A 57,671-nucleotide genomic window follows, 5' to 3' on the forward strand; every position below is an offset into this window, starting at 1 on the left:
TTGCACGCTAACAGAGCACCCCTTCTCCCGAAGTTACGGGGTCATTTTGCCGAGTTCCTTAACGAGAGTTCTCTCGCACACCTTAGGATTCTCTCCTCGACTACCTGTGTCGGTTTGCGGTACGGGCACCTCTCACCTCGATAGAGGCTTTTCTTGGCAGTGTGAAATCAGGAACTTCGTCCATACGGACTCGTCATCACAGCTCAATGTTAAAGTATGCGGATTTGCCTACATACACACCTTACTGCTTGAACACGCGCAACCAACGGCGTGCTTACCCTATCCTACTGCGTCCCCCCATTTCTCAAACGGTGAGGAGGTGGTACAGGAATATCAACCTGTTGTCCATCGCCTACGCCTATCGGCCTCGGCTTAGGTCCCGACTAACCCTGAGCGGACGAGCCTTCCTCAGGAAACCTTAGTCATACGGTGGACGGGATTCTCACCCGTCTTTCGCTACTCATACCGGCATTCTCACTTCTAAGCGCTCCACCAGTCCTTCCGGTCTGACTTCAACGCCCTTAGAACGCTCTCCTACCACGCATCCTATTGGATGCATCCACAGCTTCGGTGAATCGTTTAGCCCCGATACATTTTCGGCGCAGCGTCACTCGACCAGTGAGCTATTACGCACTCTTTAAATGATGGCTGCTTCTAAGCCAACATCCTGGTTGTCTAAGCAACGCCACATCCTTTTCCACTTAACGATTACTTTGGGACCTTAGCTGGTGGTCTGGGCTGTTTCCCTCTTGACTACGGATCTTATCACTCGCAGTCTGACTCCCGTGTATAAATATCTGGCATTCGGAGTTTGTCTGAATTCGGTAAAGCGAGATGCCCCCCTAGTCCAAACAGTGCTCTACCTCCAGTATTCTCAATCACGAGGCTAGCCCTAAAGCTATTTCGGAGAGAACCAGCTATCTCCAGGTTCGATTGGAATTTCTCCGCTACCCACACCTCATCCCCGCACTTTTCAACGTGCGTGGGTTCGGGCCTCCAGTAAGTGTTACCTCACCTTCACCCTGGACATGGGTAGATCACCTGGTTTCGGGTCTACGACCACGTACTAATTCGCCCTATTCAGACTCGCTTTCGCTGCGGCTCCGTCTTCTCAACTTAACCTCGCACGTAATCGTAACTCGCCGGTTCATTCTACAAAAGGCACGCTATCACCCATTAACGGGCTCTAACTACTTGTAGGCACACGGTTTCAGGATCTATTTCACTCCCCTTCCGGGGTGCTTTTCACCTTTCCCTCACGGTACTGGTTCACTATCGGTCACTAGGTAGTATTTAGCCTTGGGAGATGGTCCTCCCGGATTCCGACGGAATTTCACGTGTTCCGCCGTACTCAGGATCCACTCAGGAGGGAATAACTTTTGGGCTACAGGGCTTTTACCTTATTTTGCGGACCTTTCCAAGTCGCTTCGCCTAAATCATTCTTTTGTAACTCCGTATTGAGTGTCCTACAACCCCAAAGAGCAAGCTCTTTGGTTTGGGCTCTTCCCGTTTCGCTCGCCGCTACTCAGGGAATCGAATTTTCTTTCTGTTCCTGCAGGTACTTAGATGTTTCAGTTCCCTGCGTCTGTCTCAAACACGCTATGAATTCACGTGAGTGTACTATCCGATTAAAGATAGTGGGTTCCCCCATTCGGAAATCCCCGGATCAAAGCTTACTTACAGCTCCCCGAGGCATATCGGTGTTAGTGCCGTCCTTCATCGACTCCTAGTGCCAAGGCATCCACCGTGCGCCCTTATTAACTTAACCAAAAGTTAAACTTAAATCAGAAGATTTAAGATTTTAAGGATATTGCACGACCAATTTCTTGATCTATTGTTTGTTTATTACTTATCAATGTCGTTTTATCCAGTTTTCAAAGAACAAAGCAGCTGACTTCAATCACTTCATGACTGAACTTCGCTGAATTCGCTTCATGCAGCTTTGCGACGATAGCGCTAGCGACAGGAGCAAATATTTTTTTGAAGTATCTCATTCAATTAAGAATGAACCTTCAAAACTGAACAGCAAACGTTAATGAGTATCTTCTCCAAGAGAAGATTTCCGAAATAATCCTTAGAAAGGAGGTGATCCAGCCGCACCTTCCGATACGGCTACCTTGTTACGACTTCACCCCAATCATCTATCCCACCTTCGGCGGCTGGCTCCATAAAGGTTACCTCACCGACTTCGGGTGTTACAAACTCTCGTGGTGTGACGGGCGGTGTGTACAAGGCCCGGGAACGTATTCACCGTGGCATGCTGATCCACGATTACTAGCGATTCCGGCTTCATGTAGGCGAGTTGCAGCCTACAATCCGAACTGAGAACGATTTTATCGGATTAGCTCCCCCTCGCGGGTTGGCAACCGTTTGTATCGTCCATTGTAGCACGTGTGTAGCCCAGGTCATAAGGGGCATGATGATTTGACGTCATCCCCACCTTCCTCCGGTTTATCACCGGCAGTCTCCTTAGAGTGCCCAACTAAATGATGGCAACTAAGAACAAGGGTTGCGCTCGTTGCGGGACTTAACCCAACATCTCACGACACGAGCTGACGACAACCATGCACCACCTGTCACCGTTGTCCCCGAAGGGAAAACTGTATCTCTACAGTGGTCAATGGGATGTCAAGACCTGGTAAGGTTCTTCGCGTTGCTTCGAATTAAACCACATGCTCCACCGCTTGTGCGGGCCCCCGTCAATTCCTTTGAGTTTCAGTCTTGCGACCGTACTCCCCAGGCGGAGTGCTTAATGCGTTAGCTGCAGCACTGAGGGGCGGAAACCCCCCAACACTTAGCACTCATCGTTTACGGCGTGGACTACCAGGGTATCTAATCCTGTTTGCTCCCCACGCTTTCGCGCCTCAGTGTCAGTTACAGACCAGATAGTCGCCTTCGCCACTGGTGTTCCTCCAAATCTCTACGCATTTCACCGCTACACTTGGAATTCCACTATCCTCTTCTGCACTCAAGTTCCCCAGTTTCCAATGACCCTCCCCGGTTGAGCCGGGGGCTTTCACATCAGACTTAAGGAACCACCTGCGCGCGCTTTACGCCCAATAATTCCGGACAACGCTTGCCACCTACGTATTACCGCGGCTGCTGGCACGTAGTTAGCCGTGGCTTTCTAACAAGGTACCGTCAAGGTAGCGCCAGTTACTACGCTACTTGTTCTTCCCTTGCAACAGAGTTTTACGAACCGAAATCCTTCTTCACTCACGCGGCGTTGCTCCATCAGACTTTCGTCCATTGTGGAAGATTCCCTACTGCTGCCTCCCGTAGGAGTCTGGGCCGTGTCTCAGTCCCAGTGTGGCCGATCACCCTCTCAGGTCGGCTACGCATCGTTGCCTTGGTGAGCCGTTACCTCACCAACTAGCTAATGCGCCGCGGGTCCATCCTATAGTGATAGCAAAACCATCTTTTAACTTTCGAACATGAGTTCAAAAGTATTATCCGGTATTAGCTCCGGTTTCCCGAAGTTATCCCAGTCTATAGGGTAGGTTACCCACGTGTTACTCACCCGTCCGCCGCTAACGAAAATTCGGTGCAAGCACCAAAAATTCGTCCGCTCGACTTGCATGTATTAGGCACGCCGCCAGCGTTCGTCCTGAGCCAGGATCAAACTCTCCATAATAGTTAGTTTGAAAGCTCATTTGCTTTGCTAGCGATTCTAACAATTAAGTTAGAAATCTATTGTTTGTTTCATTTAAGAAACTTGTTTTTCATTAACGTTGCTTGTTCAGTTTTCAAGGTTCATGTTATTTCGTTTGTCGCAATCTCTCTCGGCGACTTATATAATATTACACGGCTAACGAGATTTCGTCAACCTATTTTTAAAAATAAATTTGCTTAATTATTTCTTTCCTATTAAATAACTTAAAAATAGACTACGAATGATGCCTCCATTTTAAACTATACGGCGTCCCTTTAAAGAAATAGGGTTAATATCCTAGCCGAGGAAGCATCCGAATTCGTTCGTCCGGGAGATCACCTCATTTAATGACAGAATGGTTTTCTTAAAATCAAAGAAACAGGTACCTTCCTATTACTTAATCATTCCCTGTACTCGCTGAATCTTTACCTCTTTATTTCAAGGGAATCGATGGCAAATCCATGCCTGTTAAAAATGATGTCATTCTACCTTAAACTAGAGAATAGGGGTCCAGCATTAGGGGAATAAGAAAAATCCGTAAACGCTGTTTTATCAACGTTTACGGATTTTTTGGTGGAACATTGTTTATACATAATTTTATGCATATATCTACAAATACAGTCGCAGCAGTCGTTTAAGATTATTTTTGGGATACTGAATTAATAACGATTTTGTAATGTGAATAGACGACACCGTTAAACGTTTTTTATAAGCAAAATAAATGAATACACCTAATAAAAAGGCACTTGCTAGACCTAGCAACGCATCAATTAATGAAAACATAGCTGTCTTTTCTAACAGGAACCAACTATATGTTATACGTATATTGTAAATTTAGTTTTCCTTTTGAAAAGCCGTTCAAAAGATTCACTATGGAATACGATATTTTCACGATATCCTGTAAAATCGATCATTCCATTTATATTGGTGCGCAATAAAGCTTGTGATACGAACTTTTTTGATGAACATCTTGTATAATCTATTTTTGCTTTTTAGTTTTCTTTAAAAAAATACTACCTGATATTATGAAAACTAAAATGATTACTAGCAGGATTATTAAACCTGTATGTTGCTTTTCATCTTCTAAAGACGGTTCTTTTATTTGATCCTCAATCGTTGTCAAGGTTTGTTCCATTTGATTCATTTGTGTCGTTTCTTCTTCTAAACGGTTTTGATTTGACTCTTGCCCTGCTTTTACATTTGTATAAGGTTGATCGCCTATCACAATGAGTTGAATTGCTGTCGTACCAATTGTTGTTGCCGATATAGCTTGTGCCACATCATTTTGCTCAAAATGCGCGCTATGGTCATTTTGCTTACCTACATCATCTGACGAACTATTTGTTCCTATATAAGATTCAGCAATTGTTTGACCAACCCAAACAGATGGGTCAGCGCTTTCCGAAATAGCACGTGGATGCATACCAAGTTCATATTCTTTACCATCGACGGTAATTACATAAATATAGTATTTATCCCCCGTCTCCGTCTGCTTTTTCACATGCTCAACTGCTTCTACTGTTCCAGTTGGGCCTTCTGTAAAGCCTGACATCTGTAATAATGAATGTCCACCAATGTTCGTGTGTACATTTTCCGCTACAAATGCTGCAAATTCATCACGTGTTAATATAGCAGTTGGTTGCTCTACTTGTAATTGATTATGGAAATAAACTTCATTAACAAGCGCATATGTGGCATTTCCATCAATTGTAGATATGAGATTATGCGCCAGTGCGGCTTGCGCAAGTTCCTCTACCGTTTTTCCTTCTAGACCATTGTATTTTGCAGCCCATGCAGCTAAATCTTGTGCTGTTAATGGCTCTGCTGGCTCAAAGGTCATGTCATCATTTAAATAAGAAACAATCCCTAATGACGCAAGTAACACGACATCATTAGCATGCTCAGACAATGCTAAATCAGCAAATGTATTATTTTTATTCATTACATGTGCAGAAGCGGTTGTCGATAATAATAAACAAACAAATACAATTGAAACGATTTTTTTCTTCATGTGAACCTCCTATTTTGTTGCGATTTGCAAGTTACCGTCTTGTTGAATGACGTATGGACTATCGATGCCTTCCAATGTCTGTAATGTTGCATAATCAATCGAAAAGCTCGGCAACTCTACTAGTAATTCTTCAGGTAAATAAAAGCCGTTATAAAATCCGGCTTCAACTACTAACTGCGCAGCTGTACCTTCTGCATTTTGCAGTACTTGTCCTAACACTAATACATGGGCATATTCAAGCTCGTATTCTACATATACATGATCACTTCTAAAATAATATCGCGCTTTACTATGCTCATTTAGCCATTGTTCTGATAACTGGTAAGCACCATCTACCGATTTTTCAATCCAATCACTTAACTGTATGTTTACTAATTCTGCATCTAACTGAAAGTCACGAATAATGTTCTCTTCTACCTCTGCTGTCCAGTCAATGTCTAAATAATTCGCAATATTTTCAAGTTCCATCCCTTGTGTTTCGACTAAAAAATCTTCGCGTGCTTGCAGATTTTTTTCAATAGCATAAAGCAATTGTTCATGCCCTTTTAAGCGATTTTGACTTTGAAGTAGTTTCTGATACGTTACATAAAGTATATTTAACTGCTGTAAGTAATCATTAATTTTTTCATTCAATAGCCATTGATTCCCTAAAATATCAACAACATCTGTCCCCTGTTGCATCAAGGCTAAATATGTATCTAAGCCCATTTCTGAATAAAACTGAAGTTGTTCAATTGCACCCTGCTGCTCTTCTTTAAAATCTTGCTCCGACTGCTCAACCAATGGCTGTAATTGTTCAATTTCAAGCTTTGTTTGTTCCACTTCCTCATGTAATTTAGAAATGGTGGAATCGTCATAAACAATAGCTAAAAAATTTGCAAATGCTCCTGTTAAATGCGCATAAACTGGAAGTGCAAGCACAGCTGACAACGATAAAATAAATCCGATTTTTTTAAACATATCGAATCAGCTTTCTTGTTGAGACGTAACTCGCTACCACACCTAGCAAAAGACCCATGCCTAGCTGAATAGTGCAGATGACGATGACTTGCTGCATGTTTAATTGTCCTAAATAAGGAATAGCCTCTTGAATCGACTTTATTAAAAATGTATAAAGCATAACGACTACTGCCATACCAAGTACCGCTCCAAACAGCCCTAAAACAAACCCTTCAATTAAAAACTGCAAACGCACGATTTTAGGATTCATTCCTAAAAATAATTTGATTTTCAGTTCTTTTGAGCGTTGGTACATCGCTAAATGAAATGAGCTATAAACCATTAAAAAGGCAACAGCAATAAATAAAATAATAGCAAGCACACCATAGAGTTCGATTTTATAGAGCCAATCTGTCAAAATCTTGGCCATTTGCTGTGGGTAAACAACCTTTTGAATGCCCTCTACCTGCTGGAGATTTTGCGCTAGTAATTCAAAATAACGTGTGTCACGCACTTGAAATTTTACAGCATCTGGCATGCTTCCATCTGTAAACGCCTCTAGCAAATGTTCCCGCCCTTCAAAGAAGAACGCTAAATTTTGAATAATCTGCTCACCCGACTCGATTTGCACATCTTTCGCATACGACTGTTTCGCAATGATAGCTGCAACCTCTTCTGCCATACCATCCTCCACATACACTTTCATAGCAAGCTGTGATTCAACGTAGTCAACCGCTTCTCCTATGTAGGCTCGAACAAGCAAAATACTTCCGATTAAACTAAGTGCAATAAAAAGAAGCGTGACAGAGGCAATCACACTCCCTCTATTGCGCTTGATCCCTAGTTTCGTATCTTCTAGCATATAGCTAATTTGGTGTTTGTTCATGGATGTTACCTCCCTCCATTGCCCAAATACATGCGCCTTTTTGTATCAAACGTTCGTCATGCGTTACGATAAGCATCGTGATTTGTTCTTCGTTGTGAAGTTCATATAATAAGTCCATAATTTCTTTTGTTGTTTGTTGATCTAAATTTCCAGTGGGTTCATCGGCAATAATGAGCCTAGGTTTATTCAGAAGTGCTCGAACAATCGCAACACGTTGTTGTTGACCACCTGATAGCTGAGCGGGAAAAGCATCCTTTTTGTGTTCAAGGCCGACACGTTTTAATAAACGTTCGGCCTCTTGTTGTATTTGTTTAATTGGATGACCAAGTGCTTTTCCTGCTAGCAGTACGTTCTCAAGAACTGTTTTTTGCTCGATTAACTCAAAGCTTTGAAATATAATCCCTATTTTTCGGCGTAATTCAAACTTGGGTATACTCAAAATGCTCCTACCATCTATTAAAATCTCGCCAGCATCACATTCAATCTCACGATAGAGTAATTTTAACAATGTGCTTTTTCCAGAACCCGAGCGACCTTTTAAAAAGGCAAATTGTCCTTTCTCAAGATGAAACGTCAATTTTTCTAAAACGGCAACGTCTTGATAACATTTTTTCACATTAGTCATTTGAATCATCGTTAAATCTGTCCTTCTTTCAACCAAGGTAAGAAGCCGCGTAAGAAGCGCTCTGTTGCTGGCATGAAATATGAACCAAAGTGGAAATCAGGATCTAATGTTGTATTCACCCAAATCCCGTTTGTATTAACACGGTCAATGTATAATACTGAACCCCCATCAACTGTTGAAACAAGTGTTTCACAGCCTTCTGATGGCCAATATACGCCATGCTGATGCCATGTTGCATCACCTAATGTTAAATAATTTGTAAATAAATCATGATTTTCACCTGGCAAACGTAAACCACTATCTGCTCCTGGCTCTAACCACCACCAAAAGTTTGTTGGGCGAAACTCCCATTTATGTTCAGGTAGCCACTCTTTATGCTGCGGGCCAAACGTGACAACGACTTTTCCTGTATTCGCAAATTCATAAATTTTATCTACATTTTGCTCTAATAATTCAACATGTGTTTGAGATGGAATTAATAATACGTCGAATTCATCTAATGGTGTTTCTGCAAATTCACGTACTGGAATACAGGTATGAATATGCTGACCAAATTCAGATATTTTATAAGTTCGTTGATGCTGTGAGCTCCCGCCATACATTACTGCAATTTTACGCATTTACTTTCTCACCCTTCTGTAATCGATTGTATTCTTCACGTGCCCACGCCTCAATTTGTGCTGGGATACGATCTGTTGTTTTATCTACAACTGGCTGCATACGTCCACCTGTATTAAATAAACTTCCACCTGAGTGAACAAAAATGGTACCATTCGTTGATTCACGATCGATATAGGTAATCGTTGCGCCACCTGGTAACGTTAATAATACTTCTGCATTTTCAGGTGCTGGATGATGCCCGCGTGCAAAGAAACCTTTTACACCTCGATTAATCGTCATATCCTCTTCTGTTACACCTTCAAAAATTGGGTGTGGCTTTGCAATTTGTACATCGTAATCACCATGCCATTTAATTTCTTTCGGAATAAACATTTCTTGACCTGGCAGCCAATCCGTCACTAAATCCCCAAAGAAGCTGACAATTTTTCGGTCTTGTAAAAAGTCTGCAATCACTTGCTTTTGCTCCAATAAGTAATCTTGATCAACAAAGCCTAAAATAATCATACATTTATAAGCTGATAAATCGATCGTATGTAATTGGTACATATCCACCATTTCATAGTCTGGTTGGACCGGGTTTGCAGAAAAAATATTGCGTGGATGAACTACAAGAAAATCTTTCATTTAATTTTTCGCTCCTTCTAAAATAAGTAATGCATCTATTAACGCTCTCGTAAATGGATGCGTTGGTTCATTAATCACTTGCTCTGTTGGACCTTCATCAACAATTTCACCTTCGTGTAACACAATAATACGGTCACAGAAATTTTTCGTTAAGGCGATATCATGCGTAACAAATACATACGAAATACCAAACTGTTCATTCATTGATTTTATTAATTGAATCAGCTCTAAACGAAGTGATGTATCAAGCATTGACGTGGGTTCGTCTGCTACAATAATTTTAGGCTTTGTTATAAATGCTCGCGCAACTCCAACACGTTGACGTTCCCCACCTGATAATTCGTGCGGATAACGGGTCATGTATTTATCTGGATCAAGTGATACAACCTGCAATGCCTCACGAACGAGCTGTTCACGTTGTTTTGCATCCGGCTCAATTTTTTGAATAATAAGTGGTTCTTCAATTAATTGCGAAATTTTCATACGTGATGATAATGATTCATAGGGATCTTGAAAAATCATCGCAATATTTTTCGCAAATTGTCTTCGTGCCTTTTTTGAAAGTGTATGCAAATTGATACCGTCTACCGTTATGGAACCCTTTGTTTGTTGCTCTAAGCCGACTAAAATTTTTCCAATCGTACTTTTCCCTGCACCAGAAGCGCCAATCAATCCAATGATTTCACCTTGCTCAAATGAAAAGGAAACATCTTTTAAAACGGCGACTTTGTTACTTTTTGAATGACCATACACTTTCATAATGTTTTTCAATTCAACGAACGATTTCATACTGCGCCTCCTCGCTGAAATGTTGTTTCTTTTTTGGTTTTAATAACGGAATGGCATCCATTAAGCGTCTTGTATATGGGTGATTTGATTCATTCGCAAGGAGTTTTGCTGGACCACTATCAACTACATGACCATACTTCATAATTAAAATGCGATCCGTAATCGTTAATACTGCCGGTAAATCATGTGAAATGAAAATCATTGATAAATTCATTTCTTTTTGAAGCTTGCGAAGCACTTGTAAAATTTCTACTTGCACAAGCACATCAAGCCCTGTTGTCGGTTCATCTGCAATCACAAATTGTGGCTTGTTAATAAGTGCCATTGCGATGATGACACGCTGACGCATCCCACCGGATAATTCATGTGAATAGGCATAGCGCCATTTTGGCTCTAATCCAACCTGAATAAGTACCTCATCAATACGTTGATTAATCAGCGCTTTTGACATTTTTTGATGCGCTAAAATCGCTTCTTTTAATTGTTTTTCCACTGTATGTACTGGATTCAATGCATTCATTGCAGCCTGTGCAATATAACCAATTTGCTGTCCACGTACTTGTCGAATTTCCTCGTCACTAAATAGTTGTAAATCCTTACCTTCAAAATAAATCGCACCGTTTGGCACATGGGCAGAAGCACGTAATTGCTGAATAATCGCTGAAGCAATAGTCGTTTTACCACTACCAGATTCTCCAACTATCCCTAATACTTCACCTTGTCTTACCTCAAAGCTGACTTCATCGACAACGGTTGTAAATGTATTATTTTTCGGATATTGAACCGTTAATTTCTCTACAGCGAGTGTAATTTGACTTTCAACTAATTGTGAAACAATTTCAAACTGCTGCTTTGGTCGTTTTTTCGCGACTGTATACATCCCCAATCGAGGATTCACTTTTTCTTCTAGGAAGTAGCCAATAAATGAAAAAGCCAATACAACAAACACAATACAAATACCAGGAGGGATAATCCACCACATCCAAGCATCTGTTAAGAAGCCACTTCGATTGTTGGCATAATATAAAATACTGCCCCAACTCTTCATTGTTGGATCTCCAAGACCTAAAAAGCTTAAAGAAGATTCCATTAATATGGCTCCATTGACCGCACCCACAAACTGTGGAATGAAAATCGGAAATACACCAGGTGTAATATGTTTATAAAAAATATAAAAATCGCTAGCTCCCATCGTCTTGGCTGCCAGGACTGGACCCGCTGATTTAATCGATAAAGTTTGTGCACGAATTTGACGTGCTTTACCCGCCCACATTACAAGTGTAATGACAAAAATTTGTGTCATAACCCCTGGACCAATATAAACGGCAACCACAATCATTAATGGTAAAAATGGCAAGGTCATGACAACATCGATGACACGCATGACAATCATTTCAAAACGTCCACCAATATAACCTGCAAGTACTCCCATAATTCCACCAATTGTTGTAGCTAAGATTGCTGCTACAACCCCAATAAATAGAGAGGTACGTGCACCTACTGCAAGCTCTGATAAGATGTCTTGCCCCATATCATTTGTTCCAAGCCAATGTGATTTATTCGGGGCTAGGAATGAAGCACCTACTTGTTTATACGCATCATAAGGACTAATCATTGGACCAAATATTGCAAATAAGACAACGAGGATAAGCATCGAAACCCCAATGATTCCAATTATTTTTGTTGAATTACGCATTAACGTCCCACCTTTTCTACGACCGTACTTTTAGCGCGTGGATCAATTAGCGGGTACGTAACATCTGCTAAAATATTCGCTATGATAACCCCTAATGTAATGATTAAAAAAACACCTTGCATCATTGGGAAGTCCCGTGCAATAACACTTTCATAAAGTAAACGCCCAATACCTGGATATGAAAATACGGTTTCTACAACAACCGAGCCACCAATTAATGTTCCTAATGAAATCGTAAATTGTGTATAAACAGGTAACAACGCATTTCGAAGTGCATGATTAAAGATTAAATTCTTCTTTTTTACGCCTTTCGCTTCCGCCATTAACATATAATCTTGTCCGAGTGACTCAAGCATTGAGGACCTCGTTAGCAAGTAATTGGATCCAACTGTTGCGATACTTAACGTCGCAATTGGTAATGTTAAATGCCATAACACGTCCTTGATGAAGCCCCATGTTGTCCCATCTTGCACGATAGATACCGCACCATATGTTGGGAACCAGCCAAGTTGGACTGCGAAGATTGCAATAAATAACATCCCTATCCAAAATCCTGGTAATGCTTGCAAAGTCAGCATCAATGTTAAAAAGGAAACATCCCGTTTCTTTCCTCGATTCCAAGCTGAATATGCGCCAATCATGACACCGACAATGGCACTAATTAAAAGGGCAGGTAAAATGAGTGTAATCGTCCACCCTAATTTATCTGCCATAATTTCAGTAACAGGTTTTGCATATTTAATGGAAGTCCCAAAATCCCATGTTAGGATTCCTTTTAAATAATCCATATATTGTCCCCAAAGCGTTCCACCCAAGCCTACTGATTCTAAAGCTGCTTGTCTTTGCTGTTCTGTAAGTTCCTTTAGTGTGGACTCATCAAAAAAGTAAAGTAATGGATCGCCAGGTGCTAAACGTGGCAATCCAAAATTAATCGTGATTGCCACAAATAACACAACAAGATATTGGACTAGTTTGTTCATTAACTTAGAAAAACGATTGTCCATTTGATTTCCACCTTACTCTATGATTACAGGTGCTGTTGTTGACGCTGCTTTTTGTGTTGCTTCTGGTAAAAATGAGAATTTGTTAATAATACCGTAACCTAATGACTCTACGTAGCCATCATATTTTACTGCATTATATGCGTATACCTCATCTGGGTAATAAAGGGCGATTGCAGTTGGTTGATTGTTATAAAGTGTTTGCATATCAAATGCAATCAGTTTGCGGTCTTCAATTGTTGAAGCTGCTTTCCAATCCGCGATTATTGCATCCATTTCAGGATATGGTAAGCCTGCTGTCCATAAATAGCTCGCACTGTGAGACTGAACAAATTGGTCTGGATCCGCTACACCATGTGGACCAATTAAGCTTACATATGTTTCAAAGTTATCTTCAGAAATATCTGCTGAATACGTTGTTGGATCTAACGTTGCAACATTAAGTGATAAACCAACCGCTTTGTATTGTTCTACCATTAATTCTGCTACGCGGACATAAATTGGCTCACCTGCAGAAACTTTAATTGACATCGATAATGCTTTACCATCTGGTGTTTCACGGAAGCCGTCACCATTTGTATCTTTATATCCAAGCTCATCTAATAAAGAATTCGCTTTTATTACATCATATGGTGTTGAAAGCTCTGGGTTTGTCCATGGCGAATCTGGGTGTGGGTACCCTTTTTCCCCTGCACGACTCTGACCAAGTAATACAGTATCAACGATAGCTTGACGATCGATTGATAAAGACATTGCTTGGCGGAACACCTCATTACTAAATGGTGCAATTTCATAGTTTAAGCCAAATTGTACGATTGAAAGATTTGTTGCAGATGCTAATTTGAAGTTATCATCACTGCTAAATGTTGAGATTAACTCAGCAGGTACTGTACGTGATGATACATCGATTTGACCAGATTTTAACGCGTTAAACATGGCTGTGGCATCAGGAATAATTGGTAATGTTAATTTTTTTACTGTTGGTTCGCCCATGAAATAATCTACATTAGCCTCTAACACATAATGTCGATCGGCTACATATTCTGTTAACTTATAAGGACCTGTACCGATTGCAAGGTCAGCATATTTGCGTGGATTTTCAACATTTCCCCAAATGTGTTTTGGTAAAATTGGTAAATCCGCAAATGTAATTATTTTTAATGATGGGCATGCATACCCACATTCGAATGTTAGTGTTTTACCATCTTCTTGGATATTAATTTCATCAATTTTCGGTACGTCACTTACGTGGTGCGTGTGGCGATTTGCTGGGCCATCGCGATAATATTCGTATGTAAATTTAACGTCTTCTGCTGTGAAATCTTCACCATCGTGCCATTTAATACCGTCACGAACAACTACTTCCCATGTATCTTCATCAATTTGAGTTGCAGATTCTGCTAACCAAGGTGTTGGCTCATCTACATAAGGTGATGGTGAAAATAATTTGTCATACACCATATCTGTTAACCAATCTAAGTTCCCTGTGTAGATATTTAATGGACCTACATCACTCTTTAAACCGATTGTTAAATTCTCAATTGTTGAATCTGAACCTTTTGATTCAGTACTACTTTCTTTTACATCTTTATCACTTGAGCCACAAGCGGCAAGTGCAAAAGATAATGCCATTGTCAGTAAGACGAACAGCCAATTCTTATTGAATTTCATTTTCTTTCCTCCTACATAGTTTGTTCGTTCCATTCATCAGCCATCAAACGCCTTATTTAAACTAACAAAATGTAATATACAACTATTGATAATGATTATCAATATCGTTTCGATTCGAGCAAAACGGTTTAACGTGTCACAGATACCCTTTTCATCATTTTTATAAAAAATTCAAATAGAACTATTTAATTTACTAATAACATAGCAGGTTCCATAAAAAAACGCCTATATCGTTAAGATACAGGCGTTCCAATACACTCTTTTATATGTTCACAAATCGCTTGCTCACTCGTTGAAAGTACCACATTTTTTTGCTTAACAATCGTCATCATCCGTCTAATAGACAGACCTTTAACAGGTTTAAAAAGTAACCCCTCTTGTTCAATTACCTTTGGAGGTAAAAAAGCCATCCCACTTTGAAGGTGTAATGCTTTAGCAATTACAGTGAAATTCGACATTTTCGAATAATTAGGGATTATATTTTTTTGCTGTAATGACATTTTAATCGCTTGTGTATAAAACTCTCCTTGGGGAACATAGATTTCATAATCCTCTAAATCACGACCGTATAAAATTTGACGCTCTGCTAAAGGATGCATCGGAGATACCGCTAAATGTAACTCTTCTCTGAATAGCATCTCAACATCAAATTGTTGCAATAAAATGGGATCTAATTCATAAATCGGCATGATAGCAAATTTAATTTTCTTTTCGAATAATAAATTTTTCAATTCATTATAACAATAGCAATTAATTTCATAGCTTAATTTTTCGTCATTAAAATGTGACCCAAAAATTTCTTCAAAATAATGATTAGCAATATACGTGCTTAAATATAAGCTTACCTTTTCCTCGCTTTCGGATTGACGTATTGCATCCATCATTTTTTCTTCATAATGACATATCATTTGGGCATGTTTTAAAACAATTTCCCCTTTATTAGTCAATTCAATTTTTCGTTTATTTCGTTGAATGAGTGTGCACTCTAAACTTCTTTCTAATTGCTTAATGTGTTGAGTAACAGTAGGTTGTGAACAATATAACCTTTTCGCCGTTTCTGTATAGGAACGGCACTCAGAAAGTACAATAAACGTTTTATACCAGTTATTCATACAACCAACCCTTTAAATGAGAATGAATATCATTATTATAACGGTTTAATCGTTAACTGTAAATTTTTTATGAATTTATTATTTTTTAATAGGGCTCCCGCGAGATTTAAATGCGGATTTACAATGTTAAACAAAAAATGTGACCAAACGTCGGATTGAACTGCACTCCTTGTTAAAGTGTGTCTAACTTTTAGAGATCACTTCAACGCACCAAAAACTTTTCGGTTCAGTGCAACGATATCATCATGTGTGAACTCAAGCGAAAACTGCGCCATAATTTCATCTCGTAACCCGGCAGCGTTCCCTTTTTCTGCTTTTTGTAAGGCTGCTGTTAGCTCTTCTTTCGTTAGCTCTGTGCAATACGCCGGTGTACCCGGTTGCATATTCCAAGATGCAGCAATCGAACCTGCATCGACCGTATCAAAACCGCATTCGTTTACAAGATTCATGATGATTTGTTTATGCCCCTCATCATCACCTGCAACCGCCATCGCAATACGCCCTGTTGTTCCCGCCGGTGTCCCTTTATTCTCTAATGTAAAGGCTAGTAGATTGCTGAACGCTTTAATAACTGGACGCCCAAGCTGCTCTGTCGCCCATGCACTTTCCACCATACCTTGATCAATTGCTTCGATTTGTTGATCTCTAAATGGATAATAATTTGATGTATCCACAACAATCACGTTATCGCCAACAGTTTTTAAAATCGGCTGGATTGTTGGAATCGCATATAGTGGAATCGAAATGATTAACACATCAATATGTTGACCAATCTCTTCCGTACTTACGGCAGTGCCAACAATTGTTTTCCCTGCTAAACGTTCCATTCCTCGTGCATCTGCTACTTTAACCTCGTGTCCGTTATTCATTAATTTTTTGGCAATGCTTTGACCGATTGGCCCTGCTCCAATAATTCCAAATTTCATATTTATTTCTCCCTTTAAATGATTTATTTTTTAATTCTCTCTGCGAAAGCATCTATTTAGTAACCTCATAATACTTGCATGATTTGTGCGAATAATGTATGGCCTTTTAAACGTGTCTGTTGATCGGCATAAAAATCAGCGACCATGATTTCATCGAGTTCTGCTGTATGTTTTAGCGCTTCCATCTGTGCTTTCACTTGCGCTGGATTCCCAATAATGAAGCGATTTCTGTTTTGTTCACGGATCGCGAGTTCGTGCAGCGTAAATTCATAATTCGCTGCTTCCTCTAGTGAAAATAATTGCAGTTCATCAGGTTTAGCCCCCATAAACATCTTCATCCAGCTGATTTCAGCAGGTAACGCCGCAAGCTGTGCTTCTTCTTCCGTATCCGCTACAAAAATAAACTTCGATAACATGCTATATGGTTTCTCTTCATGGCCCTGTAAAGCAAACTGCTGCTTGTAGAGATTTAGAAATTCTAGATCCTGACGTGGATTCAATTGACCTGCAAAGGCGAATTTCAAGCCAAATTTCACCGCTAAGCTTAGTCCACCAGCTGACGAGCCCAACATAAATAAATTTGGCTTTAACGGTGTGCCCGGGATTTTCAATGTTTGCAAAGGATGCCCTTCTGGAAACGTGCCTGTTAAATGGTAAATGATTTCTTGAATTTGATCCGCTGTATTGAGCTCATACATTTTTTCACGTGTCATTTGAAGTGCCATTTTCGCTAAAAAGTCCGTGCCCGATGCACGCCCCATGCCTAAATCGACGCGCCCTGGGAATGCAGCTTCTAACGTTGCAAAATTTTCTGCTACCTTATACGGGCTATAATTTGGAAGCATGATGCCACCAGCACCAATATTCATCCGTTTCGTAAGTGTACCGGCCAGCATCATCATTAGATCCGGTGCCATACTAAAAATTGTCGTTGAATTATGATGCTCAGTAAACCAGTAACGCGCATAGCCCAGCGAATCTGCTAATTGCAGCGTTTCCTTTGTATTTGATAGCGCTTGTTGAGGCGTTTGCCCTTTAAAAATGTGTACATAATCTAAGATTGAATAGTTCATGCAATCCTCCATATCGTTTGTGTTGTTCACAGCTTTTCACTACTGCTTCGTTGTTAAACGTGCTCCTCTTGACGACCATATTCATAAGGAACACCCATGTTTTCGCGTAGTGTTTTCCCTTCATATTCCGTGTGAAATAGACCTCTTTGTTGTAAAATCGGCACCACTTGCTCCACAAAATCTTGCACCCCGTCATGCGCGCTATCTGGCACAACCGAGAACCCATCACACGCACCCGCTAAAAACCACTCTTCTAAAAAGTCCGCCACCTGCTCTGCCGTTCCTGCCACAACCGGATGATAATTAATGACTCCATGTGCCAACACATCACGAACAGATAAACCGCTTTGTAATAAGTCATAAGCACGCTTCGAACGGGGATCCATTCGGTTAGGGTACATACGCGCGCGCATTTCTTCTGGCAGCGGTTGATCAATATCCATTGTGTGAACCGATAATGGTAAGCCCACCATCGCACCTAAGTACTGCACGCGTCCCGTGATTTCACCAGGATCAAAGCTCATCAGTTTACGACGGCGTTCTAGCCCTTCTTCTTCGGTTTTCCCAATCGAGAACATAAAGCCCGCGTACATTTTAATATCGTCTGGATTACGTCCAAACGCCTCTGCACTTTCACGTAACGCTGCACGATGCGCTCTTGCTGACTCGATATCATACGGATTTGCGTACACACCTGAAGCAAAGCGTCCCGCAAGTCGTAACCCTTCCTCGCCACCACCTGCTTGGAATAAAACCGGTTGTCCTTGTTTAGAAGGTGGAATCGGTAATGGTCCGCGCGATGCATAGTAGTCGCCACTTAAATTAATTGGCTGCACTTTCGACATGTCGGCAAATTGCCCCTTTTCGACATCGAGTTTTAGCGCATCCTCTTCCCAGCTTCCCCAAAGTGCTTGGACGATTTCAATAAATTCATGTGCCTTGTCATACCGTACGCTTCGGCTATCAATTTGCGCCCCAAAGTTTGCAGCGGCTCTCGGCTCAGATGTTGTCACCGCATTCCAACCTACACGCCCACCACTGATTACATCTAACGCCTTCATTTGACGCGCTAAATTATACGGGTAATTAAATGTTGTGGAAGCGGTTGCCACCAGTCCAATCTGTTTCGTTTCACGCGCAACTGCCATAAGTGCAAGCATCGGGTCCATTGGAAACATCGGTGTATGAATGTTCAAGTCGACCGTTAACGCTGCTGTATCTGCGATAAAAATCATGTGGAATTTCCCTTTTTCCGCAAGTTTGGCACGTGCCACATAACTATCCATATTTGTATAGGCTGCTGGGTCCGCCCCAGGCATGCGCCATGCGGAAAATTCAGCTCCGTATCCTGAATTCATTTGCAGAGCCAGTTGCATTTGTCTTTTGTTCTCCATTTCTTCTCTCCCTTTCGCCAAATAATTAGCTTGCTAACTATTTATTTTTATAAACACCAACTACGCATGAAATTATTTAGTATGCTAACTATTTTTCCCTACTTACTTCCACTAACTCACTTGGTGAAGAAGTATGCAGGTAGCTCATTGCTTATTTACGATAACCCATGTTCCATTCGTTTTAGTAAGTCCAGTAAGACTATACGTTCATCCGGCGAAATTGCATGCAGTAATTTTTCTTGTTGATACTGCCACTTTTTCGCAACAGGCGCTTGCAGATTTTTGCCCGCGTCCGTCAAATAGATGCGCATCACACGTCCATCTACTGCATCTTTTTTACGATAAATAAAGCCGTTTTGTTCTAGCGATTTGACCATATTGGTTACAGTAGGTGGCTCACATTTTAAATGCTCGGCTAGTTGCATCTGCGTCAGGCCATCCCCTGTCCACAAGCGGGCTAGTAAATTATCTTGCCCCACATATAGGTTTAATTCTCTTAATTCTTCCGAGTATGCGCGACGCATTTGAAATGACACTTTATCTAGCGCTTGGCGAATGTCACAATCCACTTTATTTGTCATAACTAGTCCCTCACATTCCGTCCATTTATTTAGCCTACTAACTATATCAACGGACTTTTGTAATTGTCAACGTAACAAGATCATGCGTCACAGCCTACGTTAAATACTTAGCTTGCTAACTAAATATGTGATAAGATGAGCCTGCTAAAACGATTCGTTCTCATGAGACATTGTCTATTTAGTACGTTACTAAGCATACAATGCATATTTCGAATTTAAAAGTAGGCAATAAAAATGCACATAGTACATTTTTTTGTACCATGGCGTAGAAAGCAGGTTACAACATGGCAAGAGTATGTAATGAAGGTTTTGACAAAGAGGCGATCAAGCATCAACGCGACTTTTACAGTATCGCGTATACGCAAAATATCGTTTCAGGTCGTTGGAAATTTTTAATCCTTTGGTATTTGAAAGAAAACACACGCCGCTTTCACGAAATTAAACTTTTTTTAAATAATATTTCGCAAGGTTCTTTAACGAAACAATTACGTGAATTAGAGCAAGATGGCGTCATTGAACGTGTGGTGTATCCAGAAGTGCCACCCCGTGTAGAATATTCGTTATCCCCTAAAGGAAAAGCCCTGCTACCGATGCTCGAATTGATGCGCGCGTTTGGGGATCAGTTTGGCGAACAGGTCGAATAAATGGATTTCCTATTGCAAACAAATCAATGAAAACAGATGGGCTCCTATTTGTGAACCCATCTGTTTTTAATAATTCACTTTATTTAATTACTGAATCCACTGCCCACCGTCAATGATATGTTCAGCACCTGTAATATAAGTTGATTCATCACTTGCTAAAAAGACAACTAAATGAGCGACTTCATCCGCTGTACCTAAACGGCGTAACGGAAGAGCTGCTTCGATTTGACGAACTGCTTCTTGTGTAATATCTTTATTTTCCGTTACCATACGTGTTGCAATGCCACCTGGGTGCACAGAGTTAACACGTATACCTACTGGGCCTAATTCTGCTGCAGCTGAGCGCGTCATCGCTTCAACAGCACCTTTACTCATTGTATAAGCCGAGAATCCGCCCGCATTAATCTTACTTGCAAGTGAGCCAATGTTAATAATAGAGCCAGCACCAGCTTGTTTCATGTATGGCACAACTGTACGGATCCCTACAAGTTGGCTCCATGCATTAATGCTCATCGTACGTTGGAACGCATCAAACGTTAACTCTGTGTATGGTGTTGTCGTGGCAATACCGGCATTATTGACTAAAACATTAATATTACCAAACGTTTTAACACCTGCTTCTACAACCTGAATCCATGCTTCTTCTGAAGATACATCATGTTTTAAAGCAATTGTACTGTTTGGGTATTCTGCATTAATTTCATTGACTACTTCTGTTAAACGATCAAATTCGATATCTGTCGCAATGACTTTTGCGCCTTCTCTTGCGAAAAAGTACGCTTCACTTGCGCCTTGACCATTCCCTGCACCTGTAATTAAAGCGACTTTACCTGTTAATCTACCCATTAGATACACTCCTTTGAAATGAATAATTTTAAATGCACTTTGCCTCTTCATTGTAGAGAACCTATATTTCTGAAACAATCACTAATGAAATGAGCAATGTCGAGTATTCAACACTTCTATCGTTCGTGTCGAGTATTTTTGTGAAATGGTGTTAACATTGTAAACTTAGTATTTTCAATCAATTCGAGGAATAGCGAATACTCTCTTGTTCCCTTATAATTTTAACTAACAGAAAAGCATTCATTCTATTCTCTTAAAATGGCTGCCGTCTACAAAAGGAGGAGTCTCTATGAATCGACAAGAAAAAAAGCGACTAAAAACCATTGCTACAATAAAAATAGTTTTTATGGAATTACTGTTAGAAGATGTAGTTTTTGAAGACATAACAGTAAAAGAAATTACAGAACGTGCTGATTTTAATCGAAGTACTTTCTATTTATATTTCCAAGATAAGCATGAATTGGCCGAATCACTTTTTAATGAAGCCCTTCAAGCCTATACACATGCCGTGATGTCGCCTTATGAAGAAGGCCAAATTGTTGGATTAGACGGTGACGTACCATCAGATCGTTTAATTTTTGATTGCATAGCGGAAAACAAACAATTATTTAGCGCTTTAGATCGTCTACAAATCCCTCCAACTATTTATGAACGGATGGAACAAACTTGCTTAGCTCTCTTTTCAACCAACATTCAACTTGTGCAGGAAAAAACAGACCCTTCCATCGATTACAATCTGTTTTTACACTATCAAGTAGCTGCAATGATTGGGCTCATTAAATATTGGATTCGCAATAACTTCGAAGAAACTGCCCCTTATATGACGGAACAATTTAGGAGTTTCTATACTTCTAGAGTTAAGACTATGAATATTACTCAGAAATAAAGTAAATCAAAATAAAAAGCCCGTTTCCATCAAGAGGAAACGGGCTTTGACATTTAACAGCTAGCATCCACATTCAGCAGCTATTTCTTAAGATTTACGTATTAATGCGCCATCATTTCATGGGCAATTGTATGACCATCCATAGAAGATGGATAGTAGGTTGGCCAGTGTGTAACTTCTTCTAATAACGTTGCACGATCATCGCCTAAATAAATATGATAATGGCCTGCTACCGTTGGGAAGATACTGTGGTCACTGAATTGAATATACGCTGGCAGCCCTTCTGTCGGCTCTGCTAATTTAAAACTATAGCGTACGCCTCGATTGCCCTTTTCATACGTTAAAATTTCATGGCCATCATTAATGTAAGTACCTGTACGTTCTTGACCTTGGTCCGTAAACGTTACTTGATCGCCTGCAATGACAATACGCTCAATTGTTGTTTTATAGCCTACATCATAATAGTCTCTGTATTCATCGACAGTCATCGTGCCACCGTTTTTCACTTTATATTCAAACACTTCATCTAACGTACCATCCAGTAAATACGGGTAAACCGATTGCCAATCGCCTGCCCAATCCGTTAACTCACGCGCTTGCACTTGCTCTTCTTCAAAATAACCGGCATAAATTTTTTTCGCTGCCTCGTCGTCTGCGTGAGTATGGTCGTGGTCATGATCGTCTTGTTTAACCGCTGCACTTACCTCTTCTACGTTATTCTTTGCTGTATCCTCTTCTGCGTTACAGCCTACTAGTAATGCGCTCATTGCGAAAGCACCAATCCATTTGCTTGCCTTTGTCTTCATAATAAATTCTCCTTAAATAGTAATGATTACACTTTACGATTATAGAGATACCTTTTCTAGATGTCAATACAAATCGTAATTATTACTGTTAAAGAAAAAACTTCGTCTCAATAAAGAGACGAAGTTAAATTTGCGGCACCATTTATTCAACATCACAATGCATCGCTGCTTTTGCCTCTTGCCAAGGCACACTATACCCTTTGCCCTTCGCTAAGAAAACACTCGACGAACTATACAGCGGATCGGCGTCTTTGTTATAGCCGATTTGTTCGATGATTTGTTCTTTATTATGGCACGCATCATAGCCATCAAACATAAGTGTGAGCGCACCCTTGCCATTTGTAAACGCCGCAAACTGCGTGCTGTAATCCATAAAGGTCGCGACCGGTGCGCGGCCATGAATCGTGACACTGTCTTCCGTTAAGATAGGCGCTTCAAATGTGCCACTCGCTTGTTGAATATCACTCATCATACGCCCAATATACTCATTACTCGCCTTCATTTTAAAGCGGTAATACGGCTCAAGTAGGACATTTTCAACCTGTTCAAGCCCTTGTCTTAATGCACGGATGGTCGCCTCGCGGAAATCACCACCAGCTGTATACTGATTATGTGCGCGCCCTGTCAGTAACGTCACATGGATGTCTGTTACCGGAAAGCCGATTAATAAGCCGTGGTGCGCGCGCTCAAATAGGTGCTGTTCGATTAAACGCTGGTGCCCAACGGTTAAATGATCGGCATGGCACTGATTTGAAAACGTGATCCCCTGCCCGCGCGCATTTGGTTCAAGCTTGATATGTACTTCCGCATAATGCTTGAGCGGCTCAAAATGACCATAGCCGACTGCCGAAGCGTTAATCGTTTCTTTATACAAAATTTGCGGTTTGCCAAATGTCACCTCTACGAAGAAACGCTCCTTTAGCACTTCCACGAGTACCTCAAGCTGAATAACGCCCATCACATGCACCGAGATTTCCTGAAACTGCTCATTCCAGAAAACGCGTAAGCTCGGCTCTTCCGCTTCGAGTTCACGGAAGATGCGTGTCAATTCCTTCACATGCAGTGGCCCGTCATAATTGACCTTCGCTTGCAGTGTGGGCACCATATCAAACTGCGATTTTTCCGATGAAGCGCCAATCACATCCCCAATAATTGGTGTTGATAAGCCTTTGACCGCAAACAAATCCCCCGCCCTGACCTGCTGCACGGTCGTAAAGCTCGCGCCATTATAAAGCCTGATTTCCGTAATTTTTTCTGTCTTGTCGCCAAACGTAAATTCATCGCGGACGTTCAATGTCCCTGACATGGCTTTTAGAAAGGTTAAGCGCTGCTGCTCGTTATGGCGGATTTTAAAAACCGATGCTTGAAACGCTGCCTCTTCGTTAAAATCTGTTTTCGTTAGCTGATGCACGTCTTCAAAAAAGGCCATAATGCCCTCATCCTTTAAAGCAGAGCCGCCCATACAAACGATGGCCTGTTGCTTTTGTACAAGTGTTTGCAAGGCAGCAAAACTCGTTGCATCATCTAATTGATCGTCAAAAAACAACTCCATTAACACTTCATCGCGCTCCGCTAGCCATTCTTTTAGCGTAGGATTCATGCCGCTGTAAAGAAGCGCATCCGGTGAAAGCTCCTGACGAATCGCCTGCATTACGCCTTCCACATCCGCGCCTTCTCGGTCCGTTTTATTCAAAAAAATAAACGTCGGCACCACGCGCTGTTTTAAGAGCTGCCACACCGTTTCCGTATGCCCTTGAATGCCGTCAACCGCGCTCACAATAAGGATTGCCGCATCCATCACATGGACGGCGCGCTCCATTTCCGGTGCGAAATCGACGTGGCCTGGCGTATCGATCAGGTTATAGGTAACCCCGTCATAAACGAAGCGCCCCTGCTCGGCAAATATGGTAATCCCGCGTGCGCGTTCAATGGCATGATTGTCTAAATGGGCGTCCTGATGATCGACGCGCCCTCGTGTTTTAATAGCTTGTGTATGATAAAGTAATTGCTCACTAAATGTCGTTTTCCCGGCATCGACGTGCGCTAATACCCCGATTGTTTTATACAAAAAATCCACCGCTTTCAATGCCATTTTGAAAAAGTATAACACACCCCTCAATGAAAGAAAAAAAGAGCAGACAATGCTAGAAATGCTCAAATTCACATAAAGCAATATGCATCATTTTATGCAAGATGTAGACTGCCCCCTGCAAGCATAAATACAACCACCCCAAACGTTTGTACACTCTGTATAAAATAGTGTATAAACAATACACGACTAAAAAAGCGGCAAACATTGATTTCACAACGTTTACCACTTTGTGTTACGTGTCCAAACTTTGATTTGGGAACGTTTATGGGATTTATTTTGTATATTTTATAAATCGATGTTACACAATAGTCACTCGTTCTCTTATTGATACAAAAATTTTCTTCATCCTTATAGGTTAGCTAATTTACTACTTTCCCTTTGGCATTTAATATTTTAATTTCATAAGAGTCAATTTGAGGTACTGAATCGAATTCTTTAGATTGTAAGATTTTTTTTATTGAATCTTCAATTTCCATTGCCAATTCTTTTGCATTTTTACCTGTTCCTTTTATTGATGTATATATAGTAATGGATTTTTCAGAACTTGTAGTTATATTTTTATATACGTCGTAATCTGCTTTAAGAGCTTCGTTTAAAGGCTTTGTTATGAGTGAAAGTTCGTCATTAATTTTTTGTTGTTCTTCAGTCAAATAAGAAGATAAATCCAATCTCATTACAATAACTGTATAGTCTTTTAATATGGAAGATTTAATTTCATTTTTTGCAATGGATTCAATATTTTCTTTTACTGAATTAAAATAATCCTCATTCTCCGCAATTTGTACCCTCAATTCTTTCACTGAGGTCGAACCTACGGAAAACTTTAAATCCTCGTATTTCTCATGAATTTTTTCTGTTATTGAGTCTAATATAGAATAAGTTAGCTTTTCCTCTTTAGTTAATGAAGGTCTTTGTTCCCCTTTATTTGCAACAGCAGTATTGTCCTCTGAAGGCTTATTTAACAGGCTAAATGTTGTTATTCCCACTAGAAGTATTCCAATAATAATCAATATTCTTTTTAACATATAATCCCTCCGTTAAAAAGGTACGCCTTGTATACTTAAAAAATTCCATAAATCGTTCCCAAAACGTCCTTTGGTAACATTTCATTGAGATTCTATTTATATGTTACCTCCATTCAGATTGAGTGGATTGAACAGTCCTCTTTAAAATAAATTTTCACAGCGTCTCAGAGCAATATTTCTATAAAAAACAGCGACAAACACCGATTTTACAGTGTTGTCGCTGTTTGAAATGTTACCAAGCTTTTATTTGGGAACATTATTTAAATTTATTTTGTATGTTCTATTCAACTAAGAATCATTTAGTTCACTAATATGGATTGCATTAACAGTAACTACACCATTTAATTTAAACTTTGTCATTTGACTTTTAAAAATACGATTTATTTCAACTTGTGTTTGCTCAGTTACTGCTTCATTTGGAGCAATAATTTGTAGATTTACTTCATTTGGAGCATAAACCATACCAACTATACTGTATCCCTCTGCATAAGAGTATCCAGCTTTATCTAACTCTTTTCCGACCTGTTCAAAAAATCCACCATCTTTATTAAGTTCCTTGTAAAATGTATCTAATTCTTCTTGTTCCTGTGAAGAAGGTTGTTCTGCTGTATCAATATAAGTCGTTATCTTAATGAAAAAGTTCTGTCTATCAAAGTGATGCTCGCTTATTACCTGTTCAATTCGTTGTAGTAATTCCTCTGTAACCTTTTGGGTAACATTATATCTCGGCAATTTTACGTGTAGTAAATATTGATTATTTGGCAACTCTTTATTACTTAACCAAAGACCATAATCTAGTTCCATTAAACTATTGGATATTAGAACTACTAAATCGTCGAAATTTAATACCTCTGATGCCGTAACTTCTTGCGGAGTCTCTGATTTCATTTCATTTTCTGCACCTAAAACCTGATAATAAATAAAAGGTACTGAAACTAATAGTGAGGCACCAAGTACCTCAACAATTACTTTTCCTTTATTCAATGTAACATCTCCTTATGAAAAGAATATGTCATTCTAAATGAAATTATCTCCATTCAATTGAATAAGGGGGATTGGTCCCCAAAGTTTCATTTGGGAACGTTATTTGTATCTAAATGTATACTTTATTAGCTCTTGCTGTAAACATGCGACATCAAGTGAAAACGTATTTAATTTTCCAGTGCCGGATTTTTATCCAACAAAACTAATAAAACGCTATTCCGTAAATAATTGGAATAGCGTTTTTATATTTAAAAGTCTTTTGCACAATATATTTTTGTAGAAATTGTAAATGACAAAACAAAGCCAATCGCCGCAAGAGCTGGGACACTATAGCCTACAAGCTGCCAGTTAAAATCTCTTGGAATGGTAAAGCCTAGGTTTGCGAGAATTATCACGCCAAACGTTGGCACTAGAGCAATAGTCATGAGCATTATGCGACTTTTTTCTACGCCAAATTTGTAGATAAGCGGGAGCATAATAGCTAGTAGAATTAAACCTGTTAGCGCAATCATGCCATTTCCGATAAATAACTCCATCAGATCGATTGTATCGTTCTTAAAGAATGTCGCGATGAAGGTGATTACAAATGAGAGCGCAAAGCCTAGAACGATGAATATCAACGCGACAATATATTTTCCTAGGACGATTTGCTTTCTCGTCACAGGCAAGGTTTGGCCAAAGACATCCCATTTTGCCTGCTGATCATAGGAAAAGGATGAAATCGGAATCATCGCAAATAAAATAATCAGCATCCCCGCAACAAAGCTCACATCCGCCATTGTAAAGCTTAACACCGTATAAAAGGCTACAAATACAACGATTGTTTTTAAATAGCTCTGTAAATTTAATAAATCCTTTAACACTAAACTAATCATTTTTTTCACCTCGCACATAATACAGCATAATGTCTTCAATTGTAGGCGCATCAATCGTTAACTCAGGGTAGGCAAGCTGTAGTTGCTGCTTATCGTTCACTAACGCTTGCACCGAATAAGCTCCCTTCTCAAAGCCAATGACATGTGTTTGATCGAGCTTTTCGAATTGCTGCTCACTGCATTTCACTAAGCCGTACTTGTAAATTAAATCATCCTTCGTTTCGTTTAAAATGATGCGACCGTTATGCATAAAGGCAATATAGTCTGCGATTTTTTCTAAATCTGTTGTAATGTGTGAAGAAAGTAAAACCGAGCGCTCTTCATCGACAATGAAATCTTGAAAGATGTTCAAAATTTCATTGCGCACAATTGGGTCAAGACCGCTAGTTGGTTCATCTAAAATAAGTAACTTCGCATCATAAGAAAGTGCAATTGCGATGGATAATTTCATGCGCATCCCTTTTGAAAATTCCTTAAGCTTTTTCGTAATGGGTAAGTTAAATTGCTGTAAATAACGCTCAAATGTCGCTTGGTTCCACTTTTTATAAAGCCCTTTTAATACTTTTGCCATTTGCTTTGGCGACAGCTCCTCATGGAAAAAGCTCCCTTCCATGACGATAGCGATTTGCTGCATCACGTCTTTGTTTGATGCATCAAACGGCTGCCCAAATATCGTGATTTCCCCCGCATCTCTATGAATAGCACCGATCATTGCTTTAATGGTTGTTGTCTTTCCAGCACCATTTTCGCCGATTAATCCAACAATGCTACCTTTTGGGATTGTTAAGTTCACGTTGTTTAGTGAAAAGGTATTATAATGCTTCGTTACATTTTTCAATTCTAAAATTGCGTTCATTGGTCTTCTCCTTTATAGCTTAATGACAGCATTTCCATTAATTCCTCTAAAGAAATATCACTCATCTTGGCCATGTCGACGGATTTTTGTAGTAGCGCTTCGATGTTTTTAAGCTGCTCTTCTCTAATAAAATCCATATTGCGAGACGCCACAAAGCTACCCTTTCCTTGCACGACTTCAATAAAGCCATCGCGTTCTAGGTCTGCATAAGCACGCTTTGTAGTAATGACACTAACCTTTAATTCCTTTGCGATCACACGAATGGATGGCAATAATTCACCTTCTTGTAGCTGGCCATTCATAATTTGTGCTTTAATTTGCGACGAGATTTGCTCATAAATGGGCTTATCACTCGCATTACTAATAATGATGTTCATAACACACCTCGTGTTCTTAGTGTATATACCGTATATACACACTATAATTTTTATGTACAGTTTTGTCAATAAAAAAAACGCTTCGAACAAAATTGTTCGAAGCATTTCTGTGACATCCGCCAGAGGCTTAACTTAATTCATTGGGGTTTTACCCCAATGAATTAAGTTAAAATGGTAATTATGACAGGTTAAATTGTCAAATCCCTTTATTGTTCTTCTCTGAATATAATTTTAATACAAAAGTGTCAAATTTGGATTGTACTGTCCCGAATGTAGCTTTTTAGTAAAGTTCGATTAAAAGTAAGTTGCAAACGTTTGTATCTTTATTTATCTATATAACGACCGACTTGTATAAAGGGGAAGGTTCTTATTCAAGTATTAAGTATACGAAATCTGTTAAACTTCCTAAAATATACTATTTTTCTACTAATAACAAATATTTTGTAAATATGTAAAAACTAAGTTTCACTTGTTTTTTAATATATATTACAATTAAGTGGTTAGTTGGAAAAAATCATTTATAAATGAAGGAAGAATATAAAAAAATTATATACTTATTTTTACTAACTATTTCAGTTTATGCATTTAGTTCATATGAATTATTTGCTGAAAATTTAGAGACACCTTTCATTACAGAAAGTAATATATCTGTTGATAAAGAACAATCTTTTGGGTTAAATGAAGCCTCAATATTATTTTCTCCTGAATCTTCAAATGATGAAATAAAAACTAAGGTTTAGATTTTGCAGGAGGAAATATTGTATGTAAAACAAGTGGTAAAGATGCTTATTGTGATTGGGTAATTAAAGTAAAGGGTGATTATATCAACGTTAGTAACGTAGAAGTTATTCTGAAAAAGGACTCCGACTTTTTAAACGGTGGATGCAAGACTTATAAAAACTACTTTTTCAATTATTGATTATATACACCTTCTCCTTTATTGAAGATCAAGCAGGTTTTTATAATTTGCCAAAAGGTCATTACAAGGCATACCTTGGAGGAACCTTCAGAACTCTTGCAACCTGAACGTATTCTGCGTTGGCAAGTAACCCTTCTATTTTCGAAATCGAAGAAAAGCGAGGAAAAGATGTATGAATTGGATCCAAGAATGTAACATAAACTTGTCTACGAATGATTTAGAAGAAAGCGAATATGTTGATTTTTCAATAGAAGATATCCCTGATATTGAAAAAATCAATAAAAAGTACAATGTTTTAACAGAATTCTATATTTCCCTTACAGCAAGATTTCCCAACTCACGTGCTTCAATTTTTTTAAATGAAACAAAAATATCTGTCGAGATATTAGAGTCTGTAGTTGCACATTTCAATAATCCAAAAGTAGTAACAAACGGTAAAAATCCAATCAAAATAATACTAAAGAACCCTAAAACAAGTTCCGTAGATCACATTCTTAAAAAAAATAGAAATCCAATTATCGAAGACCTTTTTGACTTCAATAAAAACTATAGTTTTAGAGAGTGGACACCACCTAAAACATACAAAATTGTACCAGATAAAGTGGAAAAATATGAAAATGATGATTTCGATTCTATTTTACCATATTTATATAGGTGTAATTCCCAACCATTTTTTATTTTTTCAATAGATGATTGGGTTCTAAATGATTCATTAAAAAATTCATTAGCAATTAGATATTTTACCCATAAATTTAAAGAGGTTTATTTATGGGTAGATGATGATAAAAATGTGACAAATATTCAACTTGCTTTTTAAGTTTACTGTAGTCCATTACCATTTTTATTTACTATCCACAATCGCCTTAGCAGCAAGACTTAGTAAATCAGCATCTGTAATCAAAACATTGTCGAGTTTTTCTTGCCACATTTTATTAGCCCCCTACAGCTGTGTCTACAATAACTTGATGCTACTGATTGTAGTAAAATTGCTCACAACCGAGATAACCTTAATAAAAAATGTCACAGCGAATTTAATTTTTAGTACAAAAAAAGATTAGCAGAGTGTTATGTAACCCGTTCAGTTCAGTGGTACAAACATTGAAAATAGCATTGGAAATAGCAGAATATTGACAAGGAAATTACCACTACAATCGACACGAAAATTAGCATAAACTTTGACACATAAAAGGACTTAGTTCACCTAATGAACTAAGTCCTTTTTAAATACTTTGGTATTCAATATTCAACAAAAGCTCCAGTAACACCGTAATAATTAACTAATCCAAGTCTGTTTCACTTCTTTTGCTTTCCATTTATTATCTTTATGATGAACTGTAACCTCTACTCCAACTGCTCCTAAACCCGAACGATACTTAGAACCCTCAAAAAAGATATTATCGTTTACCTTAAATTCAACTTTTTCTATTCTAAGGAGTACACCATCCAAAGACAATGTATCTTGATTGTATAATCCCTTTTCTTTAAGCTGTTCGAAAGTAGCATCCATCACATCGACTTTATATTTTTCTTTAAAATAACTTAATATTTCTTTTTTACTATCTTCATCCACATCATCAAAATTACTCATATCAATAGCTATATATTTCATTTCACTACTTAATGCTTCATCTTGTTCCATAATAGAGTCCAATGCAACAGTATATATTTCTCCTAAATGTTCCTTTGGTTCTAATCCAGTATTGCAAGCAGATAGCAAAAACAACATAATAAACAGAATACTAAAAAATCTAAATTTCAATTTTATCCCTCCTTTTCTTATTTGACGGTATAATTTTAATTTCGTTACAAAAAACCACTTATACGATACAATCGTATTGTAAATATTCCCTAAAACGTTGTTTTTTTAAAATCTCGGTGTTGCAATTTATAATTCAATTGCACCTGTTAAATTTATTCATCTTTTATAGATAATATCTTCCCAAGAATACACTTTAGTCGCTAATCCAAGTCTTTGAGCAGGTGTTTCATCCTTTCCATTAGATTTAAAAGTCAGACAGAAGTTATAGTACGTTCGAAGAATTGTAATCGCCATTTGAGAATACTTGGGATTAAAATTCGCATAAATGTAACTTTTTCCATCTCCACGAGCCGTTACGAGAGGTCTTTCTAAAATAGACAATCTTCTACGTACTGTCTGAAAAAAGGCATTAATCGCATTGTCATCAACTTGTATAAGTGCGGTTGCGAGTTGATATTCCGTTAAATGATTTAGGTCAGTCAATACATCCAGTTTTCGATTCCCTCTGTCCTTTGAGGGAATCGGATGGTCTATCCGATTTCTTAGTTGTTTATAATAAATTTCACTATTAGGTGCGACATTCCTTTCTTGGAATTGATGGTGTTTAAGTTCTTCTTCCAAATACCACACTGCAAGTTCTTCAAGATTACGATAGATATAACCATTTGCCTTCGCCCAATGTTTTAGCTCTGATATAGATTGTAAGTGTAAGTCTTTCGCTTGTTTTCTTGTCAAACTTTTATCCGTTAAACAAAGGAAGTAGTGACCATTCTTATTTTTGATTTCCTCTTTAAAAACACTAAAGATTGATTTTTTTAACGAGTCATCTTCATCGGAGATAAATCGCCATTTTTTCGCATTTATCATTTGTTTTAACAACCAAAAATGAGCAATGCTTGTATAGGTTTGTCCTACGTGAAGACCATCTACAAAGTTGCTCCTTAAATTAAACTGCTCTAATTCCTTTAAATATTCTTCTCTGGTTTGTGTGTCATTTAGTGTGGGTTCAATAGGAGCGGTTCCGTATCTTCCAAACCTTTCATATCTCCTTAAATAACCAGCCAGATGGTCTTCCTTATAAGTCAAGGTATTTGAAATAACATCCTCCAAAGAAATATCCCAATCAAAGCATAAATCTGAACGGAATACGTATCGAGAGTCTTTATCGGCAGAAGCAACAATATAGGTTGGTAATTGTTTGTCTTCGATAGCCGTTCCTTTATTCTTTCCTCTTCCTTTTTTTAAGACATTATTTAAAACATAGTGCAGTTTATCTGTTGTTATCCACATTTCGGGAAATTCGGTTTTCGCTAATTTTTTCGTTTCGTGAGTTTCCAAAAATTCAAGGCAACATCTATATAGCCATTCTAATTTCTGATAATACGTTCCTTTAGCAATTTCTAATATTTCACAAGCTCGATTGATAGGAACCTTATTAACGAGCAATTTTGCGAATGTCGGCAAAATTTCATTTCGTTTTTGATTAAACTTTAAATTCTCCTTTTTGCTTGGTAGTACACTTGTAATCTTTTTGCATGATTTACATTGATAGCGTTGAGAGTTAGCTGAATTTTTACCGCGTTTATAAAAACTTTCTGAATTCGATTTAGGTGTATGATGTTCGTTTGGACAAGCAGGTTTGTGAAAGTCGTATTCTTTTGCTACGGGTAAAAGCGAATTGATTCTAATTAATCGTTCAATTTCTTCTGCAACAGACCAATTTGAAATAGCGATAGTTGAGCAGTTATTGGTGGGGGGAGAAGTAGGGTCAACACGTTCAGGATTACAAATCATAAAATTGGCATCTCTACTACTTCCAGATATTTTATAACGATAAGGCTTTGATTTAATTTCAAACCGTTCCTGTGGCAGACCGTAATTTTTGCACAAAGGGTTTGTACAGGCGTTAAATTGAATTTCGTGTATTAATCCTTTGTATTTAAGTGTAACAGGATTAAAAGCGTTCTTGGTTCTAAGTGTATTGAATTTTTTGGGAGTTAAATTGTCGTATTCAAGATTGCGACTTTTCAATTCGTCATCCGAAATAGGTAAATCAATTTCAATAGCACGAAGATGGGATGGAAAAAGCTCCTTATAAATCATACTCGTTCAACTCCAAATCTTTGAGTATTCTTCTGTTGTTTCGTTTCTTTTTAATATGCACTTTGAAATTTTCATCGAGAAGTAAATTATCCAAGAATCGTGCTACAACTTCTTCTTCTGAATAACCTGTATATTCAGCGTAGTGTTCAACCAGTCGAATGGTCTTTTGAGGTAGTGACCAATTAACTTTAGATGTTTTTAAGTTTTTCGGTTCAATAAACTTCAATTTTAACACCTCTTTTAACATTATAATTAACAAACTAATTAGCATGATTTTATCACATTACAATAACTATTGTTATCCTGTTAATATTATTGCCAATTAACCTGTTAAAAATACTCTAAATCCACAAGAAAGCCTTATGTATCAATAAAAAATAGACTGCTAATTGTTGTGCTAATTAGCAGTCTATTTATGTGTTTAATTCTTATTTTGTACCAGACAACTGAACGGGTTAAGTGTTATGCTAATCCTTTTTTTATACTCATTTAGAGTAAATCGGTCATTTATCCCTTTTAAAAATGATAATCATCCTCGCAAATTACGACTGCTTTTGGCTCATACGGCTCAATATGCACAAGCGTTGTCGCAAAAGGATCGAGCTGCTGCACCGCTTTTTCGATTTGCTCGGTGATGGCATGTGAGTCACGGACATTTAAATGCGGATTCACACAAACCGTGACATCGATTAACGTTAAGCTCGCATGATGCCTACCTCGTACTTCAACAACTTCACGTACGCGCGGGATGTCTGCCACATGTTTTTCAATCGACGCAATTAACTCTGGGTCAAAGCCATCTGTTAATGAAAAGACGGCTTCTTTGAAAATTTCAATCGCCGTTTTAATAATAATTAAGCCAATAACAAATGCCGTAATCGTATCGACAATGACAAACCCTAAGATCGCCGCTGTAATCCCGATCGCTGTCCCAATACTGACTAACGCATCGGAACGGTTATCATACGCCGCTGCTTTGACCGCGCTACTATTAATCCTTTTGGCCAGCGCAATATTGTATTTATATACCGCAAACATGACAACCGCACTGAATAATGCCACAACAATCGTAAGTGCTCTCGGCTCCTGGTTAATTGGGTGCATGATATTTTTGACCGCTGTAATTAATACTTCAATCCCAACATAAATCATAATGAATGAGGCGATAAGTGAAGAAATCGTCTCTGCACGAAAATGACCATAGCGGTGATCATCATCAGGTGGGCGCTGTGAAATTTTCAAGCCGATTAACACCGCAATCGACGCAATAATGTCCGTTGTATTATTTAATCCGTCTGCCTTTAACGCTTCTGAATCGCCCATATAGCCGACAATTAATTTCAGTGTGCTCAAGAAAATATAGGCAATAATCGACAAATAAGCCCCTTTTTCTCCAGCACGTAAGTTTGTATACTGCTCCAAAGTGTTTCCTCCCCGAAAAACATCTGCAAACACGAAAGAGGTTACCCCTTTTCAAAAATAGAAAAGGAGTAACCTCTCGAACATGTAGTTTTCATTTATTATAGCAAAAAATCGGACAAAAAACGACTAATAGTTATTGATTTTGTTGTATTGTAGATAGTTCTTGAATTTTTTTCAAACATTCTTGAAGTGACAATTCAACATATAATGTAAAAAGGTATTACGTATAAAGTATAGAAATAAAGTGATAAGACGGACAGGAATGAAGTTAAATAGAAACATTTTTTACCATTACCCCAATTATTTTTTGGGCGACAATCTACGTGGGTATCATTTGGAGTTGCACCTTTTCTTATACGCTGGACTCTTAGCCTAATTTCTCTATAAAACACAAAAAATCGAAACTGCATGACGCAATTTCGATTTTTTGTGTGGACTACGTGCCATAATCGCAATCTACGGCCGTCTACTAATACATCCGTTCCCGTTACATAAGATGCGCATCATTTAGGCTAATTTCAACGGTGGTACAACTTTTACAGCAGCGTGCATGGTTACTCCAATTACTCGCACCGGTTGCAACTGACTTCATTTAGCGCACCTTTGAACGGTACGTTGGAGCTACCTCCGTCTCCTTTGGCGCTTCATGTTTCCAATATTCAAAGCTCTTTAAAAAATAATGAAGCTCTTGAAATGGAATCGTTAATCCACAAGAAACAGCCTCTTGCACAACCTTTGATGCAAGCTCAGCATCCTTTTTTAACATCGCTAATCGGAAGCCACGCACAAAATGTAAATCCTCAGCGCTTAGCTGAAGCAGTCGCTCAAATAACAGTAAAAACTCCTGCTCCTGCTCCGTCACCTTTTGGTCCTGAAACGCATATTCGTACAAATCAAGCATGAAAATATATTTGTATCTAGGCTCCACGATCATTGCGAGTATTTGATAAATAACATCCGGATCAGCATTAATTGCAATTTCTATCGCTGTTTTACGAAACTTTGATGGTAGACCTAGTGCTATAATTTCACGCTTCAGCTGTTTTTTCACGATTTCACTCGGATATCCATTCACACATGCTAGCATCGTATAACCAATTGCATAGGCCTCTCGCATTGCTAACGGCTCCAAGGCTAAAGGGTGATGATCATCAAACATTTCACTCTCCACCTGGCGTAAACTTTCTAAAATCGGCATCTTATTTCCCCCTTTTATCAAATACGAATAGTAGCTGAAAACCCATACTACAAATCGCCCTCTTTAGAAACATACGAAAACTGTCCCTATTCGAACTAGTCGCCCCTTAGGTTACTTTATAATATTATCTTACAGTATCCATACTATTATGTAAAGAAATGGTAATACACTATAGTTGCTACCGATTATGAATCAATCTATCGCCAAAATCTTCATCAAACAATGCATGTTGTCATTATAATGGCGTGAATTTACGAGAATTTGTGGTGAGGGGTAAGTGCGGTTTCTAAAACAAGCCGTTCAGTTTAAAAGCTGAACGGCTTGTTTAGGTTATTTAATTTACCCGAGATTATTTGAAAGAACCTTCAAATAAAATTTCTTCTAATGGGCGACGACTTGATGGTGTTTCGCGCGCTTGTAATTCGGGAGAAAGCAGTTCTTTTTCACCTTGGTAACCAATCGCGATTGCTAATTGTACATCGAAGTTTTCAGGAATATGTAATGCTTCCTTCGCCACATCTTTATAAATACCGCTCATTGGATGAGTGATTAAGCCTTCTTTAGCTGCTTGTAATGACAGGAATCCCCAAGCTGCGCCAGCATCAAATTCATTTGATCCTTTTGTATTATCAGAAACTACTATTGCTAATACGGGTGCATTTTTAGCCCATACTAAGTTTCCTTCCATTAAGATTGGATGGAATTTTTCAAGGTCCGCTTCTGTTTTAGCAACGATGAAGCGCCAAGGTTGGTTGTTACCTGAAGATGGTGCCCAACGAGCTGCTTCGAATAGTCGATTTAATACGTCGTCAGCTACTGGTTTGTTAGCATAAGAACGTGGAGACCAGCGATTTAAAAATAAGTCTGCAATTTCGTGTTCAGCTTTACGGTAATCTTTTGCTTGGAATGTCATGATAAAATCCCCCTAGTTGTATTTAACTTCCTTTTACATTTTAAATTATTTAAACAAGTTTGCAAGGAAAAAGACTTACAAAAAGTAAGCACATTATTGTAAGTAAGTTATGTTAAGAACTTTAGAAATTGATGGAGATATATTAGAGGATTGGAATTAAAAATTTTAAGGTTATCTTCGTATCGCAATCTGTTTTCCTATCTAAGTTTTTTAGCCTTTAATAACTTTCTTCTGTCATTAAATCCTTATTTTAGTAAAAAAATCACTAATCAGATATTTCCTTGATAATTTAATGCTATTATTCAATTATACTTAAACATAAAGGAGTACATAATGAAAAAAATTATTATGACATTGATTCTAGTTTTAATGCTAGCAGTACCAACCCAATCATTAGCAGCTGTGCAGTTTAATGACGTAACAGATCGCACGCAAAATGGGATTTTAGAGAAGTTGGTTGCGGAAGGTTTAGTAAGTGGGACAAGTGCTAAAACATTTACGCCAAATCGAAAAGTTACACGCGGTGAAATGGCCGTATTTTTAAACCGTGCGTTTGATTTAAAGGCAGTTCGTCCTGTTGGTACGTTTAAAGATGTGCCGAAAACGCATAAGTACTACAGTGCAATTCAAGCATTATACCGTGCGGACATCATTAACGGTGCAGATGGAAAGTTCATGCCAAATAACCCAGTTACACGTGAGCAAATAGCAATCGTGTTCACGCGTTTATTAAATTTAAAAGTAGAGCAGACGACAAAATTTAAAGATGTGCCAAAAACGCATGTTTCAAATATGTTTGTGGGTGCATTAGTAGCAAAAGGCATTACATCAGGTTATACAGACGGCACATTTAAACCGAAAACACATGTGACACGTATGCAGTTTTCAACATTTTTATACCGCTCTTTATATGGGAAAGAGCCTGTTCTTGCTAATCGTAAAATAACATCGCTTTCAAAGTATTCGGCGACGAAACTTAGCTACGCGAAATATAAACACAATTTCTTCAATGAAACTGACTATGTATCATTTAACATTCTCCGTAACGGCGATTCGGAGTTTAAAGACTGGGACATTAACATGCGTGGTTTATCCGTTTATGTAGAAGGATCGGACTGGGTTTTCTTTAATTTATATGATATTGAAGGAATGGAAGAAAATAAAGTTCGCACACAAAAAATCACAGATATGAATGACTTTGTTACACAGCATACAGAAAAAACAAAAGTAATTTTCGATCAGCCAATCAAAGTGGACGGCAAAACATTCACTAACGCATTAAAGGTAACATCTACCTATTCATATGGCTCTACATGGACTTTTTATGTGATTGAAGGCTATGGTATTGTAAAAGTGTTTGAAAATGCAAAAGTTATGTGGGAATTAGTTGATTACGACTTACGTTAATTTACAGGTTGCCAAAATTTTTTGATAGCACATTCAAATAAATGGGTGCAGCATTTGGCGTGAAGGTTAATCTCTGCGTCTATAAAGCACAAAAACTCGAAACTGCATGACGCAATTTCGAGTTTTTGTGTGGGCAGATATAGCAGGTCCTTTTTAAAGAGTTAGTAGATGTAATCAAATATTTTTTGATAACCAGCGGGTAATACGGAAGCGATGGTTACACCTATTACAATTGAAGTCGTTGAAAAAACAATAAATTTCTGAAGTGATATTTCCTTCCTCTTATAAGCAATGATGAATACCTTTATCATAAAATAGACAGTAATAATTATAATGATGGCAGAAAAAACACTAGTTAATAATACTTCCATTGAATACCTTCTTTCATATAAGTATTTCAACTAAATTTTACCACCCAATTGATCTGCTTGATATAAAATTATAAGTAAAAAGCGACTGTATAATTCTACGGTCGCTTTTTACTCGATTTTGATTGTTTGTGGACAGACACTAACCCTGTCCCAGCCCCTACTATTTTATTGTTGATTCTGCTGCATAGCCTGACGCATACGTGCCATATTCGCGATCGTACCGCCATCTACTAATAGATCCGTTCCTGTTATATAAGATGCCGCATCACTTAGTAAAAATTCTACTGCTTTCGCGATTTCATCGGCATCGCCTTCACGACGTAATGGTGTGTGCGCTAACAGTACGGCCATTTGTTGGCTCTCTTCTTTTTCTTGACGGCCCATTGCTGTATCGATTGTTCCTGGTGAAATCGAGTTTAAACGTGCACCCTTTTCGCCCCATGCCCATGCTAAGTCTTTTACCATCTCGATCACTGCTAGTTTTGAAGTAGTGTATGACCCTCCAGGCGTACCTTGACTCATTTGTTCCATCGTTGCCATGAATGCTTCGTCTAATGGATTTTTTAATGCCGCGCGCATTTCAGGTGTTGCCGGTACCATATGTGCACTCATTGAAGAAATCATCACAGCCGATGTTTTTGGACCTGCTAAATGAATGAATTCATCTAAAATATACGCTGTCCCGACTGCGTTCACTTCCATAATTTTTTTCCAATCTGCCATTGTTGGTGAAAGACCTGCTGTGTGTACTAAACCAACGAGCTCTCCCATTGATGCAGCTTTGTCCGCAAGCGCTTTCACAGATTCACGTTTTGAAATATCGGCAATCATGTATTCCACTTGTACAGCACCTGCTGCTGTCAGTTCCTCAGCTATTTGTGCTAAACGTTCTTCGTTCATATCTGCAAGTAAAAATGCATTACCCTTTGCTAGGCGCATTGCTGTTGCTTTACCCATACCGCCTGTACCACCAGTAATTACATATAAGTTCGTCATGTGGAAACCTCCAATTCTAAAGTTACCTTCATTATATTGCACGTTTTCGTTCGATTCAAACAACATTGTGTAGTAAAGTGTCTATAGAAGGAGCTGAAATTATGCATAAGCGCGAATATCTTGCACACCATTCTATGAAGCAATACATTCTAACCTCGTATAGAGAACTATTAAAGACGCACGCACCTGATAAAATTTCAGTCAAGCAAATTGCTACACATGCGGGTGTTAACCGATCGACATTTTACTTACATTTTCAAGATAAATATGAAGTGTTACAGCTCATCACAGAGGAAAAATTAGCGCAATTGGTTTCCTATTATTATGGGACAAATGAAAGCGATGATGACCCGAAAAACGTGACCATACAAATTTGCACACATATTTATCAAAATAAAACGTTTTATAAAGAGCTCTGCCAGGATGATGCTTTCAAAGATCGCCTGTTTCATTACCTATATGAAGCATTATTCATACATATCCAGCATGAAGCGATTGCGACGTTTACGGCATACGGCACAATGGGCTATTTTATCGAATGGATTAAGCAAGATTGCCAAAAACCGATTGACATGATTGCCAGTGATTTAGCGAGTATTTCGAACGCTCAATCAGTAATATCAAAAATGTAGCGCTATGTCACCGATGGACATAGCGCTATTAGTTACTGAACTTTATAGATTTCGAGTAGTTGCCCATCATAATTTAACAGCACGGCATTCAGCTGCCCGCTCATATAGCAACCACCATCAATTGCAATATAGCGTTTATCTTCACTTACCCAGACATCATTTGATTCATGAATATACGAAACTGGTGTATGGCCGAATACATTAACGTATGGTGTTTTGTTGGCTTGTAAAAAGTGTTTGCGTATCCAAATAAATTCCCGTTCTGTTGTTTCATCGAGCGTCGCAAATTCCGAGTTAAAGCCGGCATGTGTGAATAGTACATTACCGATAATCTGATGAGTTGGTGCTGTCGCTAAAAATTCGAGCTGCGCCTTGAAATGCGTTTTCACTGCTTCAGCTTGTACTGGATAGGACTCGTTCGAAGTAGTATCCGGCAGTTGTGCTAAGAGATTTTGCATCGTTTCTAAACCACCGTTGACATAATAATGCACCTGCTTTTCAGTTGGATTATTTAAAAAGTTCAACAGCATGTCTTCATGATTGCCTTTAAGAAAAACGACTTTATCGCCATATGTTTGATTAAGTTCGATCACTTTTTCAATGACCTGTAAGGATTGTGGCCCTCGATCGATTAAATCACCTAAAACCACAAGCGTATCCTCTGGGTTCCAATGCGTTAAGATTTCTTCAAACTGTTTCAAATGTCCATGAATATCACTTACTACGAATAGATTGCTCACAAAAATCATCTACCATTCCTATTTCCAATTAGTGGAACATATATTTCATTTCTTCTATAATACCACGTTGTAATTATTTATTTTCAGAAATGTTTAGTAATAGCCTATTTGTGTGAATATACTAACTAAAATGGAATTACTATACAAAAGGAGTGTCAAATGATGAATAATGAAAAATTTGATGTAATTGTTGTTGGTGCTGGGATGGCAGGCGTTTGTGCAAGCTTAGAAGCAGCTGAACAAGGACAAACAGTGTTGTTAATCGATGTGGCTTATGGTGGTGGTACAAGTGGAATTTCTGGTGGTGTCGTATATGCGGGTGGTGGTACAAGTACTCAGCTTGAAGCAGGAGTTGAGGATTCAATCGACAATATGTACAACTATTTAATTCAAGAAACGGCTGGCGTTGTAAAAGATGAAACGGTTAGACGTTTTTGTGAGGAAAGTCCAGCTTCAATTGATTGGCTTAAAGCAAAAGGTGTCAAATTCCAAGGGACCGTTTGCCCATATAAAACTTCTTATCCAAACGATCAATTTTATTTATATTACTCAGGCAATGAAAAATCATATCCGTATAAAAACCACGCAACCCCTGCGCCTCGTGGACATCGTACCGTTGCGAAGGGGCTTGATTCAGGGAAGGTGTTAATGGAAACGTTACTTAACTATGCAAAAAAACAGCCAACTATCACATTTCAACCTTTATGTAAAATTACGGATTTAATTGTTGAAGACGATGCAGTAGTAGGCATTAAATACCGCGGCGTTAAAAATTTCACAAATGAAAAACATACTCGCTATTCAAAAATTGGAACGAACTACGGGAAATATATCAAGCCACTCGGAGAAAAAATGGATAAACTCAGCAATTCTATTTGGGAAGAGTCGGCAAAAGATTACGAAGCCTATGCAACTGGCGTTATACTTAGCTCAGGAGGCTTTATTTTTAACAGTGAAATGGTGAAAAAATATGGTGGCAAAGCAGATCATACGATGGCACTTGGAACCGTTCATGATAGTGGCTACGGTATTCAATTAGGTCAAAAAGTTGGTGGAGATGTTGCTCATATGGACAGTCTATCTATCTGGCGCTTCTTGTCACCTCCTTCTGATTTCATTCGCGGCGTCGTAGTTGATGGTAACGGACAAAGGATATTAAATGAAGATTTATACGGAGCAACATTTACTAAAAAAATGGTTGATCAGCATGATGGAAAAGGCTATCTTTTTGTTGACCGTGAAATTTGGGAAGCAGCAAAGCGTAATGGGCCAAAAGAGTCACTATCATTCCAAGCATTAATGATGCAGTACCTGTTTAAATTAGGTCATTACAAAGCCAATTCAATTGCTGAACTAGCAAAGAAAGTGAAGCTACCAGAAGAAGTAGTTGTGGACACAATTACTGAATATAATAACGCCATCTTTTTAGGCAAAGATGAGCCAATGCACAAAACAAATGAAGCAGCAACGCCTTTATTACGTCCACCATTTTATTGTGTAAATGTATCGATAAAAAATTCTCCGTTTAACCCAGCTCCGGCTTTAACTTTAGGTGGCTTACGTGTAAACGAGGAAACTGGAGAAGTGCTTCGTGCAGACGGTTCAGAAATTAGCGGTTTATATGCTGCGGGTCGTACTGCGGTAGGCATTTGCTCAAATAGTTATCTTAGTGGATTATCACTTGCAGATGGAATGTTTTCTGGACGACGTGCTGCACGTCATATAGCAAATGTAGCTTCTAGTGTGCACACAGTAGAAGTGTAATTAATTAAGCTGCAGCCAACCAATTGGGTGTAGATAATGAAAATGCCCACTTCCCAATCAAGTGGGCATTTTCTATTTGATTTGCTCATTTCCAATTAGCTTTTCCATCTAAAACTTAAATTCCATCTCGTCCACACAACCACTTTCCATGTCTTTAATGGCAATTTTATTGGCGTTGATTTCATTTTCCCCTAAGACAATTACTTTCCCGACATTTTCGCGATTCGCTTTGTCCATTGCCTTACGAACCTTTTTCCCGGAAAGTTCCACTTCCACACGCTTACCGGTTTTTCGGAAGAAGCTCGCTAGTTGCAAGGCTTGTTTTTCCGTGTTCATCGGGATAATATAAATGTCGATTTCACGTGGATTTTGTTCAACTTTCCCAGCGAGGTCAAGCGCGGTATAAATCACATCTAATCCAAATGAGATGCCGACTGTAGCGAATGATTCGTCGGTGCCAATCAGTCCCCCAATCGCATTATCATAACGCCCGCCACTCCCAATGCTTGATTTAATCTTGCCATCTGCTAAGAAAATTTCGTAAATCGTACCGGTGTAAATTTCTAAGCCTCGCGCTAAAAATGGATTGAAGATGCATAGTTGATCAATTTGCAGCGCTTGTAAATAATCCATTAATTCACGAACTTCCGTCACACCCTCAGCGATAAAACGATTTTGCTCCTGATAATTTTCAAAATACGCAAGGCTAGGTACGGCATCTAAAAAGTGTTCGATTTGGGCTAGTGATTTCTCTGTGAGTGAAAGTTCCTTTAATTCTTTCACTAATGTCGTGCGATTGATTTTCTCCATTTTATCTAAAATTAAAATGACACGATTCATGACATTTTCAGGCACCTCAAACATCTGTAGTAAGCCGTATAATAATTTGCGGTTATTGTATTGAATCGTAATTGGGACCGCTAACTCTTCAAACGCATCCATGGCCATCATCATCAGTTCGGCTTCTGCTGCTTGTGATTCGACACCCACGATATCGACATCGCATTGCGTGAATTCTCGGAATCGCCCTGCTTTTATTGGGCCATCACGGAATACCTTTCCGATTTCATAGCGTTTAAAAGGCATGGCAAGCTGTGGATTCATCGCAACGACCTTTGCGAACGGAATGGTTAAATCATAACGTAGAGCTAAATCACGTTCACCACGATCCGTTAATGTATACATTTCTTGCAGAATTTCCGCACCACCTGCATATTTCGACGCCATCAGCTCTGTGTAATTGATAATTGGTGTTTCAATCGGTTTACAGCCATATCGTATAAATGTGTCTTCTAATATGCGGCGAATTTTACGACGTACACTCTCTTGTTCTGGTAAAAAATCCTGTGTTCCACGTACATTTTGATAATCCATTTTCTTCATTTTCATTCTCTCCTTTTCATTTTAGGCAAATAAAAAAATCGTATAAGTATAAAGCTCCAAAACGGCTTTATTATACGATTTCACGACGAAAAGTCTTCCTATTCGATATTAAAAAATTAATAAAGATAGCAAGACTTTTATTTATGATGATGGTGTTTAGAACTAAGTGAAAGTTGCCAATTTGACTGCATAAAATCTTCCCCTTTCGATTTAATTACAGACTATACAGCAAAAATTTCCGATGCGCAACTTAATTTGCTAAAAATTCACAATTCTACGAAACGCGGTGGTTCGTTTATCCGTATAATAACTAATGAACGAAAAAGGAGGCTACGCGAATGTTACTAGGATTTTATAGTGGGCTTATTGTGTTTATTCTCTTATTTATTATCGTACTCGTAGTCTTCATCAAAACGTTGAAGCTAAAGCAACAAAACACGTTGCCAGCAATTATGCTCGGCGTTTTACTCGTATTTACACTCGTTGTTGCTAGCATTTATAGTGTTGACTTTTACTTTTTAAAAAGTGGACAAACCAAGTCAACGTCTGGCGCGTGTTCGCTTGAATATGTGACTGGTAATGGCAATAGTATGGATTCAACCGATGTGACGATTGGCGACAAAACTTATTCGATTAAGTCCAGTCGTTTTAAAGAAGTTGAAGATGGTCAGTACAATTGCACAATCTCGTATTTACCCATCACAAAAATTGTGACAGAAATCTCGCTCAGCAAATAAACCATGCGTGCGTATCAAAGAGATACTTACGCATGGTTTACGTTGTTATTCTTTAATAATAGCCACTAGCTCCTGAAACGCTTTTTTCGCTTCTGGAATTGGAAATACCGGGAAAACGTGATTCATTTTTTCGTACTCAAAATAATGGATATCCACGCCTTGTTGCTTTGCTTTTTCGAGGAGTAGCTGCGCATCCACATATAAGAGCTCTGCCGTCCCAACAAATAGCGTGATTTGGCCGATATCGTGAAGCTCCCCGTATAGCGGGCTAACAATGTGATTTTTGACCCCTGCGTTTTTTGCCCACATTTTCCCGAGTCTTTGCGCTCCTTGCACACCTAACATGGGATCTAGCTTTTCGATGTGCTCATAGCGCGGGTCCTCACCTGTCACATCCAGCCATGCGGAATGCAAGATTACATGCTGCGGTTGCTTTTTTCCTAACCGCTTCACGTCCTGCGCTAAGCCCAGCGCTAGCCCACCGCCCGCTGAATCACCCATGAATAAAAACGTTGTGTCATATTTTTCGAGAAGTCGGTCATACAATGCATGAATCGCCTCATAGCATTCTACAACCGTATAGCGTGGTAATTTCGGATAAATCGGAACAACAATCGTAAATTCTGTTGTACGGGCAAGCTTCACCAAATAGCGCCAATGAAAGCTTAATGGGTCATTAATGTACGCACCACCGTGAAAATAGTAAATCACTTTTTCTGGTTGACGTTGTTCATTAATCGTATAATAGCGCATGCCATTTATTTCGTTTTTCAAAATGTCCTGCTTGACCCGGTAGGATTCATCTAATTGATATGCTGGATCGTTGTATTTACTCGCAATAAAATCATCCATCAACTGTGCATGTTGAAATTTTTTCTTCGTTCCGCGCAATCGTAAAAACTTTTCAAATGCTACACTTTGCCAGCTACGCACAAAACTCCCCCTTTTAATTTCCTTACAAAAACAATCTCATTTACTTGTTTTAAAGAAAAATTAAGTGGTTCCTGTTCATTCAAAGGTCCAATATTATCGAAAAGTGGAATTTGCTATGATTTTATTAGAATTTAAATCGAGGTGATGACGTTGGATATTATTCTAGTAAAACTTCAAACAAACCAATTGAACGCTATGAAGTTTTTTTATGAAAGTATTTTAGGTTTTAAGGTTCTTGAAGAAGCTCATAATAAATTTACTATTCAAACTGGATTAACTGTCGTTACGTTTAGCGATGAACGGGTAACCAAAAATCCTTTCTATCATTTTGCTTTTGATATTCCAAGTAATCAATTTAATAGTGCTAAAGAATGGATTAAACAGAAAGTACAGCTTTCTACTGAAAATGATGAAGATGAAGTTTATTTCGACAGTATTAAAGCAAGATCACTTTATTTTGAAGACCCTGCTGGTAACATTGTTGAATTTATTTCACGGCTTGAGGATAGCCCAAAAAGTAATTTACCTTTCACAATTGACCATGTCATTAAAATGTCTGAAATGAGTTTAGTTGTTGAAGACAAAATTACTGTTGCCAATGAACTAAACAAAATGGCCTTATCTGAACGGGATCAACAACAGATTTCAACGAATTCACTTTCTTTTATTGGTACTAGAAAGCACCCTGTTTATTTGTTATTAGTAGATGCTAAAAGAAGATGGTTTTTTTCAAAAAAGGAAGCTGTTGTATACCCGCAAGAAATCCTTTTAGATTCAGGAATCCAAATCACAATAGACGATAATCTTCAATTTCACATAATAAAATTATAATAGAAAAATGCCCCAATAACTGATAATACAGCGATTAGGGGCATTTGAATTGAGAGTAAAAATTCATTTAGCTTATTGTCTTTAACAACATATGCATAGCTCTCTTAATTTATAAGAATAAACAGCTTTTTTCGAGATTGATACATGCTTTCGAATAACTAACTTAGCCTTCACTAGAAAATAAGCTTTGCAAGCGCTCTGGGATTCTCGCTACCTTTTTGTTTTTTAAGTCATAGAAACAGCCCTTTTGCTTGCCGATACAATGCACTTTATCAGTCGCAATTTCAAATTCCATTTCCCAGCTGGATTGCCCAGACTTCACCATCCAGCAACGTCCAATCGGTTGATCAAAAATCGTTAGCGGCACTTTATAATCGATTTCCGTTCGCATTAAAATCGGTGAAATTTTGATTGCCATCATTTCTGCTAAAGGATAATGTTCGTTTAAAAATGCCATACGTAAGTCTTCAAACCAACGTACGTACACAATATTACTGACAATCCCCATTGCATCAATATCGTAGGCATTAATTTGAATATCCTTTTGTGCTAATAATACTTTCTCCATTTGAACTCCCCCTATAAGTCTTCCACAAGTATTTGCGCCTGTTTAGGCATAACGTCTAATGACCTTTGTTCCCCATTTTCAAGCATGATTTCAAGTGTAGATGCCGTATTGTCATCTGTAACAAAAACAAGCAACTGGTCGTTATGACTCAGATGGACCACATCCGCATACGCAAATTCTTCCATTAGTTCTAAACTGTAGCCCCCCTCAAAATAATCAAACACGGCAATCGCCAGCTTTTCATCGACCTTTAACCCAAATACCGTAAAGCGGCCGTCTTCATAATAGGCAAGCTTTTGAATTTTATCTATTGACTGACCGAGCTGATAAATTTCATTATAATGAAGTAATAATTCTTGCCACACATCTTGTTGCTTTTCTACGGGATTACTCCAAGTAGCTATCTGCACGACTTGTTTATTATCTTTCACGCGCATCATGACGCCGCGATTTGGTGTACGCACATCATTAATATAAAAATCCCCGGCGGCAATGCCTAGCTCATATTCTTCCGGAATGACATTAAATTGTTGCGTAGGATACTGTTGTTGTAAATATTCACTCAACTCAGCATAACTTTTTTTATGTTTATATTGTTGAATCGATGGAAAAGCAAAAAAATAGATACTGTAGCTGATAATTAAAAGCGTACTGATCACGAGCGTAACCTTTTTCCGTTTTCTAAAAATCAATGCCACGATTACAATGACTACGAGCATACACGCACCGATAAAAAGAAAGCCAATCAAATCCCCTGGCATCATTGCACTCACCCCTTAATTTGCTATAATTGTAATTATAACGCAAAGATTCAGAATAGAGGAGATGAACAGACAGCATGAATGATTCTGGCCTTTGGATTAGTTTAGGGATCAATTTAGTCATTATTTTAATACTAACAATTGGATTCAGAAGATATTATCGTAATAAACCGAAAGTCGATCAAGGTTTTAAAATTGCCTATTACGGCTTATCTTATCGCCGAAAATTTTGGCGTACGATTTATTCACTTCCATTGCTACTTGTTTATATTGTGCTCATGTATTTTTTACTAGGTTTGGACGCATTATTTATTGGTTTTGTCATTTTTGCCGGCATCATTTTTATCGTGCAAGCCTATTACAATTACGTAAAATGGCAAGAGGAAGAAAAATTAGCTTAACATTGGCACATCGCTCTTAGGTGGTGTGCTTTTTTTCATTTATTTTATTTTGAGGCATTCCTGTAATGGATAGGATATTTCCACGTTACATTCTGCCCAAATTTATACCCAGTGTAGTCGCGTCTTCATAGCTATAATTAGTTAATTCCAAGCCCATTTCATATAAATCACACTGGGTCTATCTTTCAATTTTCATAGTCCTTATCTTTATTCAATTTTTTTCTTTAACGTTTAATACATATTAAAAAAGCAGTGAAACGGGCTTAGTCGTTTCACTGCTTAGACTTTAATAAAAACATCTACAATTAAATAAAATTATTAAAAAAACAAATCTTTAAAAATCAAAACATTCACTTCAATTAGTTAACAAAACAACTTCTTATTGCTTCTGATTACATACTCTACAAGTACTTTTTTTATTTGATCTTTGATTCAAGGACTCTTCCCATTCATGGCCTTCAGCACATTGCCACCAAACTTTTTTACTCATACCTTTAGTAACATCCCACGGTGTTAGATTATCATTTTTACTAGGATGCCATTCTTTTGCAAGTTGAGGATAGGTAACAGCTAAATTATTTGTAATGCTAACACGCCTACCTTGACAATACGGACAACTAAACGATTTCCTTGAGTAAACGGGAGTTTCCCAAATATGGTCTGGACCGTTAGGACAACGCCAAGTAACTACTTTTTTAGATCCCGCTGTAACTTCATACGGAGAGATGATATTACTACTATCCCATTGGTTCACCAACTCTGGATAAATAGCCGCAAAAGAGTTACTTTCATTTACTCGTTTTCCAGTACAGAATGGGCAGCCTCTACCTCGCATACGGGATTTAACATTCATTGAATACTCATGCCCCTTTTCACATTCCCAAATTATCTCTACATTCGATCCTGTTGATATGAAATTCGGATTTAATCCAGTATTTTTTGTTGAATGCCATTGTTGTAGTAGTTTAGGTTCAATAGTTGCAATTGAATTTGCCCTTTTTACATGATAAAAATTCGTTCGAATATCTATTAAATCATTATTTGTAAAAATATCCTTAAAATTAATTGGTATTTTTAAATGGTTAAAAATATCAAAAATCATACTAGCATAGCTTTCAAGATTGGATGGCTCAAAAAGATAATTCCAAGATTCATCTATTTGTGTCAGTGGTGCCTCTCTAACTCTAACAGTCGAATAGCCATTTTTTTTAAAGAAAAGATTTTTTTCTCTATCTTTATCTTCTTTACCTAAATGCCACTTCTTACCGTCATATTCTATAATTGTTTGAATCGAAGGTAATAATATATCTGCTTCGAATGATACATCATCAACCCTAATGATTTCTCTATGTGATACAGTCAGTCCACTCTTTTTCAAATAATAATACAATGAAAATTCAGGAAAAGAACTTCCTGATAGTTTATAGCATAGAGGGCAACCAGAGCCTTTTAAAGATCTATCTGCTACAACTTTTTCATAGCTATGTCCTTCTGGGCATATCCACCAATACCGTTTATTAGAGAAAGGTAATACATCCTTGGCTGTAATTCCATTATTTTTTTCATTATCCCAATCAAGTGCTAAATCCGGACGAATATTGGCCAAACAAGTTTCATCTGAAGCAAATAAATTTTTACAATATGGACAGCCAGAATTTTTCCCGTTTCTATTAGAAATATATGCTTCCCATTCATGTTTTTTCGCACAAATCCACCATACTTTTTTATTAGCATTTGGTGATACATTATCTGGTAATAATTGATTATTTTTCGTTGGGTGCCATTCTTTTGCTAATGATGGATTAGTCACATTTAAGTTATAGTCTTTGTGCACAATTTTATTTGAGCATTTAGGACAACCCTGAGCTTTCACACGATTATATACAGTCATTTGATAAGAGTGATTATTTGCACATTTCCACCAAATTTTTTTCGATGTACCTGGGGGGATTTGAGTAGGTAAAAGTTTATTATTTTTATCATAATGCCATTCAGATGCTATTTCAGGGTATAACTTTGCAAATGAGTTCTGTTCATTAATTTTTAAATTAGCACAATACGGGCAACCTCTACCTCTTTTCCTCCCTGCTATACTAGCAAAATAACTATGTTGTTTAGGGCAAATCCACCATACTTTTTTTGAACTCCCTGGTAAAACTTCTTTAGGTGTATTTAAGTTTTTTTCATGATCCCACTCTTTTGCAATTTCCGGATAAACGGTTAATAGGCAATTTTCTATATTAGCTTTTTTATTTGCACAATACGGGCAACCTTTACCTTTAACTTTTTCCTTAACTACTTTTTCATAAAAATGACCTTTATTACAAATCCACCATACTTTAATATGACTACCTTTTGAAACTTCAGTGGGTAATGTAATATTTTGATTTTTTTCATAATACCATTCTGTTAACAATTCAGGATAGAGAGTAGCAATCGATTTTTCTTTAGAGACTTTCCTCATTTTTTCTCTCCTCTACTATAAACTTCTAATGTTATCTATATTATACTCGTGTTAATTTTTAAAGTCTGACAATTAATTAATGAATTTTATATTTTTATCGCATCATCAGATCATTTCCAAATCTAACATTAAATTAATTTAATTCAACAATACAGTATCCCAGATTAAACGTACTCAAATTCAAAATCCCACTAGAAAACTGACTTGTCGGCTTTACTGTCGGGTTCTCTTTTTCACTTAAAGATCGAAAATTATACCAAAGTGGCGCATGATGATAACCTTATAATTTCACGAATTACGATTCGCAGATTAATCAAAGTCGTTATTAAACTCGTAAAATCTGGTCATTACTTACACTTTAAATTATTATCAAGTTTCGGGTACAACAGCTTTCCTTCAACTAAAGTCCTTTTAAAATTTGAACCCGTACGTCTGCCTAAAAATCGAAGACATTGATAAAAACTTATGAAAATGTTTGTTAGCTCTGAATAAATCAGGATCCTATAACCTTTTGCGTTTATTTTTGTACATTCAAGACCACTTTTATAAACATAAATCACTACAATTGCCCACATGTCAAACCACTTTAATTATCCGACTTTAAAATCTCCCTTTACTTTTCATATACGAACACGTATACTCATACCTATAACTATATATTGTGTTGATTTAACGCGGTACTACTAAATGTAGTTTAAAAGGGAAGTTTGGTGCAAAACCAACGCTGTCCCCGCAACTGTAAATGCTGACTGAAAAGACAATAACCACTGTGCGTATGCATGGGAAGGTGTCTTAAAGGATGACGCAAAGCCAGGAGACCTGCCACGCTAAATTTACGTACATTTCTTCGGGGAACAGGAAATGGAGACGAATCTCTATTTTTGTTTCCATTTCAAGCTATCCATTCACCTGGATAGCTTTTTTTGTTGCTCTGTACGGCACAATGTAAATTCATGTTTAGCGAGGGATTCTATTATGAAACTGTACACGAAAACAATTTGTCCAAAATGCCTGTGGGTAAAATCAGAGCTAGAAGCAGCCAACTTACAGGTGGAAGTAGTAAACATCGATCATGACGAAAATGCCAAACAAGCTGTAATGGATGCCGGATTTATGGCGGTGCCTGTGTTAGAAGTAAACGGCGAATGGCTAGCAGACACACATGTAATCATGGACCGCATTGCCACACTAAGCGCGTGATTGTTTATGCAAGCCGCACCGGAAATGTTCGAAGCGTGATTGCAAAGCTCAAACTACCAGCAATCGCGATTGAACTGGCATCGGCAATAAGCGAGCCGTTTATCCTGTTTACATATACGGACGGGCTCGGCTCGGTGCCACTAGCTGTAGAGAATTTCATGCAGCAGCATCACAAACGTTGTAAAGGCATTATCGTCAGTGGCAACCGCAACTTCGGTCATGCGATGTTTGGGCGCGCGGGTGATCTCCTTGCTGGCTATTACAACGTTCCCCTCATCGCAAAGCTTGATTTACGAGGAACGATGTCCGATTACGAAACAATCCAGCAATTTTACTACTCCACTTGGAAAGAGGCATGAGGATGAAACAGTATTTAACACTAAATAATGATATATTAAACCGCTACCGCGCAACCGGTGAACTCGATTTACAAAAAGATAAGGACGCGACACGCCGCTATTTTTTAGAGGAAATTAACGTGCGACTACGTTACTTTATCGATATTGAGGAAAAGGTACGCTACTTAGTCGACGAAGGCTATTATGAAAAAGAATTTTTAGAACTTTACTCAATGGAGTTCATTAAGCGCATGTACAAAAAGGCGTATGCGTATAAATTCCGCTTCCCTTCATTCATGAGCGCATCGAAGTTTTATGATAGCTATGCAATGAAAAGTCGCGACGGAAAAGAAATATTAGAAAAATATGAGGACCGCATTGTTATTATTGCACTCTATCTTGCACAAGGTGATGAAGCGTTAGCTGAGGAGGCGATTGATGCGATTCTAACTGCTTATCAACCGGCTACCCCAACTGCTTTAAATAGTGGAAAAAAAGCACGTGGTGAATTAGTTTCGTGCTTTAAATTAACGATGGATGACTCGATGAATTCGATTGCCGAAAATATTGGCTACTGCTTAGAGCTATCTCGTTTAGGTGGTGGTGTTGGGGTCAATTTAACCGATTTGCGTCCACTTGGTGATCCGATTAAAGGCATTTTAAACCGTGCAAGTGGGGTCATGCCCGTTGCAAAGCTATTAGAAAACTCTTTTAGCTATAGTAATCAATTAGGGCAGCGTAACGGTTCAGGAGTTGTGTACTTAAACATTTTCCACGGTGATATCGAGAGCTTTATTTCATCAAAAAAGCCTAACGCCGATGACAAAATCCGTTTAGCTACCCTATCAACCGGCATTATCGTCCCGGACATTTTCTTTGAATTAATGAAACGTGACAAAGACATTGTGCTGTTTAGCTCCTACGATATTTATAAAGAATACGGCAAGCGCATGTCAGAAATTTCGATGACTGAAATGTATTACGAGCTATTGGATAATCCGAATATCCGCAAACTAAAACGCATCAACGCGCGTAAACTCTATACCGAGGTGAAAAAAGCACAGTTTGAATCGGGCTATCCTTTTGAAATTTTAGATGATAACGTCAATAATAATCACGCATTGAAAAATATCGGGCGTGTGAAAATGTCGAATTTATGCACCGAAATCCTTCAGTATCAACAAACAAGCATCATTACGGATCAAAACGAGCCAAACGAATATGGCCTGGATGTGTCATGTAATTTAGGCTCAATCGATATTCACGAAGCAACAAAAGTCGAAAACTTTGAAAAGCTCGTTGCTACAGCAATGCGCCTATTAACAAATGTTTCGACGATGACGGATATTATTAATGTTCCTTCTGTTTCGAAGGCCAACAAAGTGATGCACTCGGTAGGGCTTGGTGTCATGAATTTACACGGGCATTTAGTACAGAGTGGCATTCGCTACGGCTCAAAGGAATCTATCCAATTTATTGATGCCTTTATGGAAGCACTGAATTACTATTCGTTAAAGGCTTCTATGGAAACAGCGAAAGCAAAAAAAGAAACGTTTTATCAATATGAGGATAGCGATTACGCGACTGGCGTTTATTTTGAAAAGTATTTGAGTAAAAACAAGAACATACACTCTGCAATTGTTAGAGATGCTCTAAACAACGTGCCGATTATTACGCAAGATATGTGGGTTCAGTTAAAGAATGACGTGAAGAAATATGGATTATTTCATAGCTACCGATTAGCGATCGCGCCTTAAATGCTAGGGCTTTCATTGTTGTAAAACAGTGTCAAAACAAGTGAAATTGCTGGGAATCCGTAAAGCCAAAAATACGACAACGTCATTGGAAACAATATGCGTGAACGTGGCGAAAGCAGAAAAAAATTTTTGGATGACATAGGGTGAAAAAAAGCGTCTTGAGATAGATGTCCTACGTGTCGAAACAATCGGGAATCAGCAGCCAAGCACCTGTCAAATGGTGAAGGTTCAACGACTATAATACTTGGTAGGTAAGGAAACCCCTTACCTATATTGGATAGTCTACTCCCCTACTAAATATCGGGAAACCGAGGGTATCAAGGACAGGCAGTATTTCTTACATCCGTTCCTGCACAGCATCCATCTCCCCCGTCACTGAACGCGTGGAGGTACGTGACTATGCAGATTCTCGCACGATTTACCCGATGCCATTTTTAACAAACGACAACAAAGAGCTTTATACAGAAGCCTATGACGTAAATCCATACGAGCTCATCGATTTATATGCAGCCGCGCAGCAGCACGTCGATCAAGGGATTTCGATGACGCTGTATGTAACCGATCAATGGACAACCGAGCAGCTTGCGAAAATTTATATTTATGCATGGATGAAAGGCATTAAATCCATCTATTACGTTCGTCAACGCCTACTGACAATCGAGGAGTGTGTCGCATGTCAAATTTAATATATACGGCAGTCAACTGGAACAAGCCAACAAGTGATTTAGCCCGAATTTTCTGGGATCAACAGTGGAAACAAATTTGGTTTCCCGAGGAAATCGCGGTAAGTAAAGACGTCAAGCAATGGAAGGAATTCGAGCATCAGGATACATATAAAAAAGTATTTGGTGGCTTAACCCTGCTCGATACGGTGCAAACAAACATCGGCATGAACGAAATCGCGAAATTCACGCCCGACCTACAGGAAAAAGCGGTTTTAACGGTATTTGGTGCATTCGAAGCCATTCATGCCAAATCGTATTCGTACATTTTTACGACCCTTTGCACGAACACCGAAATTGATGAAATTTTTGAATGGGTGCAAAAAAACGAGTTCCTTCAATATAAAGCAAATCGGATTGGCGATGTATATAAAGCCATCCAAGAAGATGATCCAGAAAGCTTATGGAAAGCGATGTATGCGTCGGTTATGCTAGAAAGCTTCCTGTTCTATTCCGGCTTCTTTTATCCGCTCTATTTAGGCGGACAAGGAACTTTAAGGAATTCTGCGGAAGTGATTTCATTAATATTGCGTGACGAAAGTATTCACGGCGTAGCAGTCGGCTTTTTCGCGCAAAACATCTTCAAATCGTTTTCTGAAGACAAAAAGCAAGAGCTCACATTGTGGGGCTATGAATTTTTACTTGATCTTTATCAAAATGAAATGAAATACACAGAGGACCTGTATGCTGAAACCGGTCTATCCCCTGAAGTAAAAAAATACGTGCGCTATAATGCCAATAAAGCACTAATGAACCTAGGCTTCGAGACGATGTTCCCGGAAGAAGAAGTGAACCCGGTCGTAATGAACGGCATCACAAACACCGGCTCCAATTATGATTTCTTTAGCCAAAAAGGTGCGACTTATGCCATCGCAAAAGTAGAGCCAATTACAGACGATACGTTTAAATTTTAAAGAGAAATGGCTGTCCATTTGATGGGCAGCCGTTTTTCCATTAAATAGCGCACTCTCTGTGTGACACGGAAATGCGTTCGTTTTCTTTTCATTTTTGAATATTTTATAGCTATCTACTTAAAATTCCTATAGTATAGTTGTTCGGAACACTTAAAGTTATTGGAGGAAAACATTGTGTGGTTTATTTTTGCCATTTTAACGGCCCTAGCATGGGGTCTAGCCGATCTTTTTTATAAAAAAGGATCGAATCCACAAGATCAATACAGTCATTTGAAAATTGTAGTGATGGTTGGTCTTGTCATGGGGATTCACGGAATTAGCTATATGCTCATCAATGATTTGTCTCTTGAAATTTCGGAGCTTATCAAATATTTACCTGTATCTGCACTTTATATTATTTCGATGACCATCGGATATATTGGTTTACGCTATATTGCCTTATCTGTTGCGTCACCGATTCAAAATAGTTCGGGTGTTATTACAACCATTTTACTCGTTGTCTTCTTCTCTTATAGCCTATCTGGATTAGAAGTCGTTGGTATTGCAGCGATTACTGTTGGGGTCATCTTATTAGCCGTTTTAGAACGTAAATATGATTTAGAGGAACTTTCTAAAACTGAAACCGTTGACCGAAAGTATAAAATTGGTTTCTTAGCGATTTTATTCCCAATCTTATATGCAATCTTTGATGGTGCGGGTACATTCTTAGATGCCATTTACTTAGATGAAAAAGCATTGATTTCAGAAGACCATGCATTACTGGCATATGAATTTACATTCTTCTTCGTTGCGATCCTTGTTTTCATTTTCTTAAAAATGAAAAAGCAAAGCATTAATCCGTTTAAAGAATATACGCGTGGGAGTGCAGCGATTTTCGAAACAGCTGGTCAATTTACATACGTGTTTGCCATGGCTAGTAATGCCGTGATTTCTGCGCCGATTATTGCCTGCTACTCGATTTTCTCAGTTCTTCTATCACGTATTTTCTTAAAGGAACGCTTAACAAAAGCACAGTATGCGGTTGTAGTTTTAGTACTGCTTGGTATCGCGATTTTAGGGATTGCAGACGAATTGTAAGTAATGCTCCATGTAAAAAAGAAGCGACAGTCCGTTAAATTGGACCGTCGCTTCTTCGTTTTCAACCATTAGTTGCCGTACAACACATCGGCATAAGCACTATTTTTTTCGAATTCTGCTTTCGCGAATGGACATAGTGGTAACACCTTCATGGCTTTTTCACGTGCATGTTCGACAAAGGCCGCGACTAGCTTTTTACCTACCCCTAGCCCTCTTGCAGCATCTGTGACACCTGTATGATCAATAATATAGAAGCTTCCTGAATCGACAAATGTCATTTCGCCTAACTCTATACCATCTTGTACCGCTGTTACGATTAGTTCTTTTACTTTTACGTCCATCTTATTTTTGCTCCTTTAAAATGTATTG

55 protein-coding genes, 2 rRNA genes and 1 riboswitch (2 of these 58 running past the window's edge) are annotated in these 57,671 nt (G+C 38.4%); of the genes, 16 read left to right on the forward strand and 41 right to left on the reverse strand.

Annotated features, from left to right (window positions below; all coding sequences use genetic code 11):
* The 17 genes from NSQ62_RS12100 to NSQ62_RS12180 all read right to left on the reverse strand — a co-directional run.
* Window positions 1-1,768, reverse strand: a 23S ribosomal RNA gene (locus NSQ62_RS12100); it reaches 1,160 nt to the left of the window's first position.
* A gap of 310 nt (window positions 1,769-2,078) precedes the next feature.
* A 16S ribosomal RNA gene (locus tag NSQ62_RS12105) occupies window positions 2,079-3,634 on the reverse strand.
* Together the 16S and 23S rRNA genes form the textbook arrangement of a ribosomal RNA operon.
* Window positions 3,635-4,631: 997 nt before the next feature.
* Entirely contained in the window at window positions 4,632-5,663 is a 1,032-nt protein-coding gene (locus tag NSQ62_RS12110) for a hypothetical protein (RefSeq protein WP_341320389.1), read from the reverse strand.
* A gap of 9 nt (window positions 5,664-5,672) precedes the next feature.
* Complete coding sequence (locus NSQ62_RS12115; RefSeq protein ID WP_341320390.1) at window positions 5,673-6,623, reverse strand: hypothetical protein; 951 nt, start codon at window positions 6,621-6,623, stop codon at window positions 5,673-5,675.
* Window positions 6,616-7,488 (reverse strand): permease-like cell division protein FtsX, encoded by an 873-nt coding sequence (locus NSQ62_RS12120; protein WP_341320391.1) that lies wholly within the window; start codon window positions 7,486-7,488, stop codon window positions 6,616-6,618. Before NSQ62_RS12120 ends, NSQ62_RS12115 begins: the two co-directional genes overlap by 8 nt.
* Window positions 7,469-8,122 carry an ABC transporter ATP-binding protein gene (locus NSQ62_RS12125; protein WP_341320392.1) on the reverse strand — a complete coding sequence of 218 codons (654 nt, stop codon included), beginning with the start codon at window positions 8,120-8,122 and terminating at the stop codon, window positions 7,469-7,471. The genes NSQ62_RS12120 and NSQ62_RS12125 overlap by 20 nt, the downstream gene beginning before the upstream one ends.
* 2 nt (window positions 8,123-8,124) lie before the next feature.
* Window positions 8,125-8,733, reverse strand: a complete 609-nt coding sequence (locus tag NSQ62_RS12130) for a hypothetical protein (RefSeq protein WP_341320393.1) — start codon at window positions 8,731-8,733, stop codon at window positions 8,125-8,127.
* Window positions 8,726-9,358, reverse strand: coding sequence for a phosphate starvation-inducible protein PhoH (locus tag NSQ62_RS12135; protein WP_341320394.1), 633 nt, complete (start codon window positions 9,356-9,358; stop codon window positions 8,726-8,728). Before NSQ62_RS12135 ends, NSQ62_RS12130 begins: the two co-directional genes overlap by 8 nt.
* A complete protein-coding gene (locus NSQ62_RS12140; protein ID WP_341320395.1) occupies window positions 9,359-10,147 on the reverse strand; it encodes an ABC transporter ATP-binding protein in 789 nt (262 codons plus the stop codon).
* Window positions 10,131-11,843: a dipeptide/oligopeptide/nickel ABC transporter permease/ATP-binding protein gene (locus NSQ62_RS12145; RefSeq protein WP_341320396.1), complete on the reverse strand. Its 1,713-nt coding sequence runs from the start codon at window positions 11,841-11,843 to the stop codon at window positions 10,131-10,133. Before NSQ62_RS12145 ends, NSQ62_RS12140 begins: the two co-directional genes overlap by 17 nt.
* A complete protein-coding gene (locus NSQ62_RS12150; RefSeq protein ID WP_341320397.1) occupies window positions 11,843-12,847 on the reverse strand; it encodes an ABC transporter permease in 1,005 nt (334 codons plus the stop codon). The genes NSQ62_RS12145 and NSQ62_RS12150 overlap by 1 nt, the downstream gene beginning before the upstream one ends.
* Before the next feature lie 12 nt (window positions 12,848-12,859).
* Window positions 12,860-14,515, reverse strand: coding sequence for an ABC transporter substrate-binding protein (locus tag NSQ62_RS12155; protein ID WP_341320398.1), 1,656 nt, complete (start codon window positions 14,513-14,515; stop codon window positions 12,860-12,862).
* Between the two features lie 233 nt (window positions 14,516-14,748).
* Window positions 14,749-15,627 carry a LysR family transcriptional regulator gene (locus NSQ62_RS12160; RefSeq protein WP_341320399.1) on the reverse strand — a complete coding sequence of 293 codons (879 nt, stop codon included), beginning with the start codon at window positions 15,625-15,627 and terminating at the stop codon, window positions 14,749-14,751.
* A gap of 197 nt (window positions 15,628-15,824) precedes the next feature.
* Complete coding sequence (locus NSQ62_RS12165; RefSeq protein ID WP_341320400.1) at window positions 15,825-16,553, reverse strand: NAD(P)-binding domain-containing protein; 729 nt, start codon at window positions 16,551-16,553, stop codon at window positions 15,825-15,827.
* 65 nt (window positions 16,554-16,618) lie between these two features.
* Window positions 16,619-17,626: an MsnO8 family LLM class oxidoreductase gene (locus tag NSQ62_RS12170; protein WP_341320401.1), complete on the reverse strand. Its 1,008-nt coding sequence runs from the start codon at window positions 17,624-17,626 to the stop codon at window positions 16,619-16,621.
* A gap of 53 nt (window positions 17,627-17,679) precedes the next feature.
* Complete coding sequence (locus NSQ62_RS12175) at window positions 17,680-19,020, reverse strand: NtaA/DmoA family FMN-dependent monooxygenase (RefSeq protein WP_341320402.1); 1,341 nt, start codon at window positions 19,018-19,020, stop codon at window positions 17,680-17,682.
* Between the two features lie 155 nt (window positions 19,021-19,175).
* Window positions 19,176-19,601: a MarR family winged helix-turn-helix transcriptional regulator gene (locus tag NSQ62_RS12180; protein ID WP_341320403.1), complete on the reverse strand. Its 426-nt coding sequence runs from the start codon at window positions 19,599-19,601 to the stop codon at window positions 19,176-19,178.
* A 284-nt stretch (window positions 19,602-19,885) separates the two neighbouring features.
* Here NSQ62_RS12180 and NSQ62_RS12185 point away from each other — a divergent pair, with 284 nt between their 5' ends.
* Window positions 19,886-20,245 (forward strand): helix-turn-helix domain-containing protein, encoded by a 360-nt coding sequence (locus NSQ62_RS12185; RefSeq protein WP_341320404.1) that lies wholly within the window; start codon window positions 19,886-19,888, stop codon window positions 20,243-20,245.
* An 87-nt stretch (window positions 20,246-20,332) separates the two neighbouring features.
* On the opposite strand, the gene NSQ62_RS12190 is transcribed toward NSQ62_RS12185, so the two are convergent.
* Entirely contained in the window at window positions 20,333-21,091 is a 759-nt protein-coding gene (locus NSQ62_RS12190) for an SDR family oxidoreductase (protein ID WP_341320405.1), read from the reverse strand.
* Window positions 21,092-21,380: 289 nt separating this feature from the next.
* Between NSQ62_RS12190 and NSQ62_RS12195 the strand changes: the two genes are divergently transcribed.
* Complete coding sequence (locus NSQ62_RS12195) at window positions 21,381-21,977, forward strand: TetR/AcrR family transcriptional regulator (RefSeq protein WP_341320406.1); 597 nt, start codon at window positions 21,381-21,383, stop codon at window positions 21,975-21,977.
* Between the two features lie 101 nt (window positions 21,978-22,078).
* Here the strand turns inward: NSQ62_RS12195 and NSQ62_RS12200 are convergent, their stop codons facing one another.
* The 7 genes from NSQ62_RS12200 to NSQ62_RS12230 all read right to left on the reverse strand — a co-directional run bounded on the left by NSQ62_RS12200 (window position 22,079) and on the right by NSQ62_RS12230 (window position 28,992).
* The gene (locus tag NSQ62_RS12200) at window positions 22,079-22,783 is read right to left on the reverse strand and encodes a metal-binding protein ZinT (RefSeq protein WP_341320407.1); all 705 of its coding nucleotides are present in this window, start codon (window positions 22,781-22,783) and stop codon (window positions 22,079-22,081) included.
* A gap of 142 nt (window positions 22,784-22,925) precedes the next feature.
* Window positions 22,926-24,851 (reverse strand): translation factor GTPase family protein, encoded by a 1,926-nt coding sequence (locus NSQ62_RS12205; RefSeq protein ID WP_341320408.1) that lies wholly within the window; start codon window positions 24,849-24,851, stop codon window positions 22,926-22,928.
* A gap of 383 nt (window positions 24,852-25,234) precedes the next feature.
* Window positions 25,235-25,900, reverse strand: a complete 666-nt coding sequence (locus NSQ62_RS12210) for a hypothetical protein (protein WP_341320409.1) — start codon at window positions 25,898-25,900, stop codon at window positions 25,235-25,237.
* A 288-nt stretch (window positions 25,901-26,188) separates the two neighbouring features.
* The gene (locus NSQ62_RS12215) at window positions 26,189-26,884 is read right to left on the reverse strand and encodes a hypothetical protein (protein WP_341320410.1); all 696 of its coding nucleotides are present in this window, start codon (window positions 26,882-26,884) and stop codon (window positions 26,189-26,191) included.
* Window positions 26,885-27,132: 248 nt separating this feature from the next.
* A complete protein-coding gene (locus NSQ62_RS12220) occupies window positions 27,133-27,759 on the reverse strand; it encodes an ABC-2 transporter permease (RefSeq protein ID WP_341320411.1) in 627 nt (208 codons plus the stop codon).
* Window positions 27,752-28,615: an ABC transporter ATP-binding protein gene (locus NSQ62_RS12225; protein ID WP_341320412.1), complete on the reverse strand. Its 864-nt coding sequence runs from the start codon at window positions 28,613-28,615 to the stop codon at window positions 27,752-27,754. The genes NSQ62_RS12220 and NSQ62_RS12225 overlap by 8 nt, the downstream gene beginning before the upstream one ends.
* Window positions 28,612-28,992: a GntR family transcriptional regulator gene (locus NSQ62_RS12230; protein WP_341320413.1), complete on the reverse strand. Its 381-nt coding sequence runs from the start codon at window positions 28,990-28,992 to the stop codon at window positions 28,612-28,614. The genes NSQ62_RS12225 and NSQ62_RS12230 overlap by 4 nt, the downstream gene beginning before the upstream one ends.
* A 524-nt stretch (window positions 28,993-29,516) precedes the next feature.
* Here NSQ62_RS12230 and NSQ62_RS12235 point away from each other — a divergent pair.
* Both NSQ62_RS12235 and NSQ62_RS12240 read left to right on the forward strand, forming a co-directional pair.
* Window positions 29,517-29,732 carry a hypothetical protein gene (locus NSQ62_RS12235; RefSeq protein ID WP_341320414.1) on the forward strand — a complete coding sequence of 72 codons (216 nt, stop codon included), beginning with the start codon at window positions 29,517-29,519 and terminating at the stop codon, window positions 29,730-29,732.
* A 351-nt stretch (window positions 29,733-30,083) separates the two neighbouring features.
* A complete protein-coding gene (locus NSQ62_RS12240) occupies window positions 30,084-30,728 on the forward strand; it encodes a hypothetical protein (protein WP_341320415.1) in 645 nt (214 codons plus the stop codon).
* Window positions 30,729-31,184: 456 nt separating this feature from the next.
* Here the strand turns inward: NSQ62_RS12240 and NSQ62_RS12245 are convergent, their stop codons facing one another.
* From NSQ62_RS12245 to NSQ62_RS12270, 6 genes are all read right to left on the reverse strand, one after another.
* Window positions 31,185-31,670, reverse strand: a complete 486-nt coding sequence (locus NSQ62_RS12245) for a peptide ABC transporter substrate-binding protein (RefSeq protein ID WP_341320416.1) — start codon at window positions 31,668-31,670, stop codon at window positions 31,185-31,187.
* Window positions 31,671-31,826: 156 nt separating this feature from the next.
* On the reverse strand, window positions 31,827-33,773 hold the full coding sequence (locus NSQ62_RS12250) for an insertion element protein (protein ID WP_341320417.1): 1,947 nt from the start codon (window positions 33,771-33,773) through the stop codon (window positions 31,827-31,829).
* Entirely contained in the window at window positions 33,763-33,999 is a 237-nt protein-coding gene (locus tag NSQ62_RS12255; RefSeq protein WP_341320418.1) for a hypothetical protein, read from the reverse strand. Before NSQ62_RS12255 ends, NSQ62_RS12250 begins: the two co-directional genes overlap by 11 nt.
* Window positions 34,000-34,289: 290 nt before the next feature.
* Entirely contained in the window at window positions 34,290-35,195 is a 906-nt protein-coding gene (locus tag NSQ62_RS12260) for a cation diffusion facilitator family transporter (RefSeq protein ID WP_341320419.1), read from the reverse strand.
* Between the two features lie 592 nt (window positions 35,196-35,787).
* A complete protein-coding gene (locus NSQ62_RS12265; protein WP_341320420.1) occupies window positions 35,788-36,393 on the reverse strand; it encodes a hypothetical protein in 606 nt (201 codons plus the stop codon).
* Window positions 36,394-36,742: 349 nt separating this feature from the next.
* Window positions 36,743-37,306, reverse strand: coding sequence for a nitroreductase family protein (locus tag NSQ62_RS12270; protein WP_341320421.1), 564 nt, complete (start codon window positions 37,304-37,306; stop codon window positions 36,743-36,745).
* A 333-nt stretch (window positions 37,307-37,639) separates the two neighbouring features.
* Here NSQ62_RS12270 and NSQ62_RS12275 point away from each other — a divergent pair, with 333 nt between their 5' ends.
* Window positions 37,640-38,713, forward strand: a complete 1,074-nt coding sequence (locus NSQ62_RS12275) for an S-layer homology domain-containing protein (protein ID WP_341320422.1) — start codon at window positions 37,640-37,642, stop codon at window positions 38,711-38,713.
* Window positions 38,714-38,874: 161 nt separating this feature from the next.
* Here the strand turns inward: NSQ62_RS12275 and NSQ62_RS12280 are convergent, their stop codons facing one another.
* Together NSQ62_RS12280 and NSQ62_RS12285 are read right to left on the reverse strand one after the other, a co-directional pair.
* Window positions 38,875-39,084, reverse strand: coding sequence for a hypothetical protein (locus tag NSQ62_RS12280; RefSeq protein ID WP_341320423.1), 210 nt, complete (start codon window positions 39,082-39,084; stop codon window positions 38,875-38,877).
* A gap of 165 nt (window positions 39,085-39,249) precedes the next feature.
* Window positions 39,250-40,080, reverse strand: coding sequence for an SDR family oxidoreductase (locus NSQ62_RS12285; protein WP_341320424.1), 831 nt, complete (start codon window positions 40,078-40,080; stop codon window positions 39,250-39,252).
* A gap of 101 nt (window positions 40,081-40,181) precedes the next feature.
* On the opposite strand from NSQ62_RS12285, the gene NSQ62_RS12290 reads away from it, so the two are divergent.
* Entirely contained in the window at window positions 40,182-40,712 is a 531-nt protein-coding gene (locus NSQ62_RS12290; RefSeq protein WP_341320425.1) for a TetR/AcrR family transcriptional regulator C-terminal domain-containing protein, read from the forward strand.
* Window positions 40,713-40,744: 32 nt separating this feature from the next.
* Here NSQ62_RS12290 and NSQ62_RS12295 read toward each other — a convergent pair whose 3' ends face one another.
* Window positions 40,745-41,461: a metallophosphoesterase family protein gene (locus NSQ62_RS12295; protein WP_341320426.1), complete on the reverse strand. Its 717-nt coding sequence runs from the start codon at window positions 41,459-41,461 to the stop codon at window positions 40,745-40,747.
* A gap of 132 nt (window positions 41,462-41,593) precedes the next feature.
* On the opposite strand from NSQ62_RS12295, the gene NSQ62_RS12300 reads away from it, so the two are divergent.
* Complete coding sequence (locus NSQ62_RS12300; RefSeq protein WP_341323930.1) at window positions 41,594-43,216, forward strand: FAD-binding protein; 1,623 nt, start codon at window positions 41,594-41,596, stop codon at window positions 43,214-43,216.
* A gap of 108 nt (window positions 43,217-43,324) precedes the next feature.
* Here NSQ62_RS12300 and NSQ62_RS12305 read toward each other — a convergent pair whose 3' ends face one another.
* On the reverse strand, window positions 43,325-44,590 hold the full coding sequence (locus NSQ62_RS12305; protein ID WP_341323931.1) for a histidine--tRNA ligase: 1,266 nt from the start codon (window positions 44,588-44,590) through the stop codon (window positions 43,325-43,327).
* Between the two features lie 347 nt (window positions 44,591-44,937).
* On the opposite strand from NSQ62_RS12305, the gene NSQ62_RS12310 reads away from it, so the two are divergent.
* Window positions 44,938-45,336, forward strand: coding sequence for a cobalamin biosynthesis protein CobN (locus tag NSQ62_RS12310; RefSeq protein WP_341320427.1), 399 nt, complete (start codon window positions 44,938-44,940; stop codon window positions 45,334-45,336).
* Between the two features lie 45 nt (window positions 45,337-45,381).
* On the opposite strand, the gene NSQ62_RS12315 is transcribed toward NSQ62_RS12310, so the two are convergent.
* Window positions 45,382-46,269: an alpha/beta hydrolase gene (locus tag NSQ62_RS12315; protein WP_341320428.1), complete on the reverse strand. Its 888-nt coding sequence runs from the start codon at window positions 46,267-46,269 to the stop codon at window positions 45,382-45,384.
* Between the two features lie 150 nt (window positions 46,270-46,419).
* Between NSQ62_RS12315 and NSQ62_RS12320 the strand changes: the two genes are divergently transcribed.
* Window positions 46,420-47,100: a VOC family protein gene (locus NSQ62_RS12320; protein WP_341320429.1), complete on the forward strand. Its 681-nt coding sequence runs from the start codon at window positions 46,420-46,422 to the stop codon at window positions 47,098-47,100.
* 163 nt (window positions 47,101-47,263) lie between these two features.
* Here NSQ62_RS12320 and NSQ62_RS12325 read toward each other — a convergent pair whose 3' ends face one another.
* Together NSQ62_RS12325 and NSQ62_RS12330 are read right to left on the reverse strand one after the other, a co-directional pair.
* Entirely contained in the window at window positions 47,264-47,668 is a 405-nt protein-coding gene (locus tag NSQ62_RS12325; RefSeq protein ID WP_341320430.1) for a thioesterase family protein, read from the reverse strand.
* An 11-nt stretch (window positions 47,669-47,679) separates the two neighbouring features.
* Window positions 47,680-48,432, reverse strand: a complete 753-nt coding sequence (locus tag NSQ62_RS12330; protein WP_341320431.1) for a hypothetical protein — start codon at window positions 48,430-48,432, stop codon at window positions 47,680-47,682.
* 74 nt (window positions 48,433-48,506) lie between these two features.
* On the opposite strand from NSQ62_RS12330, the gene NSQ62_RS12335 reads away from it, so the two are divergent.
* Window positions 48,507-48,830, forward strand: a complete 324-nt coding sequence (locus NSQ62_RS12335; RefSeq protein ID WP_341320432.1) for an ATPase — start codon at window positions 48,507-48,509, stop codon at window positions 48,828-48,830.
* Window positions 48,831-49,209: 379 nt separating this feature from the next.
* Here the strand turns inward: NSQ62_RS12335 and NSQ62_RS12340 are convergent, their stop codons facing one another.
* Window positions 49,210-51,294, reverse strand: coding sequence for a zinc-ribbon domain-containing protein (locus tag NSQ62_RS12340; RefSeq protein ID WP_341320433.1), 2,085 nt, complete (start codon window positions 51,292-51,294; stop codon window positions 49,210-49,212).
* Window positions 51,295-51,952: 658 nt separating this feature from the next.
* A riboswitch (cobalamin riboswitch) is annotated at window positions 51,953-52,136 on the forward strand.
* Window positions 52,137-52,269: 133 nt separating this feature from the next.
* Here NSQ62_RS12340 and NSQ62_RS12345 point away from each other — a divergent pair.
* The 6 genes from NSQ62_RS12345 to NSQ62_RS12370 all read left to right on the forward strand — a co-directional run bounded on the left by NSQ62_RS12345 (window position 52,270) and on the right by NSQ62_RS12370 (window position 57,302).
* On the forward strand, window positions 52,270-52,494 hold the full coding sequence (locus NSQ62_RS12345; protein WP_341320434.1) for a glutaredoxin: 225 nt from the start codon (window positions 52,270-52,272) through the stop codon (window positions 52,492-52,494).
* A gap of 35 nt (window positions 52,495-52,529) precedes the next feature.
* On the forward strand, window positions 52,530-52,853 hold the full coding sequence (nrdI, locus tag NSQ62_RS12350; protein ID WP_341320435.1) for a class Ib ribonucleoside-diphosphate reductase assembly flavoprotein NrdI: 324 nt from the start codon (window positions 52,530-52,532) through the stop codon (window positions 52,851-52,853).
* A gap of 2 nt (window positions 52,854-52,855) precedes the next feature.
* Window positions 52,856-54,589, forward strand: a complete 1,734-nt coding sequence (locus NSQ62_RS12355) for a ribonucleoside-diphosphate reductase subunit alpha (RefSeq protein WP_341320436.1) — start codon at window positions 52,856-52,858, stop codon at window positions 54,587-54,589.
* A 332-nt stretch (window positions 54,590-54,921) separates the two neighbouring features.
* Window positions 54,922-55,275, forward strand: coding sequence for a hypothetical protein (locus NSQ62_RS12360; protein WP_341323932.1), 354 nt, complete (start codon window positions 54,922-54,924; stop codon window positions 55,273-55,275).
* Complete coding sequence (gene nrdF / locus NSQ62_RS12365) at window positions 55,263-56,225, forward strand: class 1b ribonucleoside-diphosphate reductase subunit beta (RefSeq protein WP_341320437.1); 963 nt, start codon at window positions 55,263-55,265, stop codon at window positions 56,223-56,225. Before NSQ62_RS12360 ends, nrdF begins: the two co-directional genes overlap by 13 nt.
* A 174-nt stretch (window positions 56,226-56,399) precedes the next feature.
* Window positions 56,400-57,302 (forward strand): EamA family transporter, encoded by a 903-nt coding sequence (locus NSQ62_RS12370; RefSeq protein WP_341320438.1) that lies wholly within the window; start codon window positions 56,400-56,402, stop codon window positions 57,300-57,302.
* 68 nt (window positions 57,303-57,370) lie between these two features.
* On the opposite strand, the gene NSQ62_RS12375 is transcribed toward NSQ62_RS12370, so the two are convergent.
* Both NSQ62_RS12375 and NSQ62_RS12380 read right to left on the reverse strand, forming a co-directional pair.
* Window positions 57,371-57,643, reverse strand: a complete 273-nt coding sequence (locus NSQ62_RS12375) for a GNAT family N-acetyltransferase (RefSeq protein ID WP_341320439.1) — start codon at window positions 57,641-57,643, stop codon at window positions 57,371-57,373.
* A 1-nt stretch (window position 57,644) separates the two neighbouring features.
* On the reverse strand, window positions 57,645-57,671 hold the 3' end of the coding sequence (locus NSQ62_RS12380; protein WP_341320440.1) for a (4Fe-4S)-binding protein. The gene runs 219 nt beyond the window's last position; only the last 27 of its 246 coding nucleotides appear in the window; its start codon lies beyond the right edge, outside the window; the stop codon is at window positions 57,645-57,647.

The organism is Solibacillus sp. FSL H8-0523, from assembly GCF_038051985.1.
Classification (GTDB): domain Bacteria; phylum Bacillota; class Bacilli; order Bacillales_A; family Planococcaceae; genus Solibacillus.

Bases quoted from the DNA above. Each gene is read 5' to 3' on its own strand.
- NSQ62_RS12235 (WP_341320414.1), top strand. From the start codon at position 29,517: ATGAAGGAAGAATATAAAAAAATTATATACTTATTTTTACTAACTATT.
- NSQ62_RS12305 (WP_341323931.1), bottom strand. From the start codon at position 44,590: ATGGATTATCAAAATGTACGTGGAACACAGGATTTTTTACCAGAACAA.
- NSQ62_RS12330 (WP_341320431.1), bottom strand. From the start codon at position 48,432: ATGATGCCAGGGGATTTGATTGGCTTTCTTTTTATCGGTGCGTGTATG.
- NSQ62_RS12110 (WP_341320389.1), bottom strand. From the start codon at position 5,663: ATGAAGAAAAAAATCGTTTCAATTGTATTTGTTTGTTTATTATTATCG.
- NSQ62_RS12195 (WP_341320406.1), top strand. From the start codon at position 21,381: ATGAATCGACAAGAAAAAAAGCGACTAAAAACCATTGCTACAATAAAA.
- NSQ62_RS12340 (WP_341320433.1), bottom strand. From the start codon at position 51,294: ATGAGGAAAGTCTCTAAAGAAAAATCGATTGCTACTCTCTATCCTGAA.
- NSQ62_RS12190 (WP_341320405.1), bottom strand. From the start codon at position 21,091: ATGGGTAGATTAACAGGTAAAGTCGCTTTAATTACAGGTGCAGGGAAT.
- NSQ62_RS12145 (WP_341320396.1), bottom strand. From the start codon at position 11,843: ATGCGTAATTCAACAAAAATAATTGGAATCATTGGGGTTTCGATGCTT.
- NSQ62_RS12115 (WP_341320390.1), bottom strand. From the start codon at position 6,623: ATGTTTAAAAAAATCGGATTTATTTTATCGTTGTCAGCTGTGCTTGCA.
- NSQ62_RS12210 (WP_341320409.1), bottom strand. From the start codon at position 25,900: ATGTTAAAAAGAATATTGATTATTATTGGAATACTTCTAGTGGGAATA.
- NSQ62_RS12275 (WP_341320422.1), top strand. From the start codon at position 37,640: ATGAAAAAAATTATTATGACATTGATTCTAGTTTTAATGCTAGCAGTA.
- NSQ62_RS12225 (WP_341320412.1), bottom strand. From the start codon at position 28,615: ATGAACGCAATTTTAGAATTGAAAAATGTAACGAAGCATTATAATACC.
- NSQ62_RS12290 (WP_341320425.1), top strand. From the start codon at position 40,182: ATGCATAAGCGCGAATATCTTGCACACCATTCTATGAAGCAATACATT.
- NSQ62_RS12185 (WP_341320404.1), top strand. From the start codon at position 19,886: ATGGCAAGAGTATGTAATGAAGGTTTTGACAAAGAGGCGATCAAGCAT.
- NSQ62_RS12155 (WP_341320398.1), bottom strand. From the start codon at position 14,515: ATGAAATTCAATAAGAATTGGCTGTTCGTCTTACTGACAATGGCATTA.
- NSQ62_RS12135 (WP_341320394.1), bottom strand. From the start codon at position 9,358: ATGAAAGATTTTCTTGTAGTTCATCCACGCAATATTTTTTCTGCAAAC.
- NSQ62_RS12325 (WP_341320430.1), bottom strand. From the start codon at position 47,668: ATGGAGAAAGTATTATTAGCACAAAAGGATATTCAAATTAATGCCTAC.
- NSQ62_RS12120 (WP_341320391.1), bottom strand. From the start codon at position 7,488: ATGAACAAACACCAAATTAGCTATATGCTAGAAGATACGAAACTAGGG.
- NSQ62_RS12170 (WP_341320401.1), bottom strand. From the start codon at position 17,626: ATGAACTATTCAATCTTAGATTATGTACACATTTTTAAAGGGCAAACG.
- NSQ62_RS12200 (WP_341320407.1), bottom strand. From the start codon at position 22,783: ATGAAGACAAAGGCAAGCAAATGGATTGGTGCTTTCGCAATGAGCGCA.
- NSQ62_RS12345 (WP_341320434.1), top strand. From the start codon at position 52,270: ATGAAACTGTACACGAAAACAATTTGTCCAAAATGCCTGTGGGTAAAA.
- NSQ62_RS12220 (WP_341320411.1), bottom strand. From the start codon at position 27,759: ATGATTAGTTTAGTGTTAAAGGATTTATTAAATTTACAGAGCTATTTA.
- NSQ62_RS12375 (WP_341320439.1), bottom strand. From the start codon at position 57,643: ATGGACGTAAAAGTAAAAGAACTAATCGTAACAGCGGTACAAGATGGT.
- NSQ62_RS12140 (WP_341320395.1), bottom strand. From the start codon at position 10,147: ATGAAATCGTTCGTTGAATTGAAAAACATTATGAAAGTGTATGGTCAT.
- NSQ62_RS12160 (WP_341320399.1), bottom strand. From the start codon at position 15,627: ATGAATAACTGGTATAAAACGTTTATTGTACTTTCTGAGTGCCGTTCC.
- nrdF (WP_341320437.1), top strand. From the start codon at position 55,263: ATGTCAAATTTAATATATACGGCAGTCAACTGGAACAAGCCAACAAGT.
- NSQ62_RS12285 (WP_341320424.1), bottom strand. From the start codon at position 40,080: ATGACGAACTTATATGTAATTACTGGTGGTACAGGCGGTATGGGTAAA.
- NSQ62_RS12310 (WP_341320427.1), top strand. From the start codon at position 44,938: ATGTTACTAGGATTTTATAGTGGGCTTATTGTGTTTATTCTCTTATTT.
- NSQ62_RS12125 (WP_341320392.1), bottom strand. From the start codon at position 8,122: ATGATTCAAATGACTAATGTGAAAAAATGTTATCAAGACGTTGCCGTT.
- NSQ62_RS12240 (WP_341320415.1), top strand. From the start codon at position 30,084: ATGAATTGGATCCAAGAATGTAACATAAACTTGTCTACGAATGATTTA.
- NSQ62_RS12230 (WP_341320413.1), bottom strand. From the start codon at position 28,992: ATGAACATCATTATTAGTAATGCGAGTGATAAGCCCATTTATGAGCAA.
- NSQ62_RS12265 (WP_341320420.1), bottom strand. From the start codon at position 36,393: ATGCCGATTTTAGAAAGTTTACGCCAGGTGGAGAGTGAAATGTTTGAT.
- NSQ62_RS12130 (WP_341320393.1), bottom strand. From the start codon at position 8,733: ATGCGTAAAATTGCAGTAATGTATGGCGGGAGCTCACAGCATCAACGA.
- NSQ62_RS12335 (WP_341320432.1), top strand. From the start codon at position 48,507: ATGAATGATTCTGGCCTTTGGATTAGTTTAGGGATCAATTTAGTCATT.
- NSQ62_RS12180 (WP_341320403.1), bottom strand. From the start codon at position 19,601: ATGACAAATAAAGTGGATTGTGACATTCGCCAAGCGCTAGATAAAGTG.
- NSQ62_RS12280 (WP_341320423.1), bottom strand. From the start codon at position 39,084: ATGGAAGTATTATTAACTAGTGTTTTTTCTGCCATCATTATAATTATT.
- NSQ62_RS12150 (WP_341320397.1), bottom strand. From the start codon at position 12,847: ATGGACAATCGTTTTTCTAAGTTAATGAACAAACTAGTCCAATATCTT.
- NSQ62_RS12355 (WP_341320436.1), top strand. From the start codon at position 52,856: ATGAAACAGTATTTAACACTAAATAATGATATATTAAACCGCTACCGC.
- NSQ62_RS12270 (WP_341320421.1), bottom strand. From the start codon at position 37,306: ATGACATTCCAAGCAAAAGATTACCGTAAAGCTGAACACGAAATTGCA.
- NSQ62_RS12165 (WP_341320400.1), bottom strand. From the start codon at position 16,553: ATGAAATTTGGAATTATTGGAGCAGGGCCAATCGGTCAAAGCATTGCC.
- NSQ62_RS12295 (WP_341320426.1), bottom strand. From the start codon at position 41,461: ATGATTTTTGTGAGCAATCTATTCGTAGTAAGTGATATTCATGGACAT.
- NSQ62_RS12175 (WP_341320402.1), bottom strand. From the start codon at position 19,020: ATGGAGAACAAAAGACAAATGCAACTGGCTCTGCAAATGAATTCAGGA.
- NSQ62_RS12250 (WP_341320417.1), bottom strand. From the start codon at position 33,773: ATGATTTATAAGGAGCTTTTTCCATCCCATCTTCGTGCTATTGAAATT.